The sequence below is a fragment of the Pseudobutyrivibrio sp. JW11 genome, assembly GCF_900115355.1.
In the GTDB taxonomy this organism is placed as follows: Bacteria; Bacillota; Clostridia; order Lachnospirales; family Lachnospiraceae; genus Pseudobutyrivibrio; species Pseudobutyrivibrio ruminis.
In genome coordinates, this window is the sequence record NZ_FOWB01000008.1 from 1 (window position 1) to 57671 (window position 57671).

Annotated in this window: 55 protein-coding genes and 1 pseudogene (1 of these 56 running past the window's edge); 2 read left to right on the plus strand and 54 right to left on the minus strand. The window is 38.6% G+C overall.

The window, feature by feature from the left end:
* The 52 genes and pseudogenes from BM102_RS08470 to BM102_RS08725 form a co-directional block, all read right to left on the minus strand.
* A pseudogene (locus BM102_RS08470) lies at window positions 1-225 on the minus strand (IS110 family transposase); the annotation flags it as partial.
* An 83-nt stretch (window positions 226-308) separates the two neighbouring features.
* Window positions 309-1493 carry a helix-turn-helix domain-containing protein gene (locus BM102_RS08475; protein ID WP_090480946.1) on the minus strand — a complete coding sequence of 395 codons (1185 nt, stop codon included), beginning with the start codon at window positions 1491-1493 and terminating at the stop codon, window positions 309-311.
* Window positions 1494-1811: 318 nt separating this feature from the next.
* Window positions 1812-3083 (minus strand): type II toxin-antitoxin system HipA family toxin, encoded by a 1272-nt coding sequence (locus BM102_RS08480; RefSeq protein WP_090480950.1) that lies wholly within the window; start codon window positions 3081-3083, stop codon window positions 1812-1814.
* A 3-nt stretch (window positions 3084-3086) separates the two neighbouring features.
* Window positions 3087-3299, minus strand: a complete 213-nt coding sequence (locus BM102_RS08485) for a helix-turn-helix domain-containing protein (protein WP_033152811.1) — start codon at window positions 3297-3299, stop codon at window positions 3087-3089.
* Window positions 3300-3443: 144 nt separating this feature from the next.
* Window positions 3444-5447: an HAD family hydrolase gene (locus tag BM102_RS08490; protein ID WP_090480953.1), complete on the minus strand. Its 2004-nt coding sequence runs from the start codon at window positions 5445-5447 to the stop codon at window positions 3444-3446.
* 66 nt (window positions 5448-5513) lie between these two features.
* Entirely contained in the window at window positions 5514-7313 is a 1800-nt protein-coding gene (locus BM102_RS08495) for a hypothetical protein (RefSeq protein ID WP_090480956.1), read from the minus strand.
* A gap of 17 nt (window positions 7314-7330) precedes the next feature.
* Window positions 7331-8527 carry a radical SAM protein gene (locus BM102_RS08500; RefSeq protein WP_090480959.1) on the minus strand — a complete coding sequence of 399 codons (1197 nt, stop codon included), beginning with the start codon at window positions 8525-8527 and terminating at the stop codon, window positions 7331-7333.
* A gap of 16 nt (window positions 8528-8543) precedes the next feature.
* The gene (locus BM102_RS08505) at window positions 8544-9722 is read right to left on the minus strand and encodes a glycosyltransferase (RefSeq protein WP_090480962.1); all 1179 of its coding nucleotides are present in this window, start codon (window positions 9720-9722) and stop codon (window positions 8544-8546) included.
* Window positions 9723-9740: 18 nt separating this feature from the next.
* Window positions 9741-10889 carry an FkbM family methyltransferase gene (locus BM102_RS08510; protein ID WP_090480964.1) on the minus strand — a complete coding sequence of 383 codons (1149 nt, stop codon included), beginning with the start codon at window positions 10887-10889 and terminating at the stop codon, window positions 9741-9743.
* Between the two features lie 40 nt (window positions 10890-10929).
* Window positions 10930-11982: a glycosyltransferase family 2 protein gene (locus tag BM102_RS08515; RefSeq protein WP_090480967.1), complete on the minus strand. Its 1053-nt coding sequence runs from the start codon at window positions 11980-11982 to the stop codon at window positions 10930-10932.
* Between the two features lie 13 nt (window positions 11983-11995).
* Window positions 11996-13153, minus strand: a complete 1158-nt coding sequence (locus BM102_RS08520; protein ID WP_177194939.1) for a radical SAM protein — start codon at window positions 13151-13153, stop codon at window positions 11996-11998.
* Window positions 13153-14370: a glycosyltransferase family 2 protein gene (locus tag BM102_RS08525; protein WP_090480975.1), complete on the minus strand. Its 1218-nt coding sequence runs from the start codon at window positions 14368-14370 to the stop codon at window positions 13153-13155. The genes BM102_RS08520 and BM102_RS08525 overlap by 1 nt, the downstream gene beginning before the upstream one ends.
* Before the next feature lie 6 nt (window positions 14371-14376).
* Complete coding sequence (locus tag BM102_RS08530; protein WP_143085476.1) at window positions 14377-15441, minus strand: hypothetical protein; 1065 nt, start codon at window positions 15439-15441, stop codon at window positions 14377-14379.
* Between the two features lie 22 nt (window positions 15442-15463).
* Window positions 15464-16621: a radical SAM protein gene (locus BM102_RS08535; protein ID WP_090480979.1), complete on the minus strand. Its 1158-nt coding sequence runs from the start codon at window positions 16619-16621 to the stop codon at window positions 15464-15466.
* A 29-nt stretch (window positions 16622-16650) separates the two neighbouring features.
* Entirely contained in the window at window positions 16651-17772 is a 1122-nt protein-coding gene (locus tag BM102_RS08540; RefSeq protein ID WP_090480982.1) for a glycosyltransferase, read from the minus strand.
* A gap of 29 nt (window positions 17773-17801) precedes the next feature.
* A complete protein-coding gene (locus BM102_RS08545; protein ID WP_090480986.1) occupies window positions 17802-18737 on the minus strand; it encodes an SDR family NAD(P)-dependent oxidoreductase in 936 nt (311 codons plus the stop codon).
* Window positions 18738-19057: 320 nt separating this feature from the next.
* Window positions 19058-19672, minus strand: coding sequence for a hypothetical protein (locus BM102_RS08550; protein WP_090480989.1), 615 nt, complete (start codon window positions 19670-19672; stop codon window positions 19058-19060).
* 23 nt (window positions 19673-19695) lie between these two features.
* A complete protein-coding gene (locus BM102_RS08555) occupies window positions 19696-20388 on the minus strand; it encodes a hypothetical protein (protein ID WP_090480992.1) in 693 nt (230 codons plus the stop codon).
* Between the two features lie 188 nt (window positions 20389-20576).
* Entirely contained in the window at window positions 20577-21206 is a 630-nt protein-coding gene (locus BM102_RS08560; protein ID WP_090480995.1) for an RloB family protein, read from the minus strand.
* Window positions 21206-22459: an AAA family ATPase gene (locus BM102_RS08565; RefSeq protein WP_090480998.1), complete on the minus strand. Its 1254-nt coding sequence runs from the start codon at window positions 22457-22459 to the stop codon at window positions 21206-21208. The genes BM102_RS08560 and BM102_RS08565 overlap by 1 nt, the downstream gene beginning before the upstream one ends.
* A 236-nt stretch (window positions 22460-22695) precedes the next feature.
* Window positions 22696-23028, minus strand: a complete 333-nt coding sequence (locus tag BM102_RS08570; protein WP_177194940.1) for a nucleotidyltransferase domain-containing protein — start codon at window positions 23026-23028, stop codon at window positions 22696-22698.
* A gap of 45 nt (window positions 23029-23073) precedes the next feature.
* Window positions 23074-23253 carry a hypothetical protein gene (locus BM102_RS08575; RefSeq protein ID WP_090481005.1) on the minus strand — a complete coding sequence of 60 codons (180 nt, stop codon included), beginning with the start codon at window positions 23251-23253 and terminating at the stop codon, window positions 23074-23076.
* Between the two features lie 42 nt (window positions 23254-23295).
* Complete coding sequence (locus BM102_RS08580; RefSeq protein ID WP_090481008.1) at window positions 23296-23490, minus strand: hypothetical protein; 195 nt, start codon at window positions 23488-23490, stop codon at window positions 23296-23298.
* A 395-nt stretch (window positions 23491-23885) separates the two neighbouring features.
* Entirely contained in the window at window positions 23886-24923 is a 1038-nt protein-coding gene (locus BM102_RS08585) for a galactitol-1-phosphate 5-dehydrogenase (protein ID WP_090481011.1), read from the minus strand.
* Window positions 24920-25621: an IspD/TarI family cytidylyltransferase gene (locus BM102_RS08590; protein WP_090481014.1), complete on the minus strand. Its 702-nt coding sequence runs from the start codon at window positions 25619-25621 to the stop codon at window positions 24920-24922. The genes BM102_RS08585 and BM102_RS08590 overlap by 4 nt, the downstream gene beginning before the upstream one ends.
* Window positions 25622-25629: 8 nt before the next feature.
* The gene (locus BM102_RS08595; RefSeq protein WP_044936457.1) at window positions 25630-26292 is read right to left on the minus strand and encodes a ribulose-phosphate 3-epimerase; all 663 of its coding nucleotides are present in this window, start codon (window positions 26290-26292) and stop codon (window positions 25630-25632) included.
* Window positions 26289-27656, minus strand: coding sequence for a hypothetical protein (locus BM102_RS08600; RefSeq protein ID WP_090481017.1), 1368 nt, complete (start codon window positions 27654-27656; stop codon window positions 26289-26291). Before BM102_RS08600 ends, BM102_RS08595 begins: the two co-directional genes overlap by 4 nt.
* 11 nt (window positions 27657-27667) lie before the next feature.
* A complete protein-coding gene (locus BM102_RS08605) occupies window positions 27668-28411 on the minus strand; it encodes an alpha/beta hydrolase (RefSeq protein WP_090481020.1) in 744 nt (247 codons plus the stop codon).
* A 34-nt stretch (window positions 28412-28445) separates the two neighbouring features.
* The gene (gene larB, locus BM102_RS08610) at window positions 28446-29105 is read right to left on the minus strand and encodes a nickel pincer cofactor biosynthesis protein LarB (protein WP_090394834.1); all 660 of its coding nucleotides are present in this window, start codon (window positions 29103-29105) and stop codon (window positions 28446-28448) included.
* A gap of 84 nt (window positions 29106-29189) precedes the next feature.
* Window positions 29190-29450 carry a DUF1292 domain-containing protein gene (locus BM102_RS08615; protein ID WP_044936461.1) on the minus strand — a complete coding sequence of 87 codons (261 nt, stop codon included), beginning with the start codon at window positions 29448-29450 and terminating at the stop codon, window positions 29190-29192.
* Window positions 29451-29543: 93 nt separating this feature from the next.
* Window positions 29544-30947 carry a methyl-accepting chemotaxis protein gene (locus BM102_RS08620; RefSeq protein WP_090481023.1) on the minus strand — a complete coding sequence of 468 codons (1404 nt, stop codon included), beginning with the start codon at window positions 30945-30947 and terminating at the stop codon, window positions 29544-29546.
* Between the two features lie 86 nt (window positions 30948-31033).
* A complete protein-coding gene (locus BM102_RS08625) occupies window positions 31034-31723 on the minus strand; it encodes a class I SAM-dependent methyltransferase (RefSeq protein ID WP_090481026.1) in 690 nt (229 codons plus the stop codon).
* A gap of 3 nt (window positions 31724-31726) precedes the next feature.
* Window positions 31727-33229 (minus strand): nicotinate phosphoribosyltransferase, encoded by a 1503-nt coding sequence (locus BM102_RS08630; RefSeq protein WP_090481174.1) that lies wholly within the window; start codon window positions 33227-33229, stop codon window positions 31727-31729.
* A gap of 21 nt (window positions 33230-33250) precedes the next feature.
* Entirely contained in the window at window positions 33251-33475 is a 225-nt protein-coding gene (locus BM102_RS08635; RefSeq protein ID WP_074791433.1) for a Lar family restriction alleviation protein, read from the minus strand.
* Window positions 33476-33649: 174 nt separating this feature from the next.
* Window positions 33650-35353: a phosphoenolpyruvate--protein phosphotransferase gene (gene ptsP / locus BM102_RS08640; RefSeq protein ID WP_090481028.1), complete on the minus strand. Its 1704-nt coding sequence runs from the start codon at window positions 35351-35353 to the stop codon at window positions 33650-33652.
* 15 nt (window positions 35354-35368) lie between these two features.
* On the minus strand, window positions 35369-35632 hold the full coding sequence (locus BM102_RS08645) for an HPr family phosphocarrier protein (RefSeq protein ID WP_090481030.1): 264 nt from the start codon (window positions 35630-35632) through the stop codon (window positions 35369-35371).
* Window positions 35633-35798: 166 nt separating this feature from the next.
* Entirely contained in the window at window positions 35799-37715 is a 1917-nt protein-coding gene (locus BM102_RS08650; RefSeq protein ID WP_090481033.1) for a PTS fructose transporter subunit IIABC, read from the minus strand.
* Between the two features lie 64 nt (window positions 37716-37779).
* Window positions 37780-38685 carry a 1-phosphofructokinase gene (gene pfkB, locus BM102_RS08655; RefSeq protein WP_033152758.1) on the minus strand — a complete coding sequence of 302 codons (906 nt, stop codon included), beginning with the start codon at window positions 38683-38685 and terminating at the stop codon, window positions 37780-37782.
* 16 nt (window positions 38686-38701) lie between these two features.
* Window positions 38702-39454, minus strand: a complete 753-nt coding sequence (locus BM102_RS08660) for a DeoR/GlpR family DNA-binding transcription regulator (protein ID WP_074791441.1) — start codon at window positions 39452-39454, stop codon at window positions 38702-38704.
* 205 nt (window positions 39455-39659) lie between these two features.
* On the minus strand, window positions 39660-42689 hold the full coding sequence (locus BM102_RS08665; RefSeq protein ID WP_090481036.1) for an EAL domain-containing protein: 3030 nt from the start codon (window positions 42687-42689) through the stop codon (window positions 39660-39662).
* 142 nt (window positions 42690-42831) lie between these two features.
* A complete protein-coding gene (locus BM102_RS08670; protein WP_044936473.1) occupies window positions 42832-43308 on the minus strand; it encodes a hypothetical protein in 477 nt (158 codons plus the stop codon).
* 24 nt (window positions 43309-43332) lie between these two features.
* On the minus strand, window positions 43333-44277 hold the full coding sequence (locus tag BM102_RS08675; protein ID WP_044936475.1) for a flavodoxin family protein: 945 nt from the start codon (window positions 44275-44277) through the stop codon (window positions 43333-43335).
* Between the two features lie 67 nt (window positions 44278-44344).
* On the minus strand, window positions 44345-44776 hold the full coding sequence (locus tag BM102_RS08680; protein ID WP_090481039.1) for a hypothetical protein: 432 nt from the start codon (window positions 44774-44776) through the stop codon (window positions 44345-44347).
* 2 nt (window positions 44777-44778) lie between these two features.
* The gene (locus BM102_RS08685; RefSeq protein WP_090481043.1) at window positions 44779-45993 is read right to left on the minus strand and encodes an MFS transporter; all 1215 of its coding nucleotides are present in this window, start codon (window positions 45991-45993) and stop codon (window positions 44779-44781) included.
* A gap of 26 nt (window positions 45994-46019) precedes the next feature.
* Complete coding sequence (buk, locus tag BM102_RS08690; protein WP_044936478.1) at window positions 46020-47087, minus strand: butyrate kinase; 1068 nt, start codon at window positions 47085-47087, stop codon at window positions 46020-46022.
* A gap of 10 nt (window positions 47088-47097) precedes the next feature.
* On the minus strand, window positions 47098-48009 hold the full coding sequence (locus BM102_RS08695; RefSeq protein ID WP_090481046.1) for a phosphate acyltransferase: 912 nt from the start codon (window positions 48007-48009) through the stop codon (window positions 47098-47100).
* A gap of 22 nt (window positions 48010-48031) precedes the next feature.
* The gene (locus BM102_RS08700; protein ID WP_033152747.1) at window positions 48032-48595 is read right to left on the minus strand and encodes a 2-oxoacid:acceptor oxidoreductase family protein; all 564 of its coding nucleotides are present in this window, start codon (window positions 48593-48595) and stop codon (window positions 48032-48034) included.
* A complete protein-coding gene (locus BM102_RS08705; protein ID WP_044936482.1) occupies window positions 48595-49350 on the minus strand; it encodes a thiamine pyrophosphate-dependent enzyme in 756 nt (251 codons plus the stop codon). Before BM102_RS08705 ends, BM102_RS08700 begins: the two co-directional genes overlap by 1 nt.
* Before the next feature lies 1 nt (window position 49351).
* Entirely contained in the window at window positions 49352-50440 is a 1089-nt protein-coding gene (vorB, locus tag BM102_RS08710; RefSeq protein ID WP_044936484.1) for a 3-methyl-2-oxobutanoate dehydrogenase subunit VorB, read from the minus strand.
* Between the two features lie 3 nt (window positions 50441-50443).
* A complete protein-coding gene (locus tag BM102_RS08715) occupies window positions 50444-50659 on the minus strand; it encodes a 4Fe-4S dicluster domain-containing protein (protein ID WP_074791453.1) in 216 nt (71 codons plus the stop codon).
* 36 nt (window positions 50660-50695) lie between these two features.
* Window positions 50696-51394: a nucleotide-binding protein gene (locus BM102_RS08720; protein WP_090481049.1), complete on the minus strand. Its 699-nt coding sequence runs from the start codon at window positions 51392-51394 to the stop codon at window positions 50696-50698.
* A gap of 31 nt (window positions 51395-51425) precedes the next feature.
* Window positions 51426-52277, minus strand: coding sequence for a hypothetical protein (locus tag BM102_RS08725; RefSeq protein WP_044936487.1), 852 nt, complete (start codon window positions 52275-52277; stop codon window positions 51426-51428).
* 331 nt (window positions 52278-52608) lie between these two features.
* On the opposite strand from BM102_RS08725, the gene BM102_RS08730 reads away from it, so the two are divergent.
* Both BM102_RS08730 and BM102_RS08735 read left to right on the plus strand, forming a co-directional pair.
* Window positions 52609-53982: an LVIVD repeat-containing protein gene (locus BM102_RS08730; RefSeq protein ID WP_044936489.1), complete on the plus strand. Its 1374-nt coding sequence runs from the start codon at window positions 52609-52611 to the stop codon at window positions 53980-53982.
* Window positions 53983-54067: 85 nt separating this feature from the next.
* Window positions 54068-54943: a LysR family transcriptional regulator gene (locus BM102_RS08735; RefSeq protein WP_044936490.1), complete on the plus strand. Its 876-nt coding sequence runs from the start codon at window positions 54068-54070 to the stop codon at window positions 54941-54943.
* Here the strand turns inward: BM102_RS08735 and BM102_RS08740 are convergent.
* Complete coding sequence (locus tag BM102_RS08740) at window positions 54940-56130, minus strand: pyridoxal phosphate-dependent aminotransferase (protein ID WP_090481052.1); 1191 nt, start codon at window positions 56128-56130, stop codon at window positions 54940-54942. The two genes, BM102_RS08735 and BM102_RS08740, sit on opposite strands and share 4 nt — an antisense overlap.
* Before the next feature lie 137 nt (window positions 56131-56267).
* Window positions 56268-57671, minus strand: partial view of a methyl-accepting chemotaxis protein gene (locus BM102_RS08745; RefSeq protein ID WP_090481055.1) — the 3' portion only. Its footprint extends 72 nt past the window's final position; the window shows 1404 of its 1476 coding nt (coding positions 73-1476); its start codon lies off the right edge, out of view — the gene reads right to left on this strand; its stop codon occupies window positions 56268-56270.

The window sequence follows — 57671 nt, forward strand, 5'->3', positions numbered from 1 at the left end:
GAAGTAATGAGTTTCACTGCCTATATCGCATCCAAGTATAAGCATATCCTCTGTAATAAATGAAAGTTTTTCATTCTTACGAAACTTACCTTTAGTCTCTAGTTCTCTCCAAGTATGAGCCTTAAACCCTTTTCTAAGAACTTCTGCTTTTTCAATTACTTCCTGCTTTTCAAAAATGTTTACAACCTTCGCTTGATTTTTCTTGTTTCTGCCTTTAATATTCATTGTATGTACCTCATGTATGTTTAGATTTTTTACCAACGGTCAGGTCAGTAATAATCTAAATTTACTTGAGGTATTTTCTTTAGTCAATTCTTAGGTGCGTTTAAAGTATACAGGAAGCTATATAATTCTTTTAGCCTGAATTCTTTATTAAGCTCTACTAGCAAGTCGAATGGATCCTCTCCATATGGCGCCACATAAACATTGTTCATTGCTTCTTCGTAATTACGATAATTATCACGGTAGTAATCGTGCTCGAAGAGGCCCATGCCATTGTCAAAAACAAGTGGCACGGTGTATTCACCCGTTAGGGAATTAAAGAACAATCCAAAGTTTCGAGTATGCCTGTCTACATTTCCAACCAAACAATCAATAACCGCCAGATCAATCATGTATTTTTCTGCGGATTCGTATGGGATATCCCCTATTTTTGATAACTGGCTGGCGCACCACTTTAACTTTTCAATGGCGTCTAATTTGTAGAAATAATCTTCCTTGGTAGAAAGATTGGCTGTTTCTAACAATGATTCGAATGACAAAAATGTAAAGCCATCCAACTCGAAATTCTGCGAATATACTGCATCGAACTTTCTGCCTCCGTATGCAAAAATACAATGCTTTTGCTGAACGCATGGAATTCCAAGCTGATTTGCAATATCTGATGCGATTATTTCAACATCCCAATCCTGCATGTGAAATCCGGCCATGATAGCCTGCGATTTTACAAAGTATCTGTGGTCAGATGTGAGTGCCTTCATTTGGAAACCATCAGTATCTGTCCTTGTTAGCAAGATGTCTTTCTTCGTAAATGCGAATTCCGGGATTGAATCATCAGACTCAATTTGTAGCTCAGAAATCTGTGATGGGTTGAATGTTTTTTCGCCATCGGTGAATAAAAATACTCCAGGCTCATCCACTCCCACATTAGTCAGATATTTTTCCTCAAGCAATCGGACAAATTCCTGCCAGGTTGGATTGGAATTGAACCCAAATGGGAGCTTGGAAAACTGAATTGCATAGTTTGCCAAAGTAAGCGCCTGGCGACGGACATCCACCGTGATGGTAGAAACCGGCTGATTATCCACAATCCAATTGATTGTAACGGGCTTTTCCTGCGACTCTTTTATTCTTTTATGCAAGGCCTGGCGCGAAATGCCGAATTCATCAGCAAGGGCTGACAAGCTTTCCCCTGATTCATGACGGGAAATGATTTTATTTAATTGTTCATCAGTGATTTTTGGCTTGCGCCCTGCATTACGCTCATTTGACATAGAAATATCTCCTTAGACATATTATGAAGGCTAGTAGCCTCTTTTGTCAACTAATTAATTTCTTTACATACATTGCATAAAACGAGCTGCCTCCCAACCTCATTCAGAAGTCAAAAAGCAGCTCTTAAGCGAATACTGATAATGTCATTATTAAGTTCCTTTCTTGAATTGTCCTTCTGCTGTGCCTTCGCGTCAGCCAACCTGACCTTTGTCAAATCAACCAACGGAGATTTGGTCTTCCTGCCGAAAGAATCAATTCTTTTGTTTTATACTCTTTATATCGGCAGGAAGGGTGGAGAGGTTTAGAGGTTATTCTATTTATATCATCCCATATCCACCGCTCTTCAGAATCTCATCTTTTAAGGCTATAGCGTTTTCAAATCCTTTTTCTGCTAAATCCTCCGATGCATCTGACATAGCTTTTTCCAACTTATTTGCCACATCATCAAAATTATTTAGTACCAAATTACTAGATAATCCTATTTCCGATGCCACCATTTCAAACTTGCTTCTATTAATTTTTGAAATATTCAATTCATCGCCAATATAAAACGACATGTCAGATGTAGTACGATATACTCTCGTTGCCACTAAATCATAAGCTGGTGCTAGTCGTTTTGATTTTAAATCCTCGCTATATAATAAAGAGAAATTCTTTACATGACAGTCTGTATTTCCGATTAAATAATTAAAAATAATAATTCTTAATAACGCTATTTGATCTTCAATTGGATTGCTCGAATTGTTTCTTAAAAGTTCAAACATTCTCGCCATATATCCTGATGGAGTTTTCTCATATTTGTCGGCCGCAAATATGCCCAGTGCCTGAGCAAAATCCTCTTGATGTAGTCTGTATGGACATTTCAAACCATCCAATTCTTTATTGTTAGATAATGGCCTATCATATCTCGCTGTTGCATATAAGATATCTTCATCTGCCTGAGAACCCTGTGAAACAATAAAGCTTTCAGGTACCGTAATGCCAATACGCTTTGCTGTTTGAATACATAACTGTTCGTTCAGAACTATTTGTTTATGTCTAACATGACTTTGTTTTACTATATGCGTACTTGGAGCATCCCCCTTAGGTAAATACCACGTTTTATCCGCTGCATTATAGTAGAGGCCAACTTTTCCTGAAGCACCAGTTAGTGATAAATGTGTCTCTAGTAATATCTCAGTAGATTTTGTAGCCCCCTCTGCTGCAAGAGCTTTAACTCTTTGGGCTGATAGCAATTCGTAGCCCGACACCTCGTCATCCTGCCCTTCAACTATTTTTATAGCGCCAAGACATTCCCTGCCCAACTCGGCTAGGATTGATATATAATCGTTTTCATCTGCTTTCATCCAATTAGCTACAGCTTTTCGCGAAAAGCCTTCTGGCAGTAGACTCTCAAAAAAATTCTTTGTTTTTGCAGACGAAAAAGCCTCCTGCTGCAATGGCAGCGAAATCGATATTGCTGCTGCATCTTTATTATCTAAATATTCTTGTTCATATCTGAACCGAGCGTCTAAGTAGCTTTCACCAGCGATTTTTCCAACTAGCGTCTGTATTCCGTTCAATTCTATATATACACTTAATTCTCGCATGGATTACCCTCTCTCATTCAACTCCACATCAAGCCCTAATAGATTTGCTATTCTCAGAGCCTTGTCTAATTCAATAGTCTTTTTTCCATTTTCTAAATCAGACAAAAAGCTTGCGCTTATTCCCGTAAATTCTGATATATACTTCTGCGTATATCCTAGCTTTTTTCTTTTGTTTTTTATTGCTGTTCCAAATGAATTTGAATCTGTTACTTTCATAAACACCTCTTAGCCGTACGGCTATATTTGCCTTTGCATTGTATAAAATTAGCCGTACGGCTATATAATCTTATTTTGATTATACATTTCGCCGTACGGCTATGTCAACGGAATTGCTAGATTTCTATTTTAGCCCACTAATGCTTACATCACATCAACTATATTTGTCATTCTTCCGAAAAATGGATCTTCTACAACAAGATTCTTAAATGACTGATCTGTAATTTCCAACTTTCCAATTAAAGTTAAAAATGCCTCATCCAACATTTTATTCTGCTGTCTCATGGATACGGGAACAATTTCTAAATAATCATCTACATACTGCATAATTCCCTGCTGCATTCGCCATACACATTCCAAATTCTCATCACTTCTAGTTTCTTTTGCATAGACAGGTTGTCCAGCTTCATCAAATTCATCAACAGATGGCATAGGCGATGTCAAAATAGTTTCTAGAATATAATAGTTATCAAATATAGCACTGGTATCACGCTCTTTTTCTGTGTAGAAAGATTCTATATCTACACCTTTATCAGCCATAAACTCTGGCTCAAGTTGTAAGAAATACAAGCCTCTCATTTGCTGAGGCATAAACTTCTGCAGGAACAATTGAGTTGTACCCTTAGCTACAAAATCGAATACACCTAGTTTTCCATCAGGCAACTTTAATGAATCAATGTATTTTATGTAGTTGCGGCGTTTATGCTTTGCCTTTTCCAATATGAGCACATTCCGGTCTTCAGCTGCTACGTCTTCATCTATTCCAAATCTGACTAGCATGCTTTCCTTTTCGGTACCAAAGAATTTCATGCTATCTACATAATTAATATCATCTTCATCCATTATTCCTGCGCGAATAGCAGATATTCTGGATGTCAAAAAATAAAAACCATCTTTATCTCCACAAAATTTATTATAGATTTTCTCTAGTAGATACCCATCTCTTGCGCATAATAAGATGCCGTCCAATCCAAGTTCTTGTTTCTTTGCAATCATCCATTGCGTAAAATCTACTATCATCGGACCGCATATATAGTAGCCTATATCAAAACAGTCATTTATTTCTATGTTTGTGCCATTCTCAAATTGAAATGGGCTTGAAAGCTTTCTTGAAAGAAACAATCCAAGCTTAGCTCTGTCAGAATATGTCTCTGCTATCGATTCAACTCCCATTCCACCAAGCGCGTCCATGATGCTATTATTTCCATATATGTGAAAGGTGTCGATTCCATATTCCTTTGCTTTCTCTATATCCGCAAATTCGTCATTTCCAATGTGAAGAATCTTCTTTTCTCTATTTGCCTCAATAACATGTGAAAATAGTTTCTGTGTTTTGAATGTACCATATTCGCAAGAGACAAATAACTCATCAAATATATCTAGTCCACACTTTGCCAGCAATTCCTCCATTTGTGCTTTTGAATAATAAGTATCACTTGTAAGAATTACTTTTTTCCCATTTTTCTTTGCATAAGAAATGATAGTAGTCATACCATCTCTAGGAACTACCATTTTACTGTCTATTTGAAATTCGATAGATGCTAATTCTTCAGCCGACTCTTTTATACCAGTGAGTTTTTCTTTTACCCATGTGTAAATATCAAGAAGTGTTGGAGATGAATTACGGGATAATTCTTTTTCAGCTGCAATTCGTATATGCGATAATTCTTTGACACCTACTTGATTAGCAACCAAATCAAAAATATCTGTGTAATCACTTATTTTTCTGTTGATTAGGGTATCAAAAAAGTCAAAGCTAATAACATCGGATTCATTGATTTTCTTTAGTAAATCTTCTTTAGTATATGTCACAAGATTTGAAAACTGGTATAAAGCCTGTCTCTCCTCTAATAGATTATTTCCACGCACATCATAAACTTCTATTCCATTGATAGCACAAACATCCTTGATGCGCTTAGCAATTACTTTACAAGAACCTGGACGTGCAACAACTATTATTCTTTCAACTTTAAGATTAACAGCCTGTTGCAAAGAAATAATTGGATAGCCAAACTGTTCTCCAGTTTCTTTATAGCCATCTAGAAGCCCCACTATATTTAATTCATTTGTGTATGCTTTTATGAACCTTTCTGTTTCGGTTCCAAGTCCGTATAACGCTATTTCAATCTTTCTATTTATTTTGCACATGTTCCAACAACATTAATCCAATTATTATTGTTATAATACTTATTCGACTCTTTCTTTAATAAATTCCTACAAAAAACGTTTAAGATGAAGCTCACGATCTATCTGTCGTCGTAATTCGAGCTTATCATCAAAATTATTCGCATATTCCAAAAACAGATTGATTAGTTTAACATCTTCCTCATCCTTTTGACGTGCATCACGAATCTTTTTGCTCTTAAGAATTTCAAGATTGATAAACTTCAGTCCATAGAACTGTAGGTGAAGATTCTCATCAGAAATCAATACATCATCAGGCATAACAGCATCATTCTCTATAACAACAAAATCTTTTTCACAGAGTTCTATTTCTTCGGCTATTTTCCTCGATCTGTTCCCCAATACAGCTCTTCCTTTTGAATTAACAATAAAGTCAATGTCCTTTGACTCCCGTAATCCAAATACCTCCAAAATACTACTGCCCACTATCATTGCGTCTTCAGGCCTTACGCCGTTGTCATACAGCAGTTTCCTATATTTATCAAGTTTTTCGATAAAGGAAGCTCTATAGTTTCTCAAAACAATTCTAGACATATTCTTGCATGTATTAACAGACAGAAATAACTCTCTAACCCATAGGTACTCCTCATAGTTGTCCGTAGCATGTGTCACCGCCCCACTTAATACTTCCAGTTCCTCTGAAACCGAATCTCGCAATAATAGCTTCGTAGCACGTATAGTTTTATATATATCTTTCTCTTTGTTGTTCTGATTCGAAACCAACACAACTCTTATTTTGAGAGGCGCCAATTTTAATAACTTTGCTTTTAAATGGATTTGCGTATTAATCCACAAAGGATCCCAGTACATGTCCCTGATTATATTCTCAAATCCTACATAATCATGTTTAAAGTCCAAATCCACATATCCCACAACAGTACAATTCTTTTTTATCTGCGCTAAAAAATAGTCCCAGTTATGCTCTTGCGTTCCAAAAAGCAAGAAAATGCCACATTCTTTATAACAATCTCCGTAAGCATAAAGAATTCTTTGCATATCTTCGGTGCTAAAGCCATTTTTCACAAACCAGTCAAAGCCAAATCCGTCTCCGTATTCCTCTAAATCGGGATAATACTTTACATATATTTCTTTTTCCAATGCTGCAGCCCCAGCTATGCGATGTTGGCCATCAAGCAAAATTCGATTACCTGTAACAATCGGTACGTATTTTCTTTGGTCAAAATCAGATGCTTTCATAGCATCAATTAGTTTCTTAAACTCCTCGATAAAATCATTAACAGTTTCTTTTTTTCGTTCGACAAAATAGTTTTCCTTGGTAAATATGTCTCCTTGCGCCAGTATGGTGCGTTTATACAGTGAAAGGTTTGCCTCATTGTAGACATTATTGACTATGTCACGAGCCACCAAAAAACGTGGCATTACCGACAATTCATTGACAAGACACAACTCATCAATTGCTAGACTTTCGAGGCTTGGTTCTTTGTACTCATCCTCAACTCTATTATTCGGATACACCGTATCTGTAGAGTACTCATGGCAGGTAGTGATTATTTTATCTTCGCTAATTCCATATTCATCATGCAGCATTTTTGCAGCGCTGTCCGCGATATCCTTATTCACTATAGCAATTACTGCATAATCAAAGTCATTACATTCTTGTATTTTTTCTACTGCAGAAATCGGGAATTTGCAGCCAAATCTATCTTCGCCGTTTTCAATTTCATTTGCTCTTTTATCAACCCAGAGCACAACATTGCAATAATGCGTATTTATGATTTGACGGAAGAATTGAATCCCGCAATCTCCCGCTCCATAAAGGATTATTCTGCTTCCTTTGGGCACCAGTTCAAACGGAAATAACAACATCATATCGAACTACTCCTTTTTTAGTCTTGTTCAGCCACGCCAACAAAATTCTTGTTAATCGTTTCTATCCAACCATAGCAGTTTTTACAAAGAGTGGAGTAACCCCTGTTACTATAACCCAAAGTAAATTCAACAAACTCTTTCTTTGCTCTGTCTGTCAATTCTTCATTAAGGTCAAAGTAATCATCTCGATTCTCCTCAATAAGGCCTGCTTTGATAGCAAAGTCACAATATGCACAGGAATATATCTTTCCATATTCATTCGTATTAAAGGGTATTCCGCATTGATCATAGTATTCTACTAAATCTTTTCCTGTATTGTCACACTCAAAAAAGCCTAAATCTACCCAATTCGACACGCGATTGTAATGATAAGGAATATTGCATTCCTCAAGTTTTTCCTTTATTGCCGAGCATTCGTTTCTCATGTTCCCATAGTTTGTTCCGTAATCATCTACTACAACATCCATTTCATATTTTGACAATAGTTGAAGCAATTCATCATTAGGAACCATGGTACCATTTGTAACCAACTCAAACCTGTGTCCAATTTTACTTCTATATTTTTCGCCAATGTATTCAATTAAGCTATTAAGATCTTTCCATAATAACGGCTCACCACCGGATATCTGAAACCACCTAACATGATCAACCCATTGAAAAAAAACATCAACTTCTCTTTTGCACTCAACTAACGTTTTTATCCTATGTTGCTTGATATGAGGTGTAAAAGCCAAGCAATACTTACATTTTAAATTGCAAGCGCTTGAAGGAAAAACAGCTGTTGAATCAAGATATATCTTATTCTTTGCATATACAGAATAAATGCGAATATAAAATGTATCTTTGTAATCGTCATTATATGGATTTGGAATAAAATCTTTGTAAAAGAAAAAGTCTACATTTTTTATATATCCCGAAAGTAACAATCGTCGCTCAACTTCGCCAACCCACTCGCAGGAGTCCATAGCAATGATTATTATGTGGTCTTTCATGTGCTCTTTAAAAAGGACATCCGGCGTCAAAACCGGCTTGTCACAGAAGGTCCTTTTTTGCTTTTCCAAGCTTCTGTCAACAAACGCATCTACACAGTCAAGAAAATACAATTGTTCAAAGCAATACTTTCCTATGTTACCTGCCCCGTAGATGTATATATTTTTGTCCTTAAAGTTTTTTCCCAAATCATCATATTGATGACCTTTTTGTGTCCACTTCATGCCTACCTCTTAGAATCTATAAACGATTTCTTATTCTATATAAAATATTGCATGCTTCATCTTTATCAATTACAAAAGGAATGCCTTTTCCTTTTAGTTCTTCAACCAATGCCTTCGGTTCGCTGATTGAAACTACCACCAAGTACTTTTCTTTGTTTGACAATAACTCTTCTATCGAATGACACATGGTTTTTTTGTAAAATGTACCTGCTTTTTCTTGGTTATTATCAAAGAAACAATCTACTTCCAAGAAACAGCTTTCAAAAGCATCAAAAACCATCCTACCAAAGTTTCCCATTCCGAAGATTGCAATTTTAAGACTCCTATCACTATAGTTGGATTCAAATAGTCTTTTTACCGGTTCTTTCATCTTCCCAATCAAATAGTCTAATGCATAAGTAGCTTTTGATGTTTGATGCAATACGTCATAATACAGCGAATAAAAATTATACTCTGAACCACATAACTCTATTTTCTCATTTGAGCTTAATACCTTGCAGAAATTAATTACCATCTCATTGAATTCTTCATTATGCTCAGTCATAGTAATCTGACCCATGCTGTCATGAATTCGAACTGTAACTAACTGTTCTCTTACGAAGACAGATTTCCTGCCACGCATAGCATTAAAAAGCCACACGGAGTCTTGTGTGGTTCTCAGTTTTTCATCCCAACCACCGACTTCATCTATCAGGCTTTTTGAAACCAAAATTGTGCTGCCATGCACAGCAAAAAAAATGGGAGCAAAGCAACTGTTTACTATTTGTTCTTCCTTATAGTAGTTCAGCACGTCTTCCTTACTTATCTTGTTTTCATTAACACGCAAAACACTTATATTGGAAAAGCAAAGTCTACAATCCGGATTTTCGCTAAGTTTTTTTATTTGTAATTCGATTTTATTTGGAGAATAATAATCATCGTGGGATAACCAAGAAAAGTACTCCCCTTTCATCTTGCTTACCCCAAAATTTACTGCTGTAGCGACACCACCATTATCCTTTTTGAAATAACGCACTTTATTACCGTACGATAAAACAATCTCTTCTGTGTTATCTGTTGATCCATCATTAACAACTATAACTTCTATATTAGAATATGTTTGATTTATTGCACTATCTATTGCACTTCTTATGTAGTTCTCACCATTATATACAGGTATCACAATCGATACCAAAGGACAAAACTGACTGCTCATTCACATCTCCTAAGGTCTTTAAAAACAATATAGAATGGTTTCCCACATTCCTGAGTGATATTGTCTCAAAGCAAATTTATAGTCCGGATTATACTGGCTAATAATATACGGAAGCATTACAATATCTTCCGGTTTATGGTAAATGGATATAGCCATTCGAGGTTTATACTTCTTAATTGTCTTTTCAGCACCAACCAATGCTTTATATTCGCTTCCCTCAATATCCATTTTTATAAATGTAGCGGGCTTACCGGATAAAACATTGTCAATTGTATCCGCAGGAACTTTCACACTGGCATCCAACCAATCATTGCTGTTCAAATTTGCCGATTCCATTACATGACATCCACCATTACCGTTTGCAAGGCTGATTGAAAAATCCAATGTATCTTTTTTATCCCATGCTGCTATAGGTACAACCTCTGCATCGTGTAGATTATTATTCTTAAAGTACTCCTTAGTACTATCTATGAAGCGTGGATGTGCCTCAAAAGAATAAATAGCTTTGTATCCTTTTTCTCCGCACCACTTTACAAAATCAGTAGCTGTACCACCCCCATTAGCTCCTACATCCAGGAATATCTCGTTACTATTTGCTTCAAACAAGTCAAAATATTGTGGCGTTTCCCTTTCTCCGTATAGTCTATACCCAAAATACGAGAATGGATACACTATCTGTTCCATCTTTGCACCATAACTCCCCAGTTGGTCCATTATTTCGCATCTGTAAGCAATAGAACTGATTATGATAACCGCATTATTTATCCTACTTCTTAGCTCTTCCGGACTAATTATAGGTGTCCTTACTACATTCAAATTGTCTATCTCAAACTCATGTGTTTGCCCCCACTGACTCATATTGTTTGTAACAAAGCTTATAGGAATGCTCGCATACTTTGACCTTGCCAATAGGCTTCTTACATGCCTTCCATCTTTTCCGCATCCCCACAACACAATTTCACTATAGTCATTATCAAAGTTATATGTTTTGTCAAGATAGGGTATTATCCACTTACGTTCCAGCGAAAACATCGCTTTTGAAAACTCATAAAAATCTTTGTCAAACATAAAACGAAGTCTTGCGTCAAATAATACTTTAGATTCATCATCAACCATTTTTCTTCTGATTTCGTCAACGCGTCCCAAAACCCTACTAATCTCTTGCATAATTATTTTCCTTCCCCTTTACGATGCAAAATTGTGTTTGTCAGCGAAAAATCGAACGCAGTTTCTCACCGCTGTATCTTCTTTTTCTATATTGCTTACCACGTCTTCTTAGCTGCCAATAAAGTATATACTTGCAATTATGTCGAAGCCCGAATGGAATCAGAATGCTACTCCCCCTCAACTTCCGCTCATAATCCCTACTTGCCCGTTTTAGCATTTCATTTCTTAAAAGCTTTTTTAAGATTTCGAGCAATACCTTTTCATTAAAAAACTCCGGAAATGCAAATGCTCGAACCAATAAAATAATTAAATCATTTATGTAATGCTGATGTACTTCTTTTAGATTTATTCCTTTACTGTCATAGAGCATCCTATAGAGCATTTCTCTGTGTAACACAAAAAACTCAAACAGATCTGGATAAAAATATGAGACAGCACTTTCTCTTTCACCTGCATCATATCGATACAGTTTGTAAACCGGGAACTCTCCATCGAAAACCTCTACACGAGAAACATACTTTAAATAGTCTGCAAAAAACAGCCCATCCTCCCCATTTTGATACCTCTCATCGAATCTAATTTTATTCTTTGTAATAATACTTGCAAGAAATAACTTTCCCCAAACGCCGGATGCAAGCAATTCCGTTGAAGGTTCTGTCATCATTTCATATATAAATTCTTCTTTTGTATAACTCGCTTTCTTAGTATAAAGGATTTGCCGTTTAGTGCCGCAAATCCGCACCTCACCCATATACAACTGAGCCTCTTTGCTTGTTAATGTAGTCAAAGATTCCAATGCCTTTTCTGTGACAACATCATCTGAATCTGCAAAGAAATAGTATTCACCATGCGCAGCATCCATCCCTGCATTTCGTGCTGACGACACACCGCCATTGTCCTTATGCACCAACACCACACTATCAGGGTACCGTTTTTTCATTTCAACACATACATTATATGAATTGTCTTTCGAGCCATCATCGACCAAAACTATTTCAAGATCAACATTGGCACTTTTCTGCACTATAATACTTTCTACGCATCTCTCTATATATTTTTCGCAATTGTACACAGGTATAATTACTGAAATCATACGTAATTGGCTCCTAATACTGTTCTGCAACCGGAATATGTTTTTGGTTAGTCATTTCATGACAGGCACAACGCTTACAAAAATTAGTATATCCTCTGTCTGTAAAACCCTGTCTGAATTCCAAAAGAACTTTTTTGTCTACCTCATCTTTAGTTAAATCAAGATAATCTAACGCACTTTCAGCTACAAGCCTTGCTTCTTTTGCATAATCATCATAATTACAACTGTATAGTTTCCCGTTATGTATTGAAGCAAACGGATTATTGCAGGTATCGTACCAAATACCCAAATCGTCTTCACTTAGATTGGAATTATCTTGATTCTCAGGATCTAAATTAATCCAGTAACCCGCGCCTCGGTCACTGTGACGTATTCCATTCTTGCAAAGAATATCGATTATTTCGTCGTTCTTCATTATCTTTCCGGGTAAAGTCTCCCTGTAGTCATCTACTTCCACAAATACATCATATTTTTTTAAAGCCTGTACAAGGCTCTCACGTGGCACAACCGTACCGTTTGTCGCTGTATAAAAATCACGCACTTGCATCCCGTACTTGCTTCCTATATATTCAAGCAATTCTTCATAATGCGGGTAATAAAAAGGCTCTCCTCCTGACATATGGAACTTTCCAACGTAGTCCACATGCTTAAAGAAGGCATCAGCATTCTTCTTTAAATCTTCAAGTTCATAGTGCCTTCTATTTTTATTCTGTTTTGTAAAGTTTAGACAACCCTTACAGTTTAAATTGCACGCCGTTGTTAAAAGGAAGGAAATAGAAGGAAAATATGTTATCCCACAAGCATACAAAGCATAGATTGAAAGATAATAATTTACAAACGTATCATAGTAAAAACAATTTCTTCCCAGTTCAAATCCCAAATGCATCAACTGGCTGTGTACCATCATCCCATTGTATCCAAGAACCGTAATGACAACTATTACGTCATCTTTTCTCTTTGCTAACTCACTTACGGAAATTACAGGAAGACCTTTACAACCTGACTCCTGAACGCTCTTGTTCCTGTCAACAAATGCTTCTACGGCATTTAAAAACTTTATCTCTTCATAGAATTCCTGTCCTGTAGCCGCTGCACCATATATTATTATTTTTTTATTCTTAAAACCGTTTCCGAGTTCATCGTACTGATGTCCCTTGTTATTCCACTTCATTAAAGCACCTCCCATGCCGGTATATTTTTTGGTAAAACATCTTCCATCATTTTTTCTAATTCAACATATGACCAAACATTCTTGAATCCTTTATTGTTTAAATCTTCTATTATTTCCTTTGGATCATCTTTGGCCACAAACAAATAATCATCTTTTGAAAGCTCGTTCGGAGAAACTATCCTGATACCACATATTTCTCCTCCCCACTTATCCGGATTATTGTCTGATAAATAATCGACTTCTATTTCCTTTGAAAGCATCTCATAAACAAGACTTTTTCCATATTGCCCTGTACAAAAAACGATAATTCTACCTTTATTCCGAAACGAGTCCATCTTTTTTCTTACCATCTCAAGAGATTTCAGCTCTCTTTCTTCTCTTTCTGTTTTCGAATACAACTCCCTAACATACTCAAAAGGAGGCCTGTTATTGTCACGTCTATAAAATAAGGCCATATTCCAATAGTAGTTTCTTTTACTACCAAACAAATGGACTATCTCATCATCACTTATACTTTTTAAAAAAGTAATATGTGCCTCACTTTGTTCTTTAGTATATTCCTTGATTATTCTTTTTCCTTGTTCTTCATGTAATCTTACCAAAGTAAGAGGCTCATCTATAAATATATTCTTTTTTTTTCTTAATAATCTAAATAACCATTCAATATCTTGTGTAGTTCGAAGTTTCTCATTGCAAAGTCCTACCTCTTCTATTCTCTTCTTCGAAACAACAACAGTACAAAAATGTACAAGGCCAAATAATATAGGATATAATCCATCCTCAATTTTAGCATTATCGCAGTATCTCTTTAGATCAAAAAGCTTTGTTTCTCCAGTATTATGGTTTACAAACTCAAAATTTGAAAAACAAACGCAATCCTTGTCATTATTATTATTAATAATGCTTTTCATCTGACGTTCTATCTTCGTGGGTACAAACATATCGTCATGAGAAAGCCATGCAAAATACTCGCCTCTCATCTGTTTAATTCCGTAGTTAATTGCTGTTGCCACACCGCCATTTTCTTTTTCAAAATATCTTATTTGAGAGCCATACGCATTACATATATCTCTTGTTTGTCCATTATCTGTGCTTCCATCATTGACTACTATAACTTCAATGTTTTTATATGTCTGATTAATTGCACTTTCTATCGCATCCGCCACATAATTTGCCCCATTATATACTGGTATGATTATTGATACTATTGGTTGCATACAAATTTACCTCATCATCAGTTTTTCCAAAAAACATTTCAGATTTATACCATCTTGCTCCGTCTTTAAAACCATCCTCTTTAATTCTTCAGATGGCCAAATTTTTATTGTTTTATATGTGTTTTGTTCAACATTGCTTATTATTAATTCCTCTGTCATTGTTGAATAAAATACTATACAGGTATCATTGGCAGAAATATAAATCGGCCCACATCTTTCGTTATCATTTGCATTCAAAAAATCAATTCTAGGCAAATTAAGTGAGTCGCATTCTCCTGTTATAACATCAACCCTCAATATCATATTAGAATTGAATGACCAAAATATTGCCTTTGTACCAACTATTCTGCAACTACTCATCGGCAGAATATTTGTAGCAACAAAATCTGGTGGTAATAATACATTTTTGCCATCGATTAAATCTATACTGTTGTATTTAACGATTGTTTTGTCACTTTTCCCAATCCAATAACAGCCGTTTGCAAAGCACATAGACATGCTTCCCTTAAGTTCTTTTCTTAAAAAGAACGTTCCCTTATTACAATCATATTCAACGACAAGATTTGGATTTGAGCACATAATATACAATTTTTCATCGTGTCCATAACTACTAACGATTCCATATTCCTTTGTTGAATCTAAATACTTTTCCATTTCATTCATTGGAAGTTTTATAAAAGATACTTCACCTGTAACTAAATCAACTACAGCAATATCTTTACGAAATATTGGTAACATATACATTTTTGATTCATAAATATGTATCCTATTGTAATTTACTTTTTCAGGTTCAGGAATCGATATTCTTTTAATCTCATCATATTTTGCATTAAATACAATTAATGTACTACTCACGTGCGGAATTAGAACTAAATTATCCTCATATTTGGCGACTAAATGTAACGATTCACCTTCTTCATCACTTATTTTTTTTATTAATGATACTTCTCCAGATGATAATGATATCTTGCATAAAACATCACAGTATGCCATAGCAACATATACATACTCATCGTCGATTACTCCTGATACGGGTTTAAAAATATTCTTATTATTCTCCAATATCATCAAATATAATCACCTCTGTCAATTTTTACATATCCTGTTCTGCCGCTTTTATTTTATATGGGTTTATATCCATATATCCTGCACATTTCTTGCAAAATTCTACGTACCCTTTTTCGGTAAAACCTAATCTGAACTCCATTAATTCTTTCTTATTTTTATTTTTGTATAACGAATAAGTTTCATTATTTATGTCAGTATCCACAATTCCCGCATTTGCTGCAAAAGAAGCATAATTACACGAATATAGCATACCGTCTTTATACTCTTGCCATGGACAATGACACTTGTCATACTTTTTTATAAGCTCATCCTCACCTATAGTTTCCAACGCATGCGGAAACAAACTTATCCACTCATCATAACTTCGCACCAACAGATTTTCACCTTTATTTAGTTCTTCATATACATTAATGATTTCTGTTATTTTATCCCTCATATTAGGAAGCGCTTCACGATAGTCATCTACTGTTATTCGTATACGTGTCTTTTTTAAAACTGAAATAATATCTTGCGACGGCATAATAGTTCCATTTGTGACAATTCCTAGTTCATACATCCTATTACTATATTTTGTATCAATATACTCTATTAATTCTGGCAATTGGCTATATAACATTGGTTCCCCGCCTGATATAAAGAATAAACCAGTATATGTTATACAATCAAAATATAAATCGATTTCTTCTTTCAGCTTTTCTAATGGTTTAAATGTAAAATTTGTAATATAATTAGTGAAATTAAGGCATCCTTTACACCTTAAATTACATGCATCTGTTGGGAGTATGCAAATGGAAGAAAAAAACAGTTCATCGTATTCATACAATGCATAAATGGATAAGAATTGTTCGAAATGCCACGCATTCTTCCCAAACTCAAAACCCATATTCTTAATTTGCAGGTCTATCTTTTGCACAAACTCAGAAGCAAAGCTTACAACAACTCCAACATCTTCTTCAGTTGTCACATTATTAGGGTTTAGAATTGGTATTCCATCAAGCGTTTGTCCCCACATTCTAGAATCATTATCCAAAAATGCTTTTATCTTTATTCGTGTGTATCTTTCTCTCATTATTCGTGCAACCATTTTTCCATCATGGCCTGCACCAAACAAATATACTTCTTTTATTTTCGAGATACACATACTGTCTTTATTAAATTCTTGCCCCTTATTTTTCCATTTCATTTTGACCCTTTCTCAAACTACTTCTGAATTTACTTATTTATCATTTGTCTATCAAAATCATATTTATTAATTATATTTTTTTCCCCATATGTTTCTAATATTTTCTCTAACGTTTTGTAGAACTTGTTTGTCACTATAACCGTTGCATTCTCGGGAATATTTTCTTTACATAGCTTTTTGCACAATACCCCATCAATTATCTTCCCTTCTTTACTTCTATCATTATCCAAAAATAATAATGGTCTAATACCATTTGCTCTTAGTTCATAATTAACCCTTCGGCCATATCCACCAGCTCCAACAAGTACTATATTCTCATCACGACCATCTATTAACTCAGGAAGATCATCTCTTATCGGACTCATACTCGTTATTATCGACTTTATCTTATCTCTCGTTCTTTTAGCTGTGCCTCCTATTTCTTCTAATTCTTTTTCCGATAATTGTTCAAGTAACATTTCATACATTCTTGAATTTTCTGCATTCAATACATCTTTATTTGTCGATGTGCCCGATTCTTTATGCAGCCTTACACGGCTAGCATAATTGATATTGAATATTATTTTTTGACCCCTCAATAAGCGAAAAAGAAAGTCATTATCTTGTGCTGTTAATAGATTTTCATTAAATAATCCTACACGCTTAAAATGGTCTTTATGAAATAATAAACTACTAAAATGCAATTCTCCCCATAAAAGTATAAAAATTGATTCTTCGATTCGTTTAATCGGATAATATTTTTGAAAATCCGTTGCAATTTCTGTTTTTGATTCCTCGTCAAAAAAAATATAATTCATTGCAGAAATACTTTTTAAATCACCACTTTTTTCTATGTCTTCAATTTGTATTTTGATTTTATTAGTATCAAAAATATCATCATGTGATAACCAAGCAAAATAATCACCTGACATATTCCTAATCCCAACATTTAACGCAGATGCAACACCACCATTTTCTTTTTCTATATATTTGATACGATTATCGTATCGTTTCAGAACTTCTCTTGTCTTACCATTATCGTCAGAACCATCATTTACTACTATAACCTCTACGTTTTCATATGTTTGATTCAGTGCACTTTCAACTGCCTCGGCCACATAATTTGATCCATTGTATACAGGTATAATTATCGATACTAGCTTTTTCACCATTAATAACCTACTTTTTAATCTTCTAAGAATTAAACACAATTATCTCTATACCATGAAATATATTCATTTAATCCCTCATCCAAGTCCTTTTCTACTCTAAATCCCAGCTCTCTTGCAATCTTAGAAGCGTCCGCTTTGCAATGTTTCACATCTCCCACTCTCTCTGGTAAATAATCAATTATTACGTCTTTATTAGCAATCTTCTTCATCATGCTCGCAAGTTCGTTTATTGTTATTGTTGTGCCACTACCTAAATTATAAATTGATGTTTGTTCACATTTAATTGAACTTATATAATTTGCTCTTGCAACATCTGATACATTTACAAAATCTCTTGTTTGTTCTCCATCTCCATAAATGCTAATATGCTCACCATCAAATATTCTTTTGGCAAAAATAGGAATAACATTTCCATATGCATCAAATCGTTGATTTTTACCATATATGTTAAAATATCTCAAACAAATACCTACTATATTATGAATCCCAGAATATGATAATATCATTTTCTCAGCCGCTAATTTACTAACTCCATAAGGCGAATCCGCGTTCTGTATATGGTCTTCGTCAATAGAAGGAGTCTTTAACTCTCCAAATATTGCTGCTGAAGACGAATAAACAATCTTGTGCACATCATTATGTCTCATCCCCTCCAAGACATTAACAGTTCCAACAAGATTGATTGTTGAATCCAACGCAGGATTATCTATAGATCTTTGGCGGCCAACTGAAGCTGCCATATGATAAACAACATCAATGTTTTTCATAGCTCTACATAATGCATCCGCATCTCTTACATCTCCCCCAATATATTCAATATCTTTGCCATTTATATATTCTGATATGTTTTCAATGTGACCTGATGATAAATTATCAAAGACTCTAACCTCATGACCTTCTTTCACCAGTAATTCAACCAAATTAGATCCTATAAACCCTGCTCCACCTGTAATTAATGCCTTCATTTTTCTTTTCCTTTCTGTGTTTTATAATTCACATATAGTTTATATCGGCGCTTTTTCATCATTTATTTATACCAAAAAAGGGCCCCGCACCACTAGGTGCGAAGCCCTTAAATTATTACCATATTACCATTACTCCCCACCAAGCATTCAGTTTTAAATTAGCCTAGCTTCCCCATCCGTGGCTAGATTTACTCCACGGATTAATCATTATGTATTAATTATATTGAATATGGTAGGGTTATTCAATAAATATGGGGTTTGGACACAGAATTGTCACAAGGATTATCTCTAATTAGCTACTCACTATGATTCACCCCTGTTTATAACAATCCTTTAGCCTCTTCTATAAATTCCTTTTTTAGTGGTCTTACTTTATTATTCTCCATATCATCTTTATAATATCTACCTGAGCAAATCAGCCAAAACACCTTATCCACCTTATATGGTGTCTCACCACATACTTCTGCCATCTTTACAACTGCCTCAAAAGTATCCAACGGCTCATGCTTACATAGTCCTAGCTCCGCAAAAACATCCATCAAATGAACATCTGGCTTTGGATAGCTGACATACCCCAACTCTTTTAACATGTCACATGCCAGAGCAAACCCAATACCACTTACTTTTTCGGCTATTAAAAGAGGCAATGCCATTCTGGTATGCACATTATAATCAAATAGATTTACAAAATTGTCAAAATCCTCATAGGTATTAAATTCACTTAGGAATACAGCCGAATCAACAATAGCATGACTCCATTTATACCAGCTGTTTTGCTTGCAATCTTTACTTGTTATATTGAATTCATCTCGGAATCTATTATATAAATCATCTGCATTCAATGTGCTTACATATCCTATATCGTAATTACGAAGTATTTCCTCGATTCTCTTTTTCCTATCAGCATTTCTTGTTATTCCAATGACATTAGGCATAGATTGATAGTTTTGTGCAGAGATTACAAAACGTTTATCCTTAACCCTGAATACACACCTACTTCATCCCAATCTATATATTTATTTTTACTCTCTTCTTTCGCAAAAATCTTTTCATATATATCACTATTATCATCCGAATCTTCGATCGTAAGCTTTTGTGCTATTTCAGCAATTATTAATTCCGCCTGCTTCCCAAATTTTTTAATAATAAAATTATTTACCAATTCACAGGTATCCACGCCCAATATCTCCGCCCGGCAAACACCATATTTCTCTAGCACATTTTCTATTTTGCCTCGATATTTATAGGGTATTATTTTCATAACTCTCCGATTAGTATATGCATCCAACATATTTAAAATTTCAAATCTTTTTCCTTGCAAGCGAATTTCTTTTGTATACCAATACTCATGATTAATAGCTGCATCTGGTACTCTTCCTGATTCATACAGTTCTTTCCATGAAATAAGATTATTGTCATCTAAATTACATTTAAATTCAAATAGTACAAATTCTGCTTTCCCTGTCTTCTCATCTATAAATCTTTGTGCATTTCCCATTGCATTAACACATCCCTCGAGTGAATCAGAAAAACAAATCCTCGGCGTAATTCTATCCTCATCTTTAATTAAATTTGTGGGAATTTGAGGATAAAAAACCTTATCTAATTTTCTTAAATCTGGCGACACGTGATAAAGTATTATATTTTCCACAATGTACTCACTTCAATTATTTTTCATAATTTGCATTACCATAACTCTTTCTGTGAAATTTGTAAACCAATCATTTCCACAAAAAACTACAAAATAAAAGTTAAATATCCATAGAATGCCTGTTTTTGTTCAAAAACAATTCCATCTAACAAAAGAGATGGTTTTTACTGTTTTCTAATCACTTTTTTCTACCAATTAATCACCCCAAGTTCTTTCAACAGCTCAGGAACATCAGTCATAGGATTACATTCATCACTTCCCCATGCAATTCCTATCTTTTCGTAATGTATTTTCAGCTTTTCTATATTTTCTGTAGCTTTCAAAATATGAGGATTAATAATTGATGAAATATCCATTGATTCCCTATATCCATCAATTTTGGTTGCTAAATCTTTCTTTGGCTCTTTACTATCTACATAAGCTTTTGTACTGTAACCAAAATGCTGCAAAAACCAGATTTCAATACAAGGATTTGATATAATGAATCTTATGTTATCGTTCTGATTTTCTAATTCTCTTATCAACTCTAGCTTTTTCTTATCACAATCAACATCTAGCATTATATATGCCTTATCGCCTAGTTCTCCTAAAAGTTCATTTTGGTTCCAATATTTTTCAACCCCTTTAAACAAACCATATGGATCAGTGGTAGCTCCAATCTTTATAAACTTTACACTTTTATCCACTATTTTGTCTTTCAGCGATTCAATATATATCTTTTCTGTTTTGTTGCGTCCTTCCGCTGCAATAACAATTATTGGTTTTCTATTACGATTTTTTTGGTTTCTTTGTTTCTTTTTGAAGGATCTTTCGGACATTACCACACCTCCTCAGTTTGGAGGAATGGAATCGCCCCGTACCTTCCTAATAAATATCCCTTCTCGATATTTTCAGATTTTCTTACAGAAAATTCATCCAACGAATACACATCGGTTTCACCCGTTTTGTTGTCTTTTTCTGTGAAATATATTTGATCTCTTCTTAAAGTATCTAGTGATAAAACTGTAGTTTCATGTGTTGTTGCTATTAGTTGAGCACCATTTTTATTCAATTCTGGATTTCTAAATAGATTTACAATATACTTGACCAGCATTGGATGCATACTTTTATCAATCTCATCCAATACTATTGTTTTCCCATAATCCATAGCATCCTTGAGGAGAGGTCCATAATTAAACAATTGTTGCGTACCTAATGACTCATCTTGAATATGCAAATTATATTTTTCTTCTGTACCATCTACCTTCTTTATGATATGACCAGTAATAACCTCTACGGAAAACGCCGAATCTGCATTTACCGGATAAATCCCCTGCCCTGGAAAAAGATTATCACTTGGAAATATTTCCTTTATATCTATGCTGATATCACTAATATTGATGTCAGCTTGCTTTAATAGCTCTTTCGTAAATGAAATATATTCCCCTTTATCATCATTTCTATATTTATCTAATGCAACACCGCCCATATTCATTATTTCAGAATAAGTATCTATACCTTCTGCAAGCCATTTAAAGGGAGTAGATGTGCATTCCACATTCCAACTTGTAGCTGTTGCCAAAAAAAGCTTATTGGCGGTATTCATTTTATATGCTGCTCCAAGTTTTGCCCTATATTCTCTATTAAAATTAGGCTCGTCCTGTTCCTTAATATCAAAAAGAAGAGTCGGCTTTGCAGTATTATAAACATATAGGTATTCCTCTATTACTTTTTCACTCGTAGCGCTAAACCCATATATATACTTTTTATTATCGGCTGCAACAAACGTAAACTCAAATGAGCTCGGCTTTGTCAATGTTTCTTTATCAAATTTGAATGGTACAACTGGTAGCTTATCGGTAATTTGTGTGTTATTTGAATTTCTAACCATTACAATTGCCACTGTCATTGCTTTAAATAAAACACTTTTCCCAGAAGCATTTGCCCCATATATTAAAATTGTGTTTAAAGCACTTTCCTGCTCATTGCTGATAAGATTTTCTGGATGCGCCTTATCCACAGATGGCTCTAAACTTATATACGCTTTTTCTTTAATTGACATAAAATTTTCTACTGTAAATTGAATTAGCATTCTATACCTCGTTACTATTATTAATCCTTTTTCTTATTCTGCTACTTTAATTGGAGATTAACACATTCAGAACTACTTGTAAACAATATTTGTGCTATTTTTGCAAAAAATTTGCAAGTTTAGGAATAATATTGTTAGTCTACTATGAGAAGTTGTGCCGAATTTGTTCTACTGCTGACTTAGTGATTGTATTTTTCTCAAATATTAAAAAATCAATGTGCGTTCTTACATCTTCATTATGCTACGTACAACACTACTCCTTCTTTTTCTATATTATTAAAGAATGGATAATTATCCACCCATTTATAAAACAATTCTTTACTATGTATCATAGGATTTATTTCAACGTCATTATCCATATTGAATTCATACGTCTCGTTAAACAGCTTCTTTTGAAACTCTTTAGCTTCAATATCGCTGATATTTACCAGTATCATAATATCAGTGTCCGAATCAGCTTTATTATCCCCTCTAGCGTATGAACCAAAAAGAATAATCTTCTCGAGATTTGAGCCATAGATCTGCTTTATTATCTCTATGTAGTTTGCAAGTATTACATTTACTTCCATAATGCTAATTATTCTCTATTTCTTTCATTACCCCAGTACCTACAGCTAAAATAAATTCTTTTTAATAACCTCTCTTTGCTTTATCTGCAATAGAAAATCTCCAACCATTTCATAGAATTCCTTTTCCTCTTCAGTAGGAGCTTCCAAAACAAGTTGAAGCGTATTATCTGCACTTAATGTCGTTATTTCGTTATAAATATCTGTAAATCTTTTTATATCACACATACATTCCGTTTTCTCCTACAATTTGCATAGTTTTCTTATAGTTTAAACCATTTCTCTTCCCTCCGGTTCTCCCCAGTCAAATTCATATACCTCTATTTCACCGTCATATTCTTTGAGTCGATCTACAAAGGATTTATGTTCAAATACTACATTACTGTCATCTAATTTTTCAGCTTCACCCATTTTTCGATTTGAACAATTTAGTAACGTCACTTTTCCAACCTCTTTCACCTGCATTTTTTCAACTTTTCCAACCTTTTTACATACATTTTCATAACTTTTCCAACTTAACTTCGATTATAGCATAAGACACAAATAGCTTCGCAACTTCAGCCGCGAAGCTATTTTCACTTTTCTATTTTTATGAAACTGGTTTTGCTAACCTTAATTTCCTTGTCACCATATTATGTCAATAAAAATTTACAAAAACCGTAGTTTATGCCAAATTTTATCGACATTATATTTTTTCTCCATATTTTTTGAAAAAAACACTACAGCTAATATATTAGTCTTTTCCGCTTATTTCAGCCAAAATGACTAATATATTAGTCCATATTCAACTCCACTCCCCCATCACCTCAGGTTTATTTTCTCATCATTTTAATTTATATTTAAATCATTTCACCAGAATTTTAAACTAATCCCATCACCTTCACATACTCTTCCTTCTTATCCCTCATAATCTCAAAGCCTTCCAGAATCTCCTCCAACCCGAACTTATGAGTAATCAGCTTCTCTGGCTTCACTGCACCCTGCTGCAATCTGCTAAGCACGTAGTGCCAGTCGTCGGTGGTGTCGTGGGTGAAGGATGAGTTCCAGGTGCCCACCAGAGTCAGCTGGTTGCGAAGGATTTTCCAATAAACATCCCTTGGTAGGTCCATGTCGGAATGTGGGTTGCCCACTGTGCAGACCACGCCGCCGGGAGCGGCTGCGTTGATTCCGTTGATGAGGCTTTCTGTGGAGCCCACGCATTCGAAGAAAAGGTCCACATCTGAAATTTCTTTTACATAGTGAGCTTCGTCCACGCCAAACTCAAAGGCTTTCTGCCTTTGTATCTCTTTTTTTCCGATGGTATACACATTTTCAAATCCCATGTCCTTCAAAAACATGGTCACTAGCAAGCCGATAGTACCAAGGCCTATTACAGCCACCTTAGCTTTGCGAAGCTGTCCCAAATCCTGCAAGTCCTTACCGCAGGCTCTCAACCCCTGCCTAATCGCATGCACTGCCACAGCCATAGGCTCCATCATGGCAGCCTGCTCCATAGCAACGCCGCTGCCCAGCTCCATAAGATTCCACTCTGGCACCGCCACATATTCGGCGAAGCCGCCATCCACACGGGAGCCCAAATAAGAATAGTTTTTGCACATTTCATATTTCTTTTCCACACAGCAAGGGCACTTCTTGCATGGAATAAGTGGAAAGATTCCAACAGCCTTACCGGCCCAGTCACCAGACACGCCTTCACCAACTTCACAGACCTCGCCTGCAAACTCGTGGCCTATCACAAGTGGCATGTTGTGAGCACCGTCCTTGTAGGCTCTTGGTATGTCCGACCCGCAGATTCCGCAGGCCTTTACATGCACTAAAACCTCCCCCTGCTTAGGGGAAGGTTTTGCTATTTCATCTATCTTGATTTTTCCAACATTTTCTAAAACTAATGCCTTCATTTCATCGCCTTTATCTGTTCAGTAAATCGTTCTAAATCATCGCTTGTAGTGATTTTGAAATTGCCCTCATCACCAACAATCATGTGCATTTTCATGCCAGCCATCACTGCAGGTTCTGTGGAGCCGTTGATTTTCATAATCTCTCCAGAATTTACAAGCCTTTCATTAGCCTCCAAATATTTTCCATACACAAAAGTCTCTGGTGCCTGGCCTGCAAATATTTCCTGTCGATTCAAAAGAGAATCGATTTCCAATCCGTCCTTGCTCAAATAAACTGTATCTTTCATTGGAAGAACCGGAATAACTCCGTCGTATCCACTTATCGCCTCAAAGGAATCCTGGATTGTTGATAACCTAAGATTTGGTCTGGCCGCATCGTGGATAAACACATTGTCATCGTCGCTGGCAAAATTTCTGATATCCTTCAGCCCATTATAAATAGACAACTGCCTATTCTCCCCTGGCTTTGAGAAACCACAGATCTTATCCTCAACACCGTACTGCGCAGCCCAATATTTAATCAAATCGGCCCATTCATCATGGGCTACGATTTGAATCTTATCGATTAATTCGCTTTTCTCAAGGGTCTCCATGCAATACATAATGATAGGCTTGCCTTCCACATCCAGATACTGCTTTGGCTTCTGCGAACCAAGCCTGCTGCCGGTTCCTCCTGAAAGTAAAATCGCTATATTCATACGCTTACCTACAAGTTCATGTTTCTAATATCTTTGATAATCTCATCGTATGGGCGTCCCTGTCCAAACAAAAGTGTAGTTCCCAGAACAAATCCATCAAGCCCCATTGGCGCGTACTTCATAATCTTGTCCTTTGCGCAGGCGCCATCCCAGTAAAGCTTGAAATCCATTTCCTCTTTCAACTCCAGAAGACGCTCAATCTTCTGACCAACGTAAGGCAGATACATCTGACCAGCATTTCCTGGATTTACAGACATTACTAAAACCTTATCAACAATGCGTAGCATCTCCATTACCGTTTCAATACTTGTGCCAGGGTTGATTGCAATTCCTGGTATCATTCCCGCATCGATAATCTTCTGCAATGTTGTAGAAGGATGATACTCTGCCTCAGGATGGATGTAGATGGTATCGCCCTTTCTCAGATTCTTGATAAACAATTCGATTGTATTGCTAGGGTGCTCCACCATCAGATGAACATCTAATGGCTTGAAAGTAACCCTGGAAATATATGTCATATCATTTAAAGACATGGCAAAGTTTGGTACATAACGACCATCCATAATATCAATATGAAATGAATCGATACCTGCGTTTTCCAAATCGTTTACTTCTCTGGACAAATGTCCATAATTGGCACACATCATTGATGCATTTAATTCAAAGCTCATACGCTCTCCTTTTCAAGCACATCCACATTTTGGATCATGATTGGTTTTTCTAATTTCTCATACAACTGCACAAGACTACTTGGGTCCCCGTAATAAGCGTCGCTAATGATAATTGCCCTATCCATATTTGGAGTATCGTCGTAGATTCCCCAACCTTCAGTGCGATAATCCTCAATTATCTTTTTATACTGGTCACGAATCTCGGGAACCATACTTTCGATGGTTGCCATAGTAAGCGGATGTGGGCGCCACAAAAGGGCTACATCATCCTGGCACTCCTTGAACACTTCCAAAGCATCCTTTATCTTATCAATCATCTTTTGCTTCTGATTAAGCATTGCAACTACGCTTGTATTGTAAAAAATGATTTTCTTTCTGCTGCCATCTGGCTTTGTGATAATCTTCTTCCATTCCTCTGGAATTTCCTGCTCTTCATTTGACAGGCGAAGAAGTCTCTCGACCTTTGGTGAGCCTGTACCTTTTATTTTGGCTTCCCAGCTAGGTCTGGTATCCTCACCGAACTGTGCAGAAAGCACTCGGATATAGGCCTCTCTCATCTGTTCCGACTGAACAATGACCTCATCTGCATTTACCACGCCCTTCGACAGCACGTATCCCTTCAAGCTCTCAAGCACATCGGGATTGTCCACATCCGGCTCCGCCAATACGAAGTATGGTATGTAAATGAGCTTGTCTGTAAACTTTTTGATGTTATCCGTGTAGAAATATGGATGTACCGATGTTACATAATTCCAATCGTCATATGGATTGTGAATATACACCTCATCTGGATGAACACCCATAAAATCGAAGTTTTCAAATGACACTACTGGCACATTATCAGGATAGTCATTTCCTTCGTAGTGCATTTCTTTTACCGAACCATCTGGGTTCTTATCGAAATAAGGTATCGGAATTACGATAGCTGTACAGTTTGGATCCTCATTTGCCTTCATCCAAACGCTCTCAAGTGAATCCCACATGCTGGCCTTATATGGCAAAAACAACTTCACTGTAGTGAGTGTGATATCCTTGTTTGCACTTTCTTCAATTCTATTAACCATGGTATCGAGGCGGGCCTTGGCAGAGTCTGCCGATAAGCCCCTTTCAGACTGAATCTCCTCGTGAATTTCATATAGAACTTCGCAAAATTCTTCCAGCAATTTTACTGTTGGATGACCTTCCCCCTCTTCACCCTCGATAAAAGTACCGAAATCAATCGCGCGCTGTTGGCACATTTCCAGATATGAACATGCCCCTTCAACATCCACATTTTTTGCGGATAAACTTGTGTAGATTCCTTCTACAATCTTCCTAAATAATGCAATGTAATTAGTAATTTGTTTAGCCTTAGACTGTCGCATCAATTAGTCTCCTATTTTTCTACAAACTCCCCAATCGCCTCTACCGTAGCCTCTGTCTGCTCTTCCACGGTGATTGTAGGCTCGCCATCCCCAGATTGCATGCCATAGTCTCCAAAGTATCCGTGGCAGCCACCCTGGATAATCACCTCTTCATAATCTGCAGGCAGATTTGCTAAGTATTCATTATACTTCTCCATATTTAAAACGCCGTCTTCTGAACCACGGATTGATAAAACGTCGATTGTTGGTTCATCTGTCAAATCCTTGGTAGAGTATGCGGCAAGAAGAATCAGTCCTTCGTATTCGCTCTGATGTCTGTCGGCATAGAGCGATGCCATGGCGCCGCCTAAGCTGTGGCCGCCCAAGTACCAATCTTCGATTTCAGGATATTTGGCCTGGATGCCCCTAGCTCCATTTGCATCAAACATAGCCAGGTAATGTGGCATTTCTACGATGATGCACATGATATCCTGCTCTGCTAGCTGCTCCATCAAAGGCGCATATGCCTCAGATTCCACCAAGCCACCTGGATAGAAAATAAATCCGGCCACTGGATTTTCTGGCTCAAATACGATTGTATTATCAACATACTCCACAGTTACTCCCTCTGCTGGATTGTTGATATACTCCATTGCTCTGTCTGTAGCCTGATAATAATTGTTCACATAGCTAAAAAACTTAGCCACAATTGCAATGATTAATACAAGGACAATAATCCCTGTGATTCTTAACTTTTTACCCTTATTACTTTTCATTTATACCCTTATTAACCCTTTTCTAGAATGCCCCTCAATGCACCGCCAGTCTGTTAATCTGGGTCGCGATATAGCCTGCTCCGTAGCCATTGTCGATGTTTACCACCGAAATTCCGTTAGCACAGGAATTAATCATGGTAAGAAGTGCAGATATACCACCCATGTTGGCCCCATAGCCTACGCTTGTTGGCACAGCAATAACCGGAACCTTAACCAGTCCGCCTACCACTGACGCCAGTGCGCCTTCCATGCCTGCCACTGCTACCACGCAGTTGGCTTCGTTCAACACATCTACGTTTTCAAGCAATCTATGAATTCCGCTTACTCCCACATCGAAAACCCTAGTTGCCTTACTTCCAAAATACTCGATTGTTTGTGCTGCTTCCTCAGCTACAGGAATATCTGCTGTGCCAGCTGTAAGCACTGCCACATTTCCGATAAGCTCCTGCTCTTTAAAATCAGGCTTTTTTGCCTTGAGAATCCTGCTCACTTTATCATAAGTGGCTGTTGGCAATACCGCCTTTACGATTTCGTATTGATGCTCCGTTGCTCTGGTGCCAAACACGCAGCCATCTCTTTCGTACATCTTTTGATAGATATCTACCAGAAAGTCATCCATTTTGCCCTGGCAAAAAATCACTTCTGGGAATCCTGTCCGATTCTTCCGATCAAAGTCCAAGTTTGCAAATTCCATTCAGAATCCTCCTAGATACCTCCATTATAATGGAAATGCAATAAAAATAAAACGGGGGTAGCATTGCTACCCCTACATTATCGTTTACATCATTTCCATATAAGCTTCTGCGATTCTCTTATAGTCAATCTGGTTGGTAATCTTTTCTACTTTGAAATCTTCCTCTCCAACCTTTACTCTGTAGATGAAGCAGCCCTCGTCACTGACTGTATCTCCGTCCACCAAAGCTGCTGCAACATAGCCTTTGTTCTCAAACTCGAACTGGTCTATTACAGCCATCTCAACTTCATCGCCATCTTTAGTATTAACCACAAATGTGATGTACTCTTTGAATTCATTATCCATCGTTGGGAACCTCCTTTTAGGATTCATATCTCTCCCCGACTATAGGAAATATTGTACAATAGATTTGTGTATAAGTTTAGCAAAATTTATGAATTAAAAGCGAATATCCGGTGAATATGTTGTTGGCATAGTCGTAAACCTAGATGTCTTTTCCATCAACGCATTTGCTTCTGCTGACAATTCTTCAAATATTGCTTTAATTTCCTCTATATCGTCTGTCTCATTTATTCCCATTGCAAAGCTCTGCAAATTGATAGAAGAAAACTGAATATCGGAAATCATATCGTTAAACCTAGCTTTGATAGAATTAACCGACATACTGATATCATTCATCTCGCCTGGGAATTCATCCATATCTGCTACGGCCAAATTTCCCTGCTCCATCTCGGACAAAACATGCTGCTGAATATGGATAATATCTGAAAGCTCGGCCAAAGTCATAGCCAGCTTGTTCTGCAAATCACCAATCTCGTCATCGGCTGTTGCAAAATCAATAGGTGTAGAAAAATCGCCTTCCATAATTCTGTCCATTGCTGGATTAATCTTATCCAAAGGCTTAAGCACTTTTCTAACTGTGTATGTAATATCTCCAACTGCAAGGAGCGCACATACTATCGCCACGAACAAACTGATTCTTATGCCTCTATCAACGTGTGACAAAAATCCCTTTCTTGGATATGCCACAGCTACAGTCCATCCACTATCGTGGAGCTTTGTTACCGAATATACCATCTCTGTTCCAGTGTAATCTGGAGCTGTTATAAATTCATCCTTGGAATCAAGCACTTCCTCAAGCTCTGGCATTACTTCCACTGCAGAAACTATAGCTTCTGATGTTGGGTTGTACTGAGAATTTGGATGAACGATGATATTATCTTGGCTATCAAGCAGGAATCCATATGAACCATCCTCGAAATCGATTGTGTTCATGAACTCCTGAATGCTTTCTATATCTGCATCCACTGCAACTACGCCGACCATTGTGGTGCCCCAATAAACTGGAGTTGCCACTGTAACCATCATTACATCAGGTCTAGTTGCACTTGCATATGGGTCGATTACAACTGTGTGACCATACTTTGCTGCCTTTTGATACCAGCCTCTTTCTCTTGGATCAATTCCAGTGGATTTATAATCAATGCCTCTTGCCATGGTCATATTTCCATGGTAGTCAGCGAAGTAAACATAGAAAAACTCTGGGTGATTCAACGCTACTCTATCAACAACCGCCCTAACTGTGGCTTCATTTAGATCAGCGATAGCAGTAAGGGTACTGGCCATATCCTCAGTTACTATGGCCATGTCTCTTACCCAGTCTTCAACTTCCTGAGCACTCATCTGAGTGGCCAATTCAAGCTTAGTCTCCTGCTGTTCTATTATTCTTCTAGACAAATATATCAGGTTGATAACCGTCATAAATGAAATAGTAATTACCAACGCTGCAATTACATGCCTAGTAATCTTTCTTTTTATAGATGAACGCTTCTTATTTTTCATTCTGAATCCTCTCAAATCCACAATGTCACTAAGGTACTATACGAGTATCTTAGTATATAAATAAGAGAATTCTGTGAAAAAACTATTTAATTTCTCGCAAAAACAAAGCAATCATAGCGAATCGCTTTGCCCTCCAAACTATAGCTTGGCTTTCTGTCTGCCAAGTATGGTCCCTTTAAAGGACGCTTAATAACGATTCTTTTTGGGTCTGCCGCCACTGCTGCATCAAGCAGCTGTTCTTCTGTGGAGCATGGGCTTTCTAATCGCTGAATCAGCTGGAATTTTTTCTTTATCAAAGCGCTCTTTTGTCTAGCTGGAAACATAGGATCAAGGAGCACGATATCTGGCTTGAAATCCAGATTCTTCATGCCCTCTGTGCTATCTCCCCACACCAGCTTCATACGCCCTACTGCTTCCTTAAGCTCTGGAATTTCCATTGCTCTTTCCATGCCATCCTTTAAAAGCGCGGCGATAACCTCATCAAATTCATAAAGCTGCACCTGAAAACCTGCAGCTGCTAAAATAAGGGAATCCTCTCCAAATCCGGCAGTAGCATCGATAATAGTCTGTGGCATTGGCTGCCCCTTTATTCTGGCTGCCTTCACCAGCATCTCTCGTTGAAGATTGCTCTGCTTTAATCTTGGAAGCATTTCCCTAAAATCAACCATTATAGAAAGCTCACCGTCAGTCAAAGTGAGCCCCTCAGCATTTTGCTGAAGGCTCAGATTAACTGTGGCAAGCTTTGTATTAAATCTTAATAATTCTTCATTTGTCATGAACTATTTGTCCTCTTTGCGAAGAAGATCCATCTTCATGTTGTAGTAGTTTGGAGTCATATCAAGGTAGTGCTTGTGAGGGTTTTCAAAACGCTGCTCCTCAGGCCATACGCTTGTCTCCAACTGAGTTTTAACACGGTTGCGAATTGTCTGCATATCCTCATCCTCAACTACCTGCTTTCCGCCGCGGATAAGAGGCTGCTGCAACAACTCTGCTGTGCAGTTTTCAAAGATATGTGTACTCTTCCATGGCTGCTCTGGATCTACGAATTTGTAGCCGCCTTCCACAGACATATCAACTTCCTCACCCTTGATAGCAAGCAAATCTGCAACTGCTCTGCCGTGCTCGTCCTTGATTCTATATACATCCTTCAAACCAGGATTTGTAATCTTCTCAACTGTTTCAGAAATCTTTATCTTTGGAATCACCTGTCCAGTCTTTGAATCTGTAACGGCACAAAGCTTGTAAACTGCGCCAAATACAGGCTCAGACTTTGCAGTGATAAGTCGCTCACCTACACCAAATGAATTTACCTGTCCACCCTGCTGGAGGATAGATGTGATGGTGTATTCATCCAAAGAATTGCTGACGATGATTTTGGCATCTGTAAAGCCAGCATCATCAAGCATCTTTCTAGCTTTCTTTGTAAGATATGCCAAGTCACCAGAATCAATTCTGATACCAAAGCTCTTTGATTCAATTCCAGCATCCTTCATCTCCTGGAACACCTTGATAGCGTTTGGCACACCAGATTTCAAAACATTATATGTATCTACTAAAAGGATACAGTTGTTAGGATAGCTCTTTGCAAAACTTCTGAAAGCTGCAAGCTCAGAAGTACGGTAATCGTTGTCATCTGATGTAAAGTACATTACATAGCTGTGGGCCATAGTTCCGCCGATTGGAATATCGAAGTACTGGCCTGCAGATACTGTTGCTGTACCGCTGGCACCGCCGATGTATGCTGCTCTAGCACCGTAGATTGCAGCGTCATTGTTGTGGGCACGTCTTGCACCAAAATCTGAAACTGCACGGCCTGCTGCCGCACGTACAATACGGCTAGCCTTTGTTGCAATCAAAGACTGGTGGTTTACCTGAGCCAAAATCTCTGTCTCCACAAGCTGCGCCTCAATGATAGGTGCAGTAACTGTGATGATTGGCTCGTTAGGGTACATGATAGTTCCCTCAAGGAATGCATCCACATCACCTGTAAACTTGAAGTCCTTAAGATATTCAAGGAAGTTCTCAGTGAAGTGTCCCACACTTCTAAGGTACTCAATATCCTCATCGGTGAAGTGCATGTTAAGAAGATAATCCTTAACCTGCTGAAGTCCTGCAAAAATTGCAAAACCGCCTCCATCTGGATTCATTCTATAAAACACATCAAAGCTAACCCTGGTATTGTTATCAATAGTAGGGTCGTTAAAGTACGCATTTGCCATAGTAAGTTCGTACTCATCCATCATCATGGTAAGATTACGAGCTTTATCCTGTGTCTGCTTCATCATTTCCTTCTTTCTCCCAGTTTACTCTCCTGGTGCACTGTTAATTACTTTGCCAGTATTCCAAAGCATTGCTGCTTTCTCGGCAGCTTCCTGTCTGCCTTCTTCTGTCTTGAAGCCAACAGTACCTGTGTAGCTTCCGCAGTCAAGGCATGCCACATAGTATCCGTGATCCTCAGCCTCAATCAAACCTGCTCCTCCGCAGATTGGGCAATCATGTATGTCAATGTTCTCAGTAAAATCGCTCATGTGTATCTCCTTCATACCGTTTTTCTAAATCATTATAGTTTAATTACACTAAAAAAGCTATCTTGTAAGCAACAAGCTCTGATATTTCTCAAGCGAGACATGTTGTCAAGCGGAGAAATCATCAGGCTTGTAGCTGTAACAAGATAGCTACATAGACTGTCTGTATATACTGATTTATTTAGCTGATGCTTTAAGTAGCTCAACAATTTCCTTTTCTGTAGTAAGGGCGAGAACCTTCTCTGCAAGAGCGTCAGCCTCAGCCTTTGACCACTTAGAAATAATTGAACGTGCTGTAAGCACAAGTACAGGGTTAACACTGTATTCCTTTAATCCGAATGAGATAAGGAGTGGAATCATAAGTGGATCTGCAGCGGCCTCGCCACACATACCAACAGTGATGCCAGCAGCGTTACCTGCCTCGATAATGTTCTTGATAGAACGAAGTACAGCTGGCTGGAATGCTGAGTAAAGATATGCAACTTCTGCATTTCCTCTATCAACACTCATTGTGTACTGTGTTAAGTCGTTTGTTCCGATTGAGAAGAAATCAGCTTCCTTTGCAAGGATGTCAGCGATAAGTGATGCAGCTGCTGTCTCTACCATGCAACCAACCTCGATGTTCTCATCGAACTTAACGCCTTCTGCTCTAAGCTCATTCTTGCACTCCTCAACGAGAGCCTTTACGGCGCGAACCTCGTCTACACAAGTAACAAGTGGAATCATGATTTTAACGTTTCCGAATGCACTAGCTCTGAGGATACCTCTAAGCTGAATCTTGTACATATCAGAATTTGCTAAGCAATATCTAACTGCTCTATATCCGAGGAATGGGTTTTCCTCTTTTTCAAGTCCGAGATATGGAATATCCTTGTCACCACCGATATCAAGTGTACGGATGATAACTGTACGGCCACCCATGATTTCTACAGCTTCTTTGTAAGCCTCGAACTGCTCTTCCTCTGTAGGAAGGTGTGGTCTATCCATAAATAAGAACTCTGAACGGAAAAGACCGATGCCTTCGCCGTCGCATTCAACAGCCTTTCTAGCATCCTTTGGAGTACCGATGTTACAGAATAATTCAAGCTCTGTTCCATCAGCTGTAACTGTCTTCTGTCCAATGAACTTCTTAAGCTCTGCCTGAGCCTTAACGAACTCTTCACGCTTAATTACGTACTGAGAAATAACTTCTCCGTCTGGGTTAATGTAAACATCACCCTCAGTACCATCTACGATTGCTGTATCCTTGTCCTTAACGATTTCTGTGATGTTAGGAACTGAAAGTACAGCTGGGATCTCAAGTGCTCTAGCAAGAATTGCAGAGTGAGATGTCTTACCACCAACTTCTGTAATGATACCTACAACGTTCTCCTTAACAATCTGAGAACACATAGAAGGTGTAAGATCATGAGCAACAAGTACTGTACCTGGTGCTACCTTGCTAATATCAACATCCTCAATGCCAAGTAAAAGCTTGAGTAAGCTGATCTTGATATCAGAAATATCTGATGCACGCTGACGCATCATATCATCTTCCATCTTTGAGAACATGCCAATGAACATATCGCAAACAGCTGTAACTGCAGCTTCTGCGCACTGACCAGCTTCGATCATCTTTGTCATCTCGCCAGCCATTGTAGGATCAGCGATCATTGCAAGGTGACCTTCCATGATCTCTGCTTCCTTAGGACCGATGTTCTTTCTGATGTTTTCAGCCATAGCTGATGTCTCTGTCTTGAATGCTTCGATTGCGTTATTGAATCTAGCCTTCTCTGCCTCAGTATCATCGATATGCTTAGATTCAAAGCTTAAATCGTGCTCAACAATAAGACAAATGCTTCCGATACCAATACCTCTAGACGCTTCAATGCCTTTGTACATAAGTATCCTCCTGTATTAGTCTCCGAGACCGCTCTCTACTAACTCTACTGCCTTTGCAAGTGCAGCTTCCTCATCAGAACCAGTACACTGGATCTCGATTTCAGCACCACACTTAATGCATGCAGCCATAAGCATCATAACGCTCTTTCCGTCGTATGAGTTACCGTTGAATACAATCTTAACATCTGAATCGAATGGTGTAACTGCTGCGCTGAACACTGTAGCTGGGCGCATGTGCATACCCTGTTCGTTAGTTACCTTTACCTTCTGTGAAACCATAAATAAAACTCCTTTCGTTTCGCAAAATACAATTATCTATTTTATGTGTCTATACTTTATAGAATAAACGGGAAGTCTATAAAGTACAAAAACATAAAATCCATTCCGGGGGAGCATAGTCCCCCAGAATGGTTTTTTATCGTTCAATATATTAACAGATTCTGAACTATTCTTCTACAGTTTTTTTCAATAAGCCAAGAAGTACACAGCTTACGATTGAACCAACTGCAAGTGCTACAAGGTAAAGTGCCCAGTGACCAACTACAGGGAATACGAAGATTCCACCGTGTGGAGCCATAAGAGTACATCTAAATACCATTGAAAGTGCACCAGCTACACCAGAACCAACCATAAGTGAAGGAATTACGTGAAGTGGATCTGCTGCTGCGTAAGGAATAGCACCCTCTGTGATGAAGCAGAAGCCCATGATGAAGTTAACTGGGCCAGCCTTTCTCTCAGCAACTGTAAACTTCTTAGGGAAGATAAGTGTTGCAAGAGCGATAGCGATTGGAGGAACCATACCACCAACCATAACTGCTGCCATGATCATCCAGCCTACTTCGTTCTGCTCTGCAAGAGCTGCTGTACCGAATACGTATGCTGCCTTGTTAAGTGGGCCACCCATATCTGTTGCCATCATTGCACCAAGGATAATTCCAAGTGGTACAAGTGATGTTGTTCCCATGCTTGAAAGAACACCAGAAATCCAAGCGTTAAGTGCACCAACGATTGGGTTAACAGCGCACATGATAACACCGATTACTGCAATACCGCAAAGTGGGTAAATAAGAACTGGCTTGATACCTTCAAGAGACTGTGGAAGCTTGTCGCAAAGCTTCTCGAGCCACTTCATGAAGTAACCAGCTGCAAAACCTGCTACTAAAGCGCCAAGGAATGCTGATGGAATGTTTCCACCTGGAGCTGCAAATGTAGCACCAGAAGCTGCAAGAGCACCACCAACGAAACCAACTGCAAGACCTGGTCTGTCTGCGATTGACTGAGCGATGAAACCAGCAAGAATTGGAAGCATGAATCCAAATGCTGTACCACCAACTGTCTTGAACCAAGCTGCTACTGGAGTGTTCATACCAAAGTTGCTTGGATCAATTGAGTAATCATCAAGTAAGAATGCGATAGCGATAAGAATACCACCACCGATAACGAATGGAAGCATGTGTGATACACCATTCATAAGGTGCTTGTAAAGCTGACGTCCTATAGACTCGTTGCTATCGTCAGACCTCTTAGATACTGCGCCTGTGTGATGATAAACAGAAGCTGTCTCAGCCTTATCGAAAAGCTTCTCTGGTGTGTGGATAGCATCCTTTGTAGATGCAAGTACAACCTTCTTACCATCGAATACGCTCATATCTACGTTCTTGTCTGCAGCGATGATAACTGCATCTGCTTCTTCGATTTCCTTTGCTGTAAGAGGATCCTTAGCTCCGCCAGAACCATCTTTTTCTACTCTAAATGCAATACCAAGCTCTTTAGCCTTCTGCTCAAGAGACTCAGCTGCCATAAATGTATGTGCAATACCTGTTGGGCATGCTGTTACTGCAACGATCTTCTTTGTGCCTGAAGCAGCCTTTGAAAGATCTGTCTTGTTTGCGCTTGCTGCGTCCTTCTCAGCTTCCTTTGCATCGATGTGTGCAAGGAACTCGTCAACTGACTTTGACTCAACAAGAGTCTTGCAGAATGCAGGGTCCATAAGCATCTGCATAAGCTTTGAAAGAACCTCAAGATGTGTATCAGCGCCACCCTCTGGAGCTGCGATCATGAATAATAAATTACTTGGCTTACCATCAAGAGCCTTGTAATCAACACCTGCTGGGCATGTGATTGCAACAAGACCAGCCTTCTTAACTGCTGCTGACTTTCCGTGTGGTACTGCAATACCATTTCCAATAGCTGTTGTGCCCTTTGCCTCACGTGCAAGGATTGCCTCTTTAAATCCTGCTACATCGCTTAAGTTGCCTACTTCGTTATGAAGAGCAATAAGCTTGTCGATTGCCTCGTCCTGAGAAGCTATCGCCTCTTGAAGCTTGATCCCTCTAGGATCGATAAACTCTGAAATTTTCATATTCCCTCCTACATGTGTTTAAAAAATAATATATATTAACTGCCTTCTCCGAGTAAGCAGCTAATTACAATGTTTTATAAAGTGCATCGATATCTGCAGCCTGTGCAAGACCATCAGAGAATGCTGTTGCAGAACCTGCAGCTGTTCCCATCTTTAACGCTACATCGTAGTCCTTTGTCTTCATGTAACCTGCAACGAAACCAGCAACCATTGAATCACCAGCTCCTACTGAGTTGCGAACCTTTCCCTTAGGTACGCCGATGCGATATCTGTTTCCATTTTCATCAACAAGCATTGCGCCGTCGCCAGCCATTGAGATAAGAACGTTTCTAGCGCCCATTTCCTGAAGCTTTAATGCTCCCTCGTAAATCTCGTCGTCTGTCTTAAGCTCTTTGCCTACGATTTCGCCAAGCTCAAAGTTGTTTGGCTTGATTAAGAATGGATGATACTTTAATACGTTTGTAAGAAGATCCTTAGTAGCATCAACTACAAACTCAATTCCCTTGCCATCTAAAGCAGAAAGAATTCTTTCATATACATCATCTGGTAAAGAATTTGGAATTGATCCAGCGAGAATAAGTACATCGCCCTCTACCAGCTTTGAAAGCTTATTGAAAAGTTCCATCTGTGCAGCTTCGTCAATCTTTGGTCCCTGAGCGTTAATCTCTGTTTCCTCTGTTGCCTTAAGCTTTACATTGATACGTGAAATGCCTTCTTTTAATTCGATGAAATCTGTGTCGATTCCTGCAGCCTTAACACCTGCGTCAATTGCATGACCTGTGAAACCTGCGATAAATCCTAATGCTGTACTCTTTAATCCAAGCTCTGAGAGAACCATTGATACGTTGATTCCCTTACCTCCGAAATAGTATTCCTCACTTGAAGAACGGTTTGTCATGCCTGGAAGTAAATCTCCATCCATACGCACAACATAATCCAATGCTGGATTGAATGTAACAGTATAAATCATTACGTTTCCTCCTAGTTTATTCTGCACATACTTTTACTACTGTGTGATTAATATAATCTCTAGCCTGTAGCTTATCTGTGATGATGCAGCAATCACCAATCTGCGCAAATGTGACCGAATTAATCTGGTCAAATTTGGTGTGGTCTGCCAAAACGTATGACATATAAGCATGTCTGATTGCTTCTGTCTTAATCATGGCCTCGTCCACATCTGGTGTGGTAAACCCTGCATGAATTGAAATGCCATTGGTTCCCATGAAGGCTTTTGTGAAATGATATTTACGAATAAACTCGACACAATCTGGACCAACCACCGCTTCTGTTGGTGCTTTGAGCCTGCCGCCAATCATTATGGTTTCTAGGCCTTTGTCCATAAGCTTCTTTGCATGAACTACACCATTTGTAATGTACTTTGCCTTGCGATTATCTATGTAATCAATCATTGTCAGTGTTGTAGTTCCTGCATCGATGTACACAAAATCATTGTCCTGTATAAGCCCTGCTGCATATTTGCTGATGCAATCTTTTTCAGCTACATTTTTGCTAGCCTTTGCCTTTACTGCGTCCTCTTTGGTGTTTACATCCAAAGTAGAGATTGCAGTAGCACCTCCAAATACCTTCACCAGTTGCTTAGAACGATTGAGTGCATTGATGTCTCTTCGTATGGTAGCTGCTGATGTATCAAGCAAATCTACCAACTCATTTACTGAAACCGCCTTTTTTTCATTGACTATTTCAATTATTTTTGCCCTTCGTTCTTCTGTTAGCATTTTCCACCCCTTGAACAAATTCGATTGAATTTGATTGTTCTAAGGAAAATATAACACCATACCTCGGGCATTGCAATCACAAACGCTCATAAATGAGCATATGTAATCAAATTCTGTCACTATTACCATTTCAGGGTGGTATATTTTGTAACTATTTTACTAACAGAAAAGGGAAGACACTGTGATAATGCCTTCCCTTATTTGATTATTTCTTCGACAACTTGTCCTCATACATGCGTTTGTCAGATAATTCGTACATCCGTTCCTTATCCATAGACTCTGTATAAGCAGACACTCCAACTGAGACCTTTATCTTTATAGGCTCATTGTCTATTCGTTTAATCCTAGAAATCTTACTATTAAATTCCTGCGTGATGCTTTCAATCTCTTCCTTACACTGGAACTGATGCAAAATTGCAAACTCGTCTCCGCCTATTCTAAAAGCGAGACTGTTGTTATAGGTTACTTCCTTTACGCATTTGCTTACAGCCTTAAGAACTAAATCGCCAAATCCATGACCATAATGATCATTTACGTGTTTAAACCTGTCCACATCGAAAATCATCAGGACGAAATCAGTTTTATCCGTATTGTATTGCTCTATATATTTATCAATAATTACTTCAAATGCTCTTCTGTTAAGCACACCTGTTAATTCATCTGTGGTAGAGAGAATTTCCAAATTAGCCTTTTCTTTTTCATTATCAGTAATGTCCATAAAGAAGCCCAGTAATCCTGCTGTTTCTCCATTGATTACTAATGGTTGTTTGCTTGCAGCAATATTTCTAAGCTCTCCTCTAACGATGCACTCACCATGGACATTTCTAATTGCCTTTCCTTCATTTATTACAGAAAGTTCATCCTGCTTAAATGGTTCTGGATTAATATGCCATCCCATATCTTCATCGTTTTTGCCCTTGATGCTATCCACTGATTTTAGGCCATAGTAATCCAGGAACATCTTATTTGCTCCTAAGAATCTACGGTCTTTATCCTTCCAGAAAACACCTACCGGTACCTGGTCCAGGATATTTGCATATGTATAATCCTTCACCATTTCAGGATTTACTTCAATTTCATCTATCTTTTTATGATTGATAAAGTCACTCAAATAATGAGACATTGCAGTAGGAGCCTCTGATACACAGCTCAAAAGTGCCTCCCTACCATATATATCAACAATTCTTGTGGTGACAGATTTCCACACATAATCACCACTTGAATCCAGGATTCTAAACAATCCGATTTTGACACCACCCGGTTCATATAGAAGTCTTGCTTTTGCAGTCTTCAAGTCCATAAGCTTATAGAAGTATTTTCTATCCTCTTCTAATACTCTTTTTTCTCCCAACTCCTTTATCATTTCATTTGCTTTTAAATTCCTGTCACGCACATGCACGCTTCCACTAGAAAGATAAACATTCTCATAATAAATCCCATCTAATCCAAATACATCAATGCACTCATAGAATGAGAAAATATAATTGCTTACCATCTTTGTTTTTTGTTCGTAACTTTCATTCAGATAACTTGCCAATGCTCTGATTGAAACTAAATATGCATCTGTATCAGTATCAATATCATATGCAATGTGACGGGCTCTCATATTAATAATCTGGCCATTTTCCACGAACTCTATGCTCTCTGCCTCGCCAGATTCCTTTGCTCGTAAACACATTTTCCAAAAATCATCTCTTTGTACCCAAGTCTGATCATTATCGTTATTTATCATGTCCTGAGCTACCTGCATATCCTCATAGCCATGAATCAATATAGATTTTTTAAATCCCTCATTTGCATAAGCAAATCTCCAGCGATTATTGCGCACCACGCCCATGGCAAGAGGGAGGTCGTTTTCTGTGACATTGTTTGGAACACCTTCCAATGGATTCTGGCGAAGAAAGTCCGTCTTTCCAACCATGTCCAGGAATTTTCTGTAATCAAGATTCTCGTAATTATAGCCAGACCTCTCCACTTCCTCCATGCTCTCTTCAAGTGGCAAAGGCCTTCCGATATAGTATCCCTGCAACAACTCGCAGCCTAAAAGCTTCAAGAAATCATATTGCTCTTTTGTTTCTACACCCTCTGTCAATGTATGAATTCCCACATTTTTAAGCATAGAAACCGCGTGCTTTAATACAATCTTTCCTTTATCAGATGTATCGAAATTCTGGAGGAATTCCATATCAATTTTTGCCAAATCAAACTGAAAATCCTTCAGCAAATTCAAGGATGAATATCCACTTCCAAAGTCATCCATCCAGACAATATAGCCATTTGTTCTTAATCTGGATATTTGTTCCTGAATGAATCTAGGATTATCTATCATGACACTTTCAGTCACTTCAAGTCTGATTATTTCTTTTTCTGTATCATATTTTTCAATCAAACTATCCACATAGGTCAAAATATCCAGGGTTTCAAAATCTATTCTTGAAAGATTGACTGAAACCGGAACAGCTGCTTTTATACCAGCTTTTTTCATTTCTGAAAAAGTTTTTACAACCTGCTCAATCACATAACAATCAATCCTGTGAATCATTCTGTATTCTTCCAAAACAGGTATAAATTCATCAGGATAATAAACTCCCTTCGGAGTAATCCAACGAACCAAAGCTTCCCAACCACAAATATTTCCCGTTAGGCTTCTAACAATTGGCTGATAGTAGACTTTAATATATCCATTTTCCAATGCCTCATCTAGGGAATCAATTATCTTTTGCTTTCTATGTACCGTTCCGCCCAGCTCATCATCATAAAATCTGTAGTCGACATCATACTTTTTCTTTATACTGACGCAGGCCATTCTTGCTCGGTCCACGCATCTTGAAACATCTATGTTGTCATCTTCTAATATGTAAACACCAGCTTTTAGCTCAATATTTATTTTTCTTTGTAGTGCCTTTACACGTTTTCTTGTTTCAACTATTGAAGGCACTATCTGTATACTATTTGTACAAACTACAAAATGGTCCCCAGAGAATCTGGCTACAAGCTGATTTTTGAAAATATCTTTTAAAATACTACCTATACTAATTAAAAGCTCATCACCTTTTTCAAAGCCATAGTTTGCGTTGTAGAGCTTAAAGTTTTCCATATCAAAGAAGACAAACCCATACTCTACTTGTTTGTCTCTTGTGTTGATAAGCTCCTGCCCCCACTCTATAAAAGCGTGTTTATCCAGAAGTCCTGTCAATTCGTCTCGATTGTCCTTTAAAAACTCACTCTTCCCCATTACTTAGCCCTTTTCTTCTCCGATAATACATTCTATCACTCATTTGTGAATAAATTTTATACATTCCATGTATTGTAAAATAAGGGCCACCTTTCCTGATAAAATCAAGAAAGATGGCCCTCATGATGGCTAACAAGTTTATTTATGCAATTGCTTTTCCATCTGCCTTAGCAGCTGCTCCCTGAGCGATTGGAATAAAAATCATAGCAATGATGTAGCAAAGTACATACATAGGAATGAAAGTTCCGATAAATGCAAACAAGAATGCTGGCGCTGGAGCTCCTGCAAAAAGCTGCACATTTACAAAGTTCATTGCAAGTCCGATGATTGCAACAAAGATAAGTACAACTGGAACATTTCCTAAAAATCTTCCTGGAACACTCTCAGGATCAACTTTAAATAATCCTGGAAATTTCATAGCAATAAGTGGAATAGGGAATAGCGCATTTACGATACACGCTAATATGAATCCTAGCAGTATATTAATTGGAAGTGCTGGAGTAGCTAAATTTGCAGCATTTCCTGAAAAAATCATTCCACCAATTGACATAGCTGTTGCCAATGGAATATTCATTACTAAGTTAAATACAATAAAGAACTTTAAACTTGGTTTTCCCATTTCGTTACCCTCCCAATAATTCAATTAGACTGCCTTCGATGGTGAAGGAGTTGGCTCACATACTGATGTGAAGTGCTCTTTACGAGCCTTAAACTCAGGATCCTTGAAGAGGTTCATAAGACGTCCCTCGTTCTCAAAGATATCATCGCCGTGAAGCTTCTTTCCTGAAATTGTGTCATGAGCCTTGTGCTCATCTTCTGGAGCAAACTTGAACTTGAATGCACCGTCTACAACCTCAAGTGTTCCCTCAAGACCGCAAAGCTCGCATACACAGTGAGTTGTGCCTGGGAAGATGTAGAAGTTGTTACCATTGCAGTGAGGACATGCACCTGGCTCGCCCATCCACTTAGCATTGTCAACATCCTTTGCAGCTTCAACAAGGTTGCGTCCGATCTGTCTCATACGCTCAACCTTCTCATCCTGCATAATTACATCCTTTGACCATGAGAAGAACTCATTGTTTACTACAGTCCAAGCTGGGCTCATTGCAAGCATAGCGTGATCTGTCTCAACACGGCATGCCCAGTCAGATCCACCGATACCTACGAAAGAAATTGCCTTCTTCTTTAAGTACTTAGGATCAAGACCTTCCTTACCCTGCTCCTTGAGCTTTCCATCAAGCATGTACATCATTCCGATGTCATGTCCAGGGCCCATACGGTCACATAATACGTGGAATAATCCAGATCCACCTGACTCATAAATTGGGTCAACTACGAGAACGCCATCTGCCTCAGCCATCTTATCGAAAAGCTTTGCAAAATCATCCTTCTGAGAGCAAACCATGCCCTTACCCATTACTAAACTTCTAGAGCAAGCAACACAGCCTGTACAGTACTTGATGTCCCAATCAAATACGTGGATAAACTCGATTTCTGCCCCCATTTCTTTTGCTGCTTCAAGAGCAACACGGCACATTGTATCGTTGTTGCCGTTTCTTGTTCCGCATGAAAGTCCTAAAATTTTCATACCATAAACCTCCTAAATAGTTATTAGTTCCTTTTATAAAATTGTTCCGCTGAACATTTTTATCTAGTTATTTGCCATACGCTAATTTAGTTACTGGCTTCTCTATAACAAGACTTGTAATAAGGCCTACAATATGAAGAATAGGATAGGTTGAAAACCAAACTGCTATAAGCGAATCCCCAACTCCAACATTAATAATGGCCATACAGAAGCTTACTATGGTCACGTATATTGCATTTACGATGAAATTCCTTGCCAACATTTCAAGGAAGGTACCAGGTTTCTGGTTGCAAACTTTTTCTGCAAACCAGCTTCCAATCATCCCCATCGGAAGAATAACTGCTGCAACTGTGTTGATTGTAAAAGCACAGCAGCATCCTCTTACCCATCCGGCCAAGGAATCTCCGCCTGCTAGTATGGTTGCTGTAGTATTGATAGAAAGCGCCATACATACATTGATGATTACATTCCATTTGAAAAAGCGAATTTTATCATCCATTTTTATTTTCCTTTCGCGGGTCTTTTAATTAATAAAGTACAGATTGTTGCAAGAACTATTGCCCCAATCATAATCATGAAAATGCTAAGATATGTGCCTTGCATGTCGTAAATCATACCTGCAAGAGTCCCTCCGAATGATGCCAATAGCAGATTCAAATTGATAATCGAAAAGTTAACTGGATAATTCTTAACACCGTAAAAATCCATTATGTATGCAGAGTTTGTAGGTGTTACTCCTCCGTATGAAAGACCGAAGAAAATAAATCCAATTACAACAAGTGGCAAACTAACTGAGTTGATAGCTACGATGTTGATAAGAACTGAAACCAAGAAAAGTCCGCAGTTTAAAAGCATTGTTTTCTTCTGTCCCAGCTTGTCATACAAGCCACCAAAGATTACTCTTCCAATTCCGTTGAAAACAGAAATAAGTCCTACGATTGTTGCAATAGAGCCTGCTGCAAGTGCAGGGGCTGTCTCTGTAACAATTCCACTTGCCTGCGCGATTAAAGCTAATGCTGCTGCACTAAGCAATATCGCATATACGAAGTAAAGCCAGAAGCTTACCTTCGACACCATCTCTAATGTGGTGAAATCCTCTGAAGTGTTCTTCTTAGTTTCTTTATCCTCTACTGCATATACTTTCTGCTCTTCAGCAGTAGGTTTTCTGACGATAAATGCGCCTATTAAAATTACCGCAAATACGATAATTCCAAGAGCCTTGAACTCAGCTCTCCATCCGAAAGAGCTTAAAAGAGCTGCGTAGACTTTTCCTATAATGAAAGCACCTATTCCAAATCCCATAAGAAGGATTCCAGAGATAAGTCCCTTTTTGTCTGGGAACCATTTTGTAACGCTTCCCATTACAGCGTTATAAGAAAAACCTGCACCAAGGCCAGCTAACACTCCAAAACCTAAATAAAGCATTCCAATAGAAGAAATCATGCTGACTAATTCAAAGCCAATTAAGAAAAGCACTGCAGATGCAATGAAGATGTATCTTGTCTTTACCTTGTCTGCCACAAGTCCTGCAACAAGACCTCCTATACAAAAGAAGCTCATTGCAAGTGTGAAGGTAAGGGAAAGAGCTCCCTTACTCCAAGATGTAAACTCTGCAGCGATAGGACTTGAAAGTACACTCCATGCGTAGATTAGTCCTGCAAACAGAAGCACAATTACTCCTGCGATTGCATAAATCCATCTATTTGTTTTATTCATTTATAAACTCCAAATTTCCAATAAGATTATTCGTAAATTCTTGCCTTTTCCTGGCCTCTCATAACACGAAGAGTGCCTTCAGCAAGAGCCTTCATTTCGTTTTCACCTGGAATTACTTCGATAGGTCCAACGAAACCAACGTGCTTTTTGATTGAGTCTACGAACATATCTGAATAAGCAAGACCGCCTGTAAGTACGATGTAGTCAACCTTTCCGTCAACTGATGGAGCGATACGTGCAATTGTCTTTGCTGTATTGAGAGCCATTGCCTCAAAAAGAAGAGCTGCCTCTTCGTTTCCGTCAACAACCATCTGCTCAACTTCGCGCATGTCTGCTGTTCCAAGGTAAGAAGCGATACCACCCTTACGCTGGAGCTTCTTCATCATTTCTTCCTTTGTGTACTCGCCGCTGTAGCACAAATCTACAAGTGCGTATGTAGGAAGTCCGCCGGCACGCTCTGGCGCAAATGTTCCGATTTCATCGTTGAAGAAATCAACAATCTGTCCATTAGAATGAAGGTTTACTGTGATACCTCCACCAAGGTGAGCTACGATGATGTTTACCTTGTTATAATCAATCCCCTTATCTGCACAAAGCTTGAGGGCTGCTGCTCTTGTATTTAAGTTGTGTCCCTTGGCTGGAACTCTAACGCCCTTAAGTCCTGTGATTTTGTTTACCTCTGTCATCTCGTCAACTGTGATAGCATCGTAGATGTAAGCCTTTACGCCGATTTCCTGTGCAAGGCTATATGCAATGCCTGCGCCAAGATTTGAAGCATGCTGATCAACTGGGTGGAAACGTAATGTATCAACCATCTTCTCATTTACTTCATAAGCGCCAGTCTTTACTGGAGGAAGTGCTCCACCACGACCTACGATTGCTCCAAGAGAATCAAGCTTATCGCCATGCTTTGCAAGGCATGCCATGATTAGTTCTTTTCTCATATCAAGCTGATCATAGATTGTTGGGTAGTTCTTTAAGTCATCCATCGAGTGAGCAATACTTTCAACCCATTGCTGTTCATCAGCCTGATAAACAGCAATTTTTGTTGAAGTAGAGCCTGGATTGATGACAAGAATTTTTTCATTTGCCATGTTTTTCTCCTTATTTAACAGCTGCTGCAGAAACAACTATTGAAAGATATTTCTCCTCAGCCGATGAACCTCTTGAAACCATAACGATTGGGCACTTTGCACCTACGATAAATCCGGCCATCTTTGCACCACAGCTTATTGCATACATCTTTCCCATGATGTTTCCAGCATGGATGTTTGGAGCAACAAGTACATCTGGGTCGCCAGCGATTCTAGACTCAAGTCCCTTGAAATCAGCAAGGTCTTTTCTCATAACGCAGTCGTACTGGATAGGTCCTTCTACGATACAATTTGTAATCTCGCCTCTTTCGTTCATTGCCTGAAGCTCTGCTGCATCAACAGACTCTGGCATCTTTGGATTAACCTTCTCAACACATGCAAGAACACCAACCTTTGGGCAGTCATATCCCATAGCTACAAGTGTGTCTACTGTGTTCTGGATAATCTCCTTCTTCTGCTGAAGGTCTGGATATGTAACCATACCGCCATCAACTGGAAGAATTACTTTGTGATAAGTTGGAACTTCGAACATTGTGAAGTGAGACATAAGTCTTCCCTGTCCAAGTCCGTATTCCTTATTAACAACTTCCTTAAGGATAATTTTTGTATCAACCTTACCCTTCATAAGGAAATCTGCCTTGCCTGAGCTAACAAGCTTTACAGCTGTTTCGCAGGCCTTCTGTAAATCATCAGCAGGAACATCGATGATGTTTTCCTCAGGAATTTCTTCCTTAAGCTTTGCTAAGATTTCTGTAATGATTGCCTTCTCACCAACAAGAATTGGCTCAACAATGCCTTCGCGTCGAGCGTGAACAACAGCTTCAAGTGTATGATCATCGTTTGCACATGCAACTGCCATAATCTTTCTTGAAGGATTGCCCTTTACCTTTGCGATAAGCTCATCAAAATTATGAAATACCATACGCTTTACCTTTCAAATCAAATTAGTTTTTGCCGTTCTTAACCTTGAACTCACGTCCAATTTCAAGACCCTTATCAAATGCTGCCTTGTTGAGAGGTAAAAGCTTTGGCTTGCTTGAAAGCTTGTGCTCTACTGTGCCCCAAACGATTTCTGGAGCGATAACCTCTGTATAACCTACGTAAACACCAAGCATGATTACGTTAAGAACCTTTGCATTACCCATCTCAAGAGCAAGCTCTGTTACAGGTGCCTCTACGATTTCAACATCTGTTCTTTCAATCTTGTCCTTTACGATTGAGCTGTTGATGAAAAGGCGTCCGCCTGGCTTAAGAGTTCCGATGAACTTGTTTAATGAAGGACCGTTCATAACGATAAGGTCGTCCATTGTGTCACCAAGTGGTGCACCAATCATTTCATCTGAAATAACTACGTAGCAGTTTGCTGTACCACCACGCTGCTCTGCGCCGTATGAAGGGAAGAATGTTACATTCTTATCTGTAGAATCACAAGTTGCAGATGCAAGGAATTTTCCGAGGGTCATAACGCCCTGTCCGCCGAATCCGGCTACACATAAATTTGTTTCCATTATTTCTCCTCCATTCCTTTGTCTCTGATGACACCAAGTGGGTATTCCTTAAGCATGTTCTCCTCAAGGAAATCAAGTGCCTTAAGTGAATCAAGTCCCCAGTTTGTTGGGCAGCTTGTAACGATTTCAACAAGTGAGAAGCCCTTGCCTTCCATCTGATACTGGAATGCCTTCTTGATGGCCTTCTTTGTCTTCAATACATTTGCTGGTGTGTTGCAGCTTGTTCTCTCAAGATAGTAAGGAGCTGTAAGCTGGTTGAGCGTCTCACAAACGTGCATTGGATAACCATGCTCTTCAGCGATACGTCCCTTAGGAGCAGTTGAAGCCTTCATTCCGAAAAGTGTAGTAGGAGCAAGCTGACCACCTGTCATACCATAGATTCCGTTGTTTACGAAGATAACTGTGAAGTTCTCGCCACGGTTTGCTGCAGACATTGTCTCTGCAAGACCGATTGATGCAAGGTCACCATCACCCTGATATGTATAGTAAATAGTATCTGGATTTGCTCTCTTCATACCTGTTGCAACTGCACATGCTCTACCGTGTGGAGCTGTGATGTTGTCGTATGCCATGTAGTCCATCTGAAGACCACAGCAACCAATACCAAGAACAGCTGCTGTCTTATCAACGATACCGAGCTCATCGATAACTTCTCCGATTAACTTCATAACTGAAGAATGCATACATCCTGGACAAAATCCTGAAACCTTGTCCTCCTGAATTGTTTTTGTTCTGCTATATAATAATTCTGCCATGTTAAGCCTCCTGTCCTGCTATTTTCATTACAGCCTCAAGCACGGCCTCTCTTGACATTACGTTACCACCAGAGCATAAGCACTTCTCAACTGGGCAACGACGTCTAACAACTGCTTCAACATCTGTTGCATACTGAGCTGGGATTGACATCTCAACATCAAGAATTGCCTTTACCTTTGAGTAATCTAACTTTTCAAAAGCTTCTGTTGGGAATGGGTTAAGTGTGATAGGACGAATAAGTCCAACCTTGATTCCCTGCTTTCTGAGAATGTCTACAGAAGACTTAGCAATACGTCCTGAAATACCATAAGCTGTAAGGATGATTTCAGCATCCTCAACCATGTATTCCTCAACCATTACGTCATTCTTCTTCCATGACTCATAAAGTGCTGCAGCTTCTTCGTTACACTTCTGCATAACAGTTGTCTGCCACTGACCTGGCTGGATCCAAGCACGATTTGCATAATCAAGCTCATGTCCTACGCAAGCCCACTTCTTCTTTGACTCTCTGATTTCAGCAACCTTTTCCTCAGACATCATCTCTGGAAGCTCAACTGGCTCCATCATTGTTGCGATAACACCATCAGCAAGGATGTGAACTGGGTTTCTATCTCTATCAGCAAGCTCGAAAGCCTTAACTGTAAGATCTACAGCTTCCTGTACTGTTGAAGGAGCAAGTACCATCATCTGGAAACCACCGTTACCAGCTGCCTTTGTAGCCTCAAAGTAATCCATCTGTGCTGGCTGGATTGAACCTACTCCAGGGCCCCCTCTTGCGAAGTTTGTATACACAATTGGAATACGAGCTGATGCACAATATGAGATACCCTCACTCTTAAGTGCGATTCCTGGTGATGATGAAGATGTCATTGCTCTGACACCTGCTGATGCTGCACCGTAAACCATGTTGATTGATGCAACCTCAGACTCACCCTGTATAAATGTTCCACCAACTTCTGGAAGTCTTCTTGAGAAATACTCTGGGACTTCGTTCTGAGGTGTGATAGGATAACCTGCGAAAAAACGGCAACCGGCACGTACTGCTGCTTCAGCTACAGCCTCGCTGCCCTTCATAAATGTTCTAGCCATTTTTTAATCCTCCTTATAAATCTCAATTGCCCCATCAGGACAAATGCGACCGCATGTGAGACAACCTATACAGTCATCTTGTCTTGCAGCCACTACATATTCATAGCCTTTTGCATTTACTTCTGTTCCAACTTCTAGAACATTCTTTGGACAGAATTTCATGCAATAACCACAGCTTTTGCAACGTTCGGCAACTACATTAACTTTAAACTTTGCCATTATTAGACCTCCTTTATCTAATATCTATCCATAAACTTAGTCCCTAAGCCATTCATAGGTTAGGAACAAGTGTATAGGCATAATCTTTTCTTTTTGGAGCTTGTTTTTAACGGATTCGTATAATCCTTCATGAACCACATTCATTTCTATTTCTCTGTATTCAGAAATGATTTCATTCATTTTGTTTGCGCCATCAACAACCTCATCAATAGTTGTTGTCAGGCCTGCATTTGGATTATCCACAAAGTGAATATCCTCAAGTGTTAAATGGGAAACTGCGAGAATTTCCGAAAGGAATCGATCAATGTGATCAATGTCCTGGCAGAATGGTCTGTAGTAATTTAGTACATACATGACACATAGGGATTTTTTGTCCACACCAAGCATGAATCCTCCTATGGATCTGGCGCCGATATCATCACCGCCTACATCCATAACAACAATGCTTTCCGGATCTGCTAAAAGCTCTCTGACTCCTCCTACTACTGTTGGAGCATCAAAGAATTGTTCTTCATAGTGGATATTTACTTCAGAGAGCTTCCCGCTGTTTAGCAAATCCCTGGATCTAAATAGAGGTTTTGTCATGTCCATATCAATCAGATGGACATGCTTATCAGTATTTTTAGCAAGGTATTCAGCAAGATTAAGAGCTATCTCGCTCTTTCCGCATCCCGCCTCTCCAATGAGAATGAAATTTGTTTTGTTCATTGCTAATGCATTTTTGATTAGTTGCATTTTTCTACCTCGCTAAAACCTATAAGTGAATTTATCTAAGTGTGATATAGCCCTTGTACTGTCTTAAATTGTCAGATGTACATCTGTCACCAAGGAATACTGAAGCTATATTGTGCTGTGGCTTTAAGAATGGGAACTCATCCTGCTGTGCCCAAGCTGGCTTTGTAAGATGTGTCTTTGCAAGGTTTACACAAAGCTCATGCCATTCTTCTGGTCCTTCAAACCAAACCTCAACAACTCTATCGAACTGTGCTTCTGGAGCACCGTAGTTAACGATTACCTTGCTACTTACTACTCTGTTTACTCGAACAGATCCTGTAAGGAATGGAACCACTTCTTCATGGAACCATCTTTCTCCTTCTTCCTTACCGCACTCCTCTGGATACTTGATAAGGAACTGCCAACGGAAGTTTGGTCCATCTTCCATTGTTCTATCTTTTCCCTTGAAATCTTCCTCCCAGTTGATTGGAACGAATGAGAAAATAAATGGTGGGAAATCTCCGCCACCTGCTGCACGACCTGCGTCGCCAGACTCTGAATTATCATGTACTGTCGCACTTTCTACATCAGGAATACATCCCTGCCAGCGAAGTACATCCATTGGCATATATTCACAGAAGATGTTGTTTGCCATCTCTGGAAGATGCTCATTTACTAACCAGTAATGCTCTGTAAGCTGCATCTCTCTTGCACCAAATCTTTTTCCTTCTGGTGGTGTTGGGTATGCCTGGTAGAACGCATACTTTGTTACATATGGGGAAAACTTGCTGATGCTTTCTGGCACATGATGATAGTAGAGCCAGTGCTCAAGCTTAGGTCTGTATTCTTCCTTTGCTAACCCCACATAGATTAAGCTTCTCATTAAGTTAAACTCGTAAGCCATAACAATCCTCCTTCTACATCGGTTAGATAAAACTAACCAACTGGACATCTCTTTTAGGCACATTTATTGTGCATATTTAACTATTTGTGATAATAACACCGCAGATTCTTGATAAAAAATATCAATATTGTTGGACATTGATAACAAAATTGATATAAGTCTGTTAAATTTTTAACCCATATAATGAAAGAAAATTTTTATCCAGATTTGGATCTAAGTGAGAAATTTTTTTCAATAACAAAATTGATATTATTGATGACCACTTTTTAATATTGGACTTAGCCAAAATTTGAGACCTATAATTAAGGCAATCACTTATAAGGAGGTTTTTATGAGCGAAAAGTTTTATGCTAAAAGCCCAGGAAACGAAGGCTATATAAAGAATATGGAAGTTGTCGCATATCACGATGCTGACAATCATTACTTATTCCAATCACAGTTATATAAAACAGCTGACGGCAAGTATTATCTTTACGGCGGCTGCTTCTACGGATATGGTGTTGAAATTATCGATGTAACAGACCCTGCAAATCCTCGTCATGTACAGTACATGCCTGTTATGGATCCAGAGGTTTATCCTTACATGTCTACACCTAAGGTTCAGATTGCAGATGATCTCATGATTGTTTCAAATGGTAACTGTCTTGAGTTCCTTCATGGACCTGCTCCAGAGAAGTACACTCCAGCTCCAGGCGGAGTACATATCTTCTCTCTTAAGGAAGACCCAGAGCATCCTAAGAAGCTTTCATTCTGGTCAACAGGTGATGAGGGCAACCCAGGTGCCGGTGTTCATCGTTTCACATATAACGGTGGCAAATATTTACATCTTTCTGCTACAGCAGTTGGATTTAAGGATTTCATCTACAGAATCGTAGATATTTCAGACCCAACAAATCCACATGAGGTTGGACGTTGGTGGAATCCTGGTCAGTTCTATGGAAATCAGACCAAGAAGACTAGAGAAAAAGAATGGAATGGATGGCAGGGCTACAATACATACCCTGGTTTCGTACATTTTCCATATGTTGATGGCGATACAGCTTATCTTAGCTGCGCTGGTGCCGGATTCAAGATTCTTGATGTTTCAAATCCAGAGTGGCCACAGGTAATCGGTGAAGCAAAAATGACTCCACCTTTCGCTACAAAGTTTGGCGGTGCACTTTGCCACACATTCATGCCAATCCATGGCACAAAATATGCTATTGGTATGCAGGAAGGTGAGCGTCAGTGGACTTATAACAAAAACGATTTTGATAAGTTCGGCGTACAGGCTATGTGCGGTATTGAGATGTTTGATATCTCAGATCCTGAGGATCCAGTACTTATTTCAGTACTTCCTTATCCTGAGGTTCCAGAGGACTTCCCATATAAAAACTTTAATGATTTAGGATACGGTTATCCTACATCCTTTGGTCCACACAATCTTCATGAGCCAATGACTGGTAAGCCTTGGCTTGAGGATAGAAGTGACAGAGCTTATGACTGCTACTTCCACGCAGGACTTCGTGTATACGATATTTCTGATCCATATGTACCAAAGGAAATCGCTTACTTCATCCCACCAAACCCAGAGAAGCTTTGCTTCGATGTAAAGATGCCTAACAAGCCTCTTGGAACAGCTGAGGATTTGGTTGTTGATGACAGAGGATACATCTACATGAACGCAATGCATGATGGTGTTTATATCCTTAAATGTTTAGTATAGGTTATTTCTACTAATTTTAAATTCTCCATATATAAATAACAGTTGCCCACGTGACAGCTGTTATTTTTTTGCTATAATAGGGGGCATGAATGATAAACAGATAGAATGTTTTTTACAAACAGCAAAACATTTAAGCTTTACAAAAGCTGCTCAAAATTTATATCTTCCTCAGCCAGCAGTCAGCAGATATATTTCTGCCTTGGAAGAAGAGCTTGGAGTGAATCTTTTCATCAGAGAAAACAGCAGACACATTTCTCTGTCCGATGAAGGCACACTTTATTTCAATTTCTTCCAGCGCTATTTTGCTGAGTTACACAACATCCGCAAGATGCTTGCCAACACTACCAACCATATCCGCTTGGGATACAATATCGGCTGGAATGTTTCAAGCTTTCTTCCAAAGGTTGTTAATGAATGCCGTAGTGAGGATCCCGACTTTATGATTTCATTTGAATGTCTTGGCTTTAGAGACCTTCTCCAGGCCCTTGAGGACAAGCATTTAGATGCAATTATTACTTCATCGGATTATGTTGAGGGAAGAGCTGATTTGGTTAGATACAAGTTCACAAGCATACCTCGTATCGTTGTATACTCTGAGCTTTTACCAGATTTTGACAAAATAAAAACAGCTGCCGATTTCGCATCATATACTTTCTATATGATTGACGATCCACGTGTCGGCGAGCTGTGTCAGGACATTGAATTATTATTTAGACCTTATGGTTTTGTTCCAAGATTTACTGCAGTGCCAAACATCAATACAGTGTTTGCCTCTGTAGAAAATGGACTGGGAGTGGCGGTTCTGGACGGTTGGTACCAGGGAATCCACCACCCGGGAATCCATTATTTTAATCTTAATGATCATCTTCCAATTTCTATCGCTTGGAAGCGTAATACTATTTCGTCTTCAATTGATATGCTCTATAAAAAAATCAACGAGCATTTCAAATCTATCGACTAAAGACCGCAATCCTTTGCCAGTTGTTCAAAGGCTGGCAAAGAGCGTTCTATCATTTTGTAATCCACACAATATGCAATACGTACATATCCCGGACAGCCAAATGTCTTTGTAGAAACCAGAATAATATGGTTTTTCTTTGCTGCCTTTACAAACTCTTCCTCGTTTTCATATGGAGATTTTACAAGCAGATAAAATGCTCCCTGTGGCTTCACAACTTCAAAGCCAAGTTCTGTAAGCTTGCTATATAAAAGCTTTCTATTCTTGTCGTAGAATTCCAAATCTACGTCTACATCAAGGCATCTTGATACTACAAGCTGGAATAGAGATGGGGCGTTAATATATCCCAAGCATCTATTGGCTACAACCATAGCACCAATCATTTCCTCGTAGTAATCCATTCTCTTAGAAAGAGCCATGTAGCCAATTCGCTCTCCTGGAAGGGAAAGAGTCTTGCTGAATGAGTACATGTAAATGCTGTTTTTGATGATAGAAGGAATGTAAGGCACCTCATCTCCATCGTAAACAAGCTCTCTGTAAGGCTCATCTGCAATGACATAAATTGGGTGGCCTACTCTCTTTTCAGCCTTCTCCAAAATATCTGCTAGCTTCTGAAGTGTAGCTGCAGGATAAACCTTTCCAGAAGGATTATTTGGATTATTTACAATGACACACTTTGTTTTCTCGTTGATAAGCGCATCAAGCTCATCCAAATTCAAATCGAAATCATCAAGCTTTGCTGGCACTACCTTTAAAATACCGCCATAGTTTGCCACATAGCTTCTATATTCACCAAAATAAGGTGCGAATGCAATTACCTCATCCTCGTATCCTAAAAGTGCTCTAAACACGCAATTCATGGCGCCAGCCGCACCTACTGTCATAACGATATCTTCTGGCCCATAGCCCATATCAAACTTTTTATTTAAGCTGTTTGCAACATTTGATCTAACCTCATCAAATCCTGCATTCTTCATATATCCATGAACATATGAATCAGGATTCTCAGCTAATATATCCTTAATTGCCTGTGTAACCTTTGCAGGTACTGGCGCTGCAGGATTTCCCAAGCTGAAATCATATACATTCTCTGCACCAACCTCAGCTGCAAGGTGTAACCCCTCTTCAAATAATTTTCTAATTGTAGAACTGCCTGCTACAAGCGCTTCCATGTTCTTCGAAATAACCATTCTTCTCACCCTCTCTGTCGCTTTAAATCGTTAAATTACTTTGTATTATATGCCTCTTTTTCCCTAATGTCCATGCAAAAAATAAGAGACTAGACAAATGTCCAGTCTCTCATTTTTATCTATACTCATACATTCCTTTAATTCATGCTACCACGAGAGATTGTGAGGATGTCATGGAGGATTTCTTTGGTGCTTTCCATGTCAGCTTCACAGTCTTGGTTGAGAGTGATGCTAGATTCTGAAGATGCAGCAACTTCCTGTGATGTTGCAGATAGGTTGCTGATGGCATCCATTACCTTACTGTTGGCATCTACACAGCCATCTACATTATCAGAGATTGTAGCTACGCGGCGAGCAAGATCTGTGATTTTCTCAAGGATGATTTCGAATTTCTCTCCAGTTTCTGCAATCATTTCGCCCTGCTGATTTGCTGATTCCACACTCTTTTGCATGTTTGTAGATGCTGTATTTACACGCTGAATTAACTCGTCGATTGTTGATGAAATCTGCTCTGCAGATTCTTTTGTATGCTCTGAAAGTGCACGGATTTCATCAGCTACTACTGCAAATCCTTTACCTGCTTCTCCTGCTCTGGCAGCCTCAATTGATGCGTTGAGGGCAAGAAGGTTTGTCTGGCCAGATATATCAAGAATTGTACCAACGATATCCTTTACAGTTACGGCTGATTCCTGAAGCTCGCTTGTCATTGTGGCAGTTTCTGCATTGATTGTAGATGCCTCGTCTGATTTAGCACGAAGCTCTTCAATAAGGGCGTTACCATCGCTGATGTTCTCTGATACTTCATCTGAGTTCTTTCTCATCGCTCTAGCCTGATGAGCAATCTCTTCAAGGGAATCTGTAATGTTTGAATTCATTTCTGTTTGAGTCTGGATAGCCTCTGCTGTAAGGTTTACAGACTCGCTAATCTGCTGCGCAGCCTCTGCGCTGGAGCTAACCTTTGACGCCAATGCCTCCATTGCATCGTTTGCATCCTCAAGCTTCTTAGCAATAGTAATACCTGTATTTTTAATAACCTCAGAACTCTCTTCTTGAAGTCTTACATTCTCTTCGATTTCATCCATTGTTTCTTTGTTCTGAAGTGAATTAAGACGCACATAGAATATACCCATAAGAGAAAGTAAAACCATAAATATGGAATCTGTCATTACGGCAAAATGTCTGTCTGCAACCTCCACTGAGAACATGTAAAACAATGGAATATACAATAGATTAATAACAGCTGTAATTATGGATGTAGCTATAGTCAGTTTTACATCGTTGAATAAAAGGGAAAGAATAATAAATGCTGGTCCAAATGCCCACATGTATGTGACATGAACACATCCTGCCATCAATACAGCGTATCCAATGAGCATTGAGCCTATCATCAAATATCTGCCTCTTGTTCTGCGGCTGTATCGGAGGTATGCATAAATTGAGAATATGAACACAATTATCTGCAGTATAGACATAGTCGTTGTATTTATAAATGAAAATCCTACTCGCTGAGCGCTATATAGGATTGTAGCTGCTAATTCGAA

Excerpts from the sequence above, each read along its gene's own strand:
- BM102_RS08475 (WP_090480946.1), bottom strand. The coding sequence starts at position 1,493 with ATGTCAAATGAGCGTAATGCAGGGCGCAAGCCAAAAATCACTGATGAA.
- BM102_RS08480 (WP_090480950.1), bottom strand. The coding sequence starts at position 3,083 with ATGCGAGAATTAAGTGTATATATAGAATTGAACGGAATACAGACGCTA.
- BM102_RS08485 (WP_033152811.1), bottom strand. The coding sequence starts at position 3,299 with ATGAAAGTAACAGATTCAAATTCATTTGGAACAGCAATAAAAAACAAA.
- BM102_RS08490 (WP_090480953.1), bottom strand. The coding sequence starts at position 5,447 with ATGTGCAAAATAAATAGAAAGATTGAAATAGCGTTATACGGACTTGGA.
- BM102_RS08495 (WP_090480956.1), bottom strand. The coding sequence starts at position 7,313 with ATGATGTTGTTATTTCCGTTTGAACTGGTGCCCAAAGGAAGCAGAATA.
- BM102_RS08500 (WP_090480959.1), bottom strand. The coding sequence starts at position 8,527 with ATGAAGTGGACACAAAAAGGTCATCAATATGATGATTTGGGAAAAAAC.
- BM102_RS08505 (WP_090480962.1), bottom strand. The coding sequence starts at position 9,722 with ATGAGCAGTCAGTTTTGTCCTTTGGTATCGATTGTGATACCTGTATAT.
- BM102_RS08510 (WP_090480964.1), bottom strand. The coding sequence starts at position 10,889 with ATGCAAGAGATTAGTAGGGTTTTGGGACGCGTTGACGAAATCAGAAGA.
- BM102_RS08515 (WP_090480967.1), bottom strand. The coding sequence starts at position 11,982 with ATGATTTCAGTAATTATACCTGTGTACAATTGCGAAAAATATATAGAG.
- BM102_RS08520 (WP_177194939.1), bottom strand. The coding sequence starts at position 13,153 with ATGAAGTGGAATAACAAGGGACATCAGTACGATGAACTCGGAAACGGT.
- BM102_RS08525 (WP_090480975.1), bottom strand. The coding sequence starts at position 14,370 with ATGCAACCAATAGTATCAATAATCATACCAGTATATAATGGGGCAAAT.
- BM102_RS08535 (WP_090480979.1), bottom strand. The coding sequence starts at position 16,621 with ATGAAATGGAAAAATAAGGGGCAAGAATTTAATAAAGACAGTATGTGT.
- BM102_RS08540 (WP_090480982.1), bottom strand. The coding sequence starts at position 17,772 with ATGGTGAAAAAGCTAGTATCGATAATTATACCTGTATACAATGGATCA.
- BM102_RS08545 (WP_090480986.1), bottom strand. The coding sequence starts at position 18,737 with ATGAAGGCATTAATTACAGGTGGAGCAGGGTTTATAGGATCTAATTTG.
- BM102_RS08550 (WP_090480989.1), bottom strand. The coding sequence starts at position 19,672 with ATGCCTAATGTCATTGGAATAACAAGAAATGCTGATAGGAAAAAGAGA.
- BM102_RS08560 (WP_090480995.1), bottom strand. The coding sequence starts at position 21,206 with ATGTCCGAAAGATCCTTCAAAAAGAAACAAAGAAACCAAAAAAATCGT.
- BM102_RS08565 (WP_090480998.1), bottom strand. The coding sequence starts at position 22,459 with ATGCTAATTCAATTTACAGTAGAAAATTTTATGTCAATTAAAGAAAAA.
- BM102_RS08570 (WP_177194940.1), bottom strand. The coding sequence starts at position 23,028 with ATGGAAGTAAATGTAATACTTGCAAACTACATAGAGATAATAAAGCAG.
- BM102_RS08575 (WP_090481005.1), bottom strand. The coding sequence starts at position 23,253 with ATGTGTGATATAAAAAGATTTACAGATATTTATAACGAAATAACGACA.
- BM102_RS08580 (WP_090481008.1), bottom strand. The coding sequence starts at position 23,490 with ATGCAGGTGAAAGAGGTTGGAAAAGTGACGTTACTAAATTGTTCAAAT.
- BM102_RS08585 (WP_090481011.1), bottom strand. The coding sequence starts at position 24,923 with ATGAAGGCATTAGTTTTAGAAAATGTTGGAAAAATCAAGATAGATGAA.
- BM102_RS08590 (WP_090481014.1), bottom strand. The coding sequence starts at position 25,621 with ATGAATATAGCGATTTTACTTTCAGGAGGAACCGGCAGCAGGCTTGGT.
- BM102_RS08595 (WP_044936457.1), bottom strand. The coding sequence starts at position 26,292 with ATGAGCTTTGAATTAAATGCATCAATGATGTGTGCCAATTATGGACAT.
- BM102_RS08600 (WP_090481017.1), bottom strand. The coding sequence starts at position 27,656 with ATGCGACAGTCTAAGGCTAAACAAATTACTAATTACATTGCATTATTT.
- BM102_RS08605 (WP_090481020.1), bottom strand. The coding sequence starts at position 28,411 with ATGAAAAGTAATAAGGGTAAAAAGTTAAGAATCACAGGGATTATTGTC.
- larB (WP_090394834.1), bottom strand. The coding sequence starts at position 29,105 with ATGGAATTTGCAAACTTGGACTTTGATCGGAAGAATCGGACAGGATTC.
- BM102_RS08615 (WP_044936461.1), bottom strand. The coding sequence starts at position 29,450 with ATGGATAATGAATTCAAAGAGTACATCACATTTGTGGTTAATACTAAA.
- BM102_RS08620 (WP_090481023.1), bottom strand. The coding sequence starts at position 30,947 with ATGAAAAATAAGAAGCGTTCATCTATAAAAAGAAAGATTACTAGGCAT.
- BM102_RS08625 (WP_090481026.1), bottom strand. The coding sequence starts at position 31,723 with ATGACAAATGAAGAATTATTAAGATTTAATACAAAGCTTGCCACAGTT.
- BM102_RS08630 (WP_090481174.1), bottom strand. The coding sequence starts at position 33,229 with ATGAAGCAGACACAGGATAAAGCTCGTAATCTTACCATGATGATGGAT.
- BM102_RS08635 (WP_074791433.1), bottom strand. The coding sequence starts at position 33,475 with ATGAGCGATTTTACTGAGAACATTGACATACATGATTGCCCAATCTGC.
- ptsP (WP_090481028.1), bottom strand. The coding sequence starts at position 35,353 with ATGTACAAAGGCATTGAAGCGTCTAGAGGTATTGGTATCGGAAGCATT.
- BM102_RS08645 (WP_090481030.1), bottom strand. The coding sequence starts at position 35,632 with ATGGTTTCACAGAAGGTAAAGGTAACTAACGAACAGGGTATGCACATG.
- BM102_RS08650 (WP_090481033.1), bottom strand. The coding sequence starts at position 37,715 with ATGAAAATTTCAGAGTTTATCGATCCTAGAGGGATCAAGCTTCAAGAG.
- pfkB (WP_033152758.1), bottom strand. The coding sequence starts at position 38,685 with ATGATTTATACTGTTACATTCAATCCAGCATTGGATTATGTTGTGCGT.
- BM102_RS08660 (WP_074791441.1), bottom strand. The coding sequence starts at position 39,454 with ATGCTAACAGAAGAACGAAGGGCAAAAATAATTGAAATAGTCAATGAA.
- BM102_RS08665 (WP_090481036.1), bottom strand. The coding sequence starts at position 42,689 with ATGGGGAAGAGTGAGTTTTTAAAGGACAATCGAGACGAATTGACAGGA.
- BM102_RS08670 (WP_044936473.1), bottom strand. The coding sequence starts at position 43,308 with ATGGGAAAACCAAGTTTAAAGTTCTTTATTGTATTTAACTTAGTAATG.
- BM102_RS08675 (WP_044936475.1), bottom strand. The coding sequence starts at position 44,277 with ATGAAAATTTTAGGACTTTCATGCGGAACAAGAAACGGCAACAACGAT.
- BM102_RS08680 (WP_090481039.1), bottom strand. The coding sequence starts at position 44,776 with ATGGATGATAAAATTCGCTTTTTCAAATGGAATGTAATCATCAATGTA.
- BM102_RS08685 (WP_090481043.1), bottom strand. The coding sequence starts at position 45,993 with ATGAATAAAACAAATAGATGGATTTATGCAATCGCAGGAGTAATTGTG.
- buk (WP_044936478.1), bottom strand. The coding sequence starts at position 47,087 with ATGGCAAATGAAAAAATTCTTGTCATCAATCCAGGCTCTACTTCAACA.
- BM102_RS08695 (WP_090481046.1), bottom strand. The coding sequence starts at position 48,009 with ATGGTATTTCATAATTTTGATGAGCTTATCGCAAAGGTAAAGGGCAAT.
- BM102_RS08700 (WP_033152747.1), bottom strand. The coding sequence starts at position 48,595 with ATGGAAACAAATTTATGTGTAGCCGGATTCGGCGGACAGGGCGTTATG.
- BM102_RS08705 (WP_044936482.1), bottom strand. The coding sequence starts at position 49,350 with ATGGCAGAATTATTATATAGCAGAACAAAAACAATTCAGGAGGACAAG.
- vorB (WP_044936484.1), bottom strand. The coding sequence starts at position 50,440 with ATGGCTAGAACATTTATGAAGGGCAGCGAGGCTGTAGCTGAAGCAGCA.
- BM102_RS08715 (WP_074791453.1), bottom strand. The coding sequence starts at position 50,659 with ATGGCAAAGTTTAAAGTTAATGTAGTTGCCGAACGTTGCAAAAGCTGT.
- BM102_RS08720 (WP_090481049.1), bottom strand. The coding sequence starts at position 51,394 with ATGCAACTAATCAAAAATGCATTAGCAATGAACAAAACAAATTTCATT.
- BM102_RS08725 (WP_044936487.1), bottom strand. The coding sequence starts at position 52,277 with ATGGCTTACGAGTTTAACTTAATGAGAAGCTTAATCTATGTGGGGTTA.
- BM102_RS08730 (WP_044936489.1), top strand. The coding sequence starts at position 52,609 with ATGAGCGAAAAGTTTTATGCTAAAAGCCCAGGAAACGAAGGCTATATA.
- BM102_RS08735 (WP_044936490.1), top strand. The coding sequence starts at position 54,068 with ATGAATGATAAACAGATAGAATGTTTTTTACAAACAGCAAAACATTTA.
- BM102_RS08740 (WP_090481052.1), bottom strand. The coding sequence starts at position 56,130 with ATGGTTATTTCGAAGAACATGGAAGCGCTTGTAGCAGGCAGTTCTACA.